The 57,671-nt window shown below is 46.5% G+C and carries 56 protein-coding genes and 1 pseudogene (2 of these 57 cut by a window edge); 7 read left to right on the top strand and 50 right to left on the bottom strand.

Annotated elements, in window-relative coordinates:
- From HII30_RS15175 to HII30_RS15030, 30 genes and pseudogenes are all read right to left on the bottom strand, one after another.
- Nucleotides 1-2,317, bottom strand: the 5' portion of a protein-coding gene (locus HII30_RS15175) for a glycoside hydrolase family 3 C-terminal domain-containing protein (RefSeq protein ID WP_169505884.1). The gene continues 470 nt to the left of window position 1, outside the view; 2,317 of the gene's 2,787 nt are visible here — the first part of the coding sequence; it begins with the start codon at nt 2,315-2,317; its stop codon lies off the left edge, out of view.
- A gap of 348 nt (nt 2,318-2,665) precedes the next feature.
- On the bottom strand, nt 2,666-2,908 hold the full coding sequence (locus tag HII30_RS15170; protein WP_211184615.1) for an XRE family transcriptional regulator: 243 nt from the start codon (nt 2,906-2,908) through the stop codon (nt 2,666-2,668).
- Between the two features lie 19 nt (nt 2,909-2,927).
- On the bottom strand, nt 2,928-3,494 hold the full coding sequence (locus tag HII30_RS15165; protein WP_169505883.1) for a phosphoglycerate mutase family protein: 567 nt from the start codon (nt 3,492-3,494) through the stop codon (nt 2,928-2,930).
- A 465-nt stretch (nt 3,495-3,959) separates the two neighbouring features.
- Nucleotides 3,960-4,853: an alpha/beta fold hydrolase gene (locus tag HII30_RS15160; RefSeq protein WP_169505882.1), complete on the bottom strand. Its 894-nt coding sequence runs from the start codon at nt 4,851-4,853 to the stop codon at nt 3,960-3,962.
- A 174-nt stretch (nt 4,854-5,027) separates the two neighbouring features.
- Entirely contained in the window at nt 5,028-5,483 is a 456-nt protein-coding gene (locus HII30_RS15155) for a hypothetical protein (protein ID WP_169505881.1), read from the bottom strand.
- A gap of 129 nt (nt 5,484-5,612) precedes the next feature.
- Nucleotides 5,613-6,227 carry a TetR/AcrR family transcriptional regulator gene (locus HII30_RS15150; RefSeq protein WP_169505880.1) on the bottom strand — a complete coding sequence of 205 codons (615 nt, stop codon included), beginning with the start codon at nt 6,225-6,227 and terminating at the stop codon, nt 5,613-5,615.
- A gap of 4 nt (nt 6,228-6,231) precedes the next feature.
- Complete coding sequence (locus HII30_RS15145) at nt 6,232-6,933, bottom strand: MBL fold metallo-hydrolase (protein WP_169505896.1); 702 nt, start codon at nt 6,931-6,933, stop codon at nt 6,232-6,234.
- 243 nt (nt 6,934-7,176) lie between these two features.
- A pseudogene (locus HII30_RS15140) lies at nt 7,177-8,058 on the bottom strand (IS3 family transposase); the annotation flags it as partial.
- The gene (locus HII30_RS15135; protein ID WP_169505879.1) at nt 8,013-8,354 is read right to left on the bottom strand and encodes a helix-turn-helix domain-containing protein; all 342 of its coding nucleotides are present in this window, start codon (nt 8,352-8,354) and stop codon (nt 8,013-8,015) included. The gene HII30_RS15135 and the pseudogene HII30_RS15140, both read right to left, overlap by 46 nt.
- Before the next feature lie 100 nt (nt 8,355-8,454).
- Nucleotides 8,455-8,829 (bottom strand): DUF5412 family protein, encoded by a 375-nt coding sequence (locus HII30_RS15130; RefSeq protein ID WP_169505878.1) that lies wholly within the window; start codon nt 8,827-8,829, stop codon nt 8,455-8,457.
- Between the two features lie 286 nt (nt 8,830-9,115).
- A complete protein-coding gene (gene glnA / locus HII30_RS15125; protein WP_169505877.1) occupies nt 9,116-10,444 on the bottom strand; it encodes a type I glutamate--ammonia ligase in 1,329 nt (442 codons plus the stop codon).
- A gap of 26 nt (nt 10,445-10,470) precedes the next feature.
- A complete protein-coding gene (locus HII30_RS15120; RefSeq protein WP_169505876.1) occupies nt 10,471-10,881 on the bottom strand; it encodes a MerR family transcriptional regulator in 411 nt (136 codons plus the stop codon).
- 81 nt (nt 10,882-10,962) lie between these two features.
- Nucleotides 10,963-12,216 carry a methionine gamma-lyase family protein gene (locus tag HII30_RS15115; protein ID WP_169505875.1) on the bottom strand — a complete coding sequence of 418 codons (1,254 nt, stop codon included), beginning with the start codon at nt 12,214-12,216 and terminating at the stop codon, nt 10,963-10,965.
- Between the two features lie 100 nt (nt 12,217-12,316).
- A complete protein-coding gene (gene hflX, locus HII30_RS15110; protein WP_169505874.1) occupies nt 12,317-13,603 on the bottom strand; it encodes a GTPase HflX in 1,287 nt (428 codons plus the stop codon).
- A 33-nt stretch (nt 13,604-13,636) separates the two neighbouring features.
- Nucleotides 13,637-14,605, bottom strand: coding sequence for an AAA family ATPase (locus HII30_RS15105; protein WP_169505873.1), 969 nt, complete (start codon nt 14,603-14,605; stop codon nt 13,637-13,639).
- 78 nt (nt 14,606-14,683) lie between these two features.
- On the bottom strand, nt 14,684-15,340 hold the full coding sequence (locus HII30_RS15100) for a YdcF family protein (RefSeq protein WP_169505872.1): 657 nt from the start codon (nt 15,338-15,340) through the stop codon (nt 14,684-14,686).
- A complete protein-coding gene (locus tag HII30_RS15095) occupies nt 15,337-15,897 on the bottom strand; it encodes a ribonuclease FAU-1 family protein (RefSeq protein WP_169505871.1) in 561 nt (186 codons plus the stop codon). The genes HII30_RS15100 and HII30_RS15095 overlap by 4 nt, the downstream gene beginning before the upstream one ends.
- A gap of 110 nt (nt 15,898-16,007) precedes the next feature.
- The gene (locus HII30_RS15090) at nt 16,008-18,731 is read right to left on the bottom strand and encodes a transglycosylase domain-containing protein (protein ID WP_169505870.1); all 2,724 of its coding nucleotides are present in this window, start codon (nt 18,729-18,731) and stop codon (nt 16,008-16,010) included.
- A 157-nt stretch (nt 18,732-18,888) separates the two neighbouring features.
- Nucleotides 18,889-19,128, bottom strand: a complete 240-nt coding sequence (hfq, locus tag HII30_RS15085) for an RNA chaperone Hfq (protein WP_169505869.1) — start codon at nt 19,126-19,128, stop codon at nt 18,889-18,891.
- A 51-nt stretch (nt 19,129-19,179) separates the two neighbouring features.
- Nucleotides 19,180-20,139: a tRNA (adenosine(37)-N6)-dimethylallyltransferase MiaA gene (gene miaA / locus HII30_RS15080; RefSeq protein ID WP_169505868.1), complete on the bottom strand. Its 960-nt coding sequence runs from the start codon at nt 20,137-20,139 to the stop codon at nt 19,180-19,182.
- On the bottom strand, nt 20,132-20,908 hold the full coding sequence (locus tag HII30_RS15075; RefSeq protein WP_169505867.1) for a class I SAM-dependent methyltransferase: 777 nt from the start codon (nt 20,906-20,908) through the stop codon (nt 20,132-20,134). The genes miaA and HII30_RS15075 overlap by 8 nt, the downstream gene beginning before the upstream one ends.
- A gap of 18 nt (nt 20,909-20,926) precedes the next feature.
- Nucleotides 20,927-22,870 (bottom strand): DNA mismatch repair endonuclease MutL, encoded by a 1,944-nt coding sequence (mutL, locus tag HII30_RS15070; RefSeq protein WP_169505866.1) that lies wholly within the window; start codon nt 22,868-22,870, stop codon nt 20,927-20,929.
- A gap of 25 nt (nt 22,871-22,895) precedes the next feature.
- Nucleotides 22,896-25,631, bottom strand: coding sequence for a DNA mismatch repair protein MutS (mutS, locus tag HII30_RS15065; protein WP_169505865.1), 2,736 nt, complete (start codon nt 25,629-25,631; stop codon nt 22,896-22,898).
- 58 nt (nt 25,632-25,689) lie between these two features.
- Entirely contained in the window at nt 25,690-26,901 is a 1,212-nt protein-coding gene (locus HII30_RS15060; protein WP_169505864.1) for a putative amidoligase domain-containing protein, read from the bottom strand.
- 150 nt (nt 26,902-27,051) lie between these two features.
- Nucleotides 27,052-27,615 carry an outer spore coat protein CotE gene (locus HII30_RS15055; RefSeq protein ID WP_169505863.1) on the bottom strand — a complete coding sequence of 188 codons (564 nt, stop codon included), beginning with the start codon at nt 27,613-27,615 and terminating at the stop codon, nt 27,052-27,054.
- A gap of 131 nt (nt 27,616-27,746) precedes the next feature.
- Nucleotides 27,747-28,742, bottom strand: a complete 996-nt coding sequence (locus tag HII30_RS15050; RefSeq protein WP_169505862.1) for an aromatic acid exporter family protein — start codon at nt 28,740-28,742, stop codon at nt 27,747-27,749.
- A 97-nt stretch (nt 28,743-28,839) separates the two neighbouring features.
- Entirely contained in the window at nt 28,840-29,682 is an 843-nt protein-coding gene (locus HII30_RS15045; RefSeq protein ID WP_169505861.1) for an ABC transporter permease, read from the bottom strand.
- Between the two features lie 5 nt (nt 29,683-29,687).
- A complete protein-coding gene (locus HII30_RS15040; RefSeq protein ID WP_169505860.1) occupies nt 29,688-30,464 on the bottom strand; it encodes an ABC transporter ATP-binding protein in 777 nt (258 codons plus the stop codon).
- 40 nt (nt 30,465-30,504) lie between these two features.
- Nucleotides 30,505-31,506, bottom strand: coding sequence for an ABC transporter substrate-binding protein (locus HII30_RS15035; RefSeq protein WP_169505859.1), 1,002 nt, complete (start codon nt 31,504-31,506; stop codon nt 30,505-30,507).
- Nucleotides 31,507-31,651: 145 nt separating this feature from the next.
- Nucleotides 31,652-33,172, bottom strand: a complete 1,521-nt coding sequence (locus HII30_RS15030; protein WP_169505858.1) for a carboxypeptidase M32 — start codon at nt 33,170-33,172, stop codon at nt 31,652-31,654.
- A 121-nt stretch (nt 33,173-33,293) separates the two neighbouring features.
- On the opposite strand from HII30_RS15030, the gene HII30_RS15025 reads away from it, so the two are divergent.
- The 7 genes from HII30_RS15025 to HII30_RS14995 all read left to right on the top strand — a co-directional run bounded on the left by HII30_RS15025 (nt 33,294) and on the right by HII30_RS14995 (nt 36,958).
- Entirely contained in the window at nt 33,294-33,632 is a 339-nt protein-coding gene (locus HII30_RS15025) for an iron-sulfur cluster biosynthesis family protein (protein WP_246246500.1), read from the top strand.
- Between the two features lie 61 nt (nt 33,633-33,693).
- Nucleotides 33,694-34,263, top strand: a complete 570-nt coding sequence (locus HII30_RS15020; protein ID WP_169505856.1) for a beta-class carbonic anhydrase — start codon at nt 33,694-33,696, stop codon at nt 34,261-34,263.
- Between the two features lie 170 nt (nt 34,264-34,433).
- Nucleotides 34,434-34,985 carry a PadR family transcriptional regulator gene (locus HII30_RS15015; protein WP_169505855.1) on the top strand — a complete coding sequence of 184 codons (552 nt, stop codon included), beginning with the start codon at nt 34,434-34,436 and terminating at the stop codon, nt 34,983-34,985.
- Between the two features lie 88 nt (nt 34,986-35,073).
- Nucleotides 35,074-35,511: a hypothetical protein gene (locus HII30_RS15010; protein WP_169505854.1), complete on the top strand. Its 438-nt coding sequence runs from the start codon at nt 35,074-35,076 to the stop codon at nt 35,509-35,511.
- A gap of 3 nt (nt 35,512-35,514) precedes the next feature.
- Entirely contained in the window at nt 35,515-35,793 is a 279-nt protein-coding gene (locus HII30_RS15005) for a YxcD family protein (protein WP_169505853.1), read from the top strand.
- Between the two features lie 177 nt (nt 35,794-35,970).
- Nucleotides 35,971-36,291: a 2Fe-2S iron-sulfur cluster-binding protein gene (locus HII30_RS15000; RefSeq protein WP_169505852.1), complete on the top strand. Its 321-nt coding sequence runs from the start codon at nt 35,971-35,973 to the stop codon at nt 36,289-36,291.
- A 244-nt stretch (nt 36,292-36,535) separates the two neighbouring features.
- On the top strand, nt 36,536-36,958 hold the full coding sequence (locus HII30_RS14995) for a VOC family protein (protein WP_169505851.1): 423 nt from the start codon (nt 36,536-36,538) through the stop codon (nt 36,956-36,958).
- 120 nt (nt 36,959-37,078) lie between these two features.
- Here the strand turns inward: HII30_RS14995 and HII30_RS14990 are convergent, their stop codons facing one another.
- The 20 genes from HII30_RS14990 to HII30_RS14895 form a co-directional block, all read right to left on the bottom strand.
- The gene (locus HII30_RS14990) at nt 37,079-37,408 is read right to left on the bottom strand and encodes a hypothetical protein (RefSeq protein WP_169505850.1); all 330 of its coding nucleotides are present in this window, start codon (nt 37,406-37,408) and stop codon (nt 37,079-37,081) included.
- 176 nt (nt 37,409-37,584) lie between these two features.
- Complete coding sequence (locus HII30_RS14985) at nt 37,585-38,103, bottom strand: DinB family protein (RefSeq protein WP_169505849.1); 519 nt, start codon at nt 38,101-38,103, stop codon at nt 37,585-37,587.
- A 103-nt stretch (nt 38,104-38,206) separates the two neighbouring features.
- Nucleotides 38,207-39,346, bottom strand: a complete 1,140-nt coding sequence (locus HII30_RS14980) for an exo-beta-N-acetylmuramidase NamZ family protein (RefSeq protein ID WP_169505848.1) — start codon at nt 39,344-39,346, stop codon at nt 38,207-38,209.
- A gap of 5 nt (nt 39,347-39,351) precedes the next feature.
- Nucleotides 39,352-40,056, bottom strand: a complete 705-nt coding sequence (locus HII30_RS14975) for a PIG-L deacetylase family protein (RefSeq protein WP_169505847.1) — start codon at nt 40,054-40,056, stop codon at nt 39,352-39,354.
- Nucleotides 40,049-41,023, bottom strand: coding sequence for a GNAT family N-acetyltransferase (locus HII30_RS14970; RefSeq protein ID WP_169505846.1), 975 nt, complete (start codon nt 41,021-41,023; stop codon nt 40,049-40,051). The genes HII30_RS14975 and HII30_RS14970 overlap by 8 nt, the downstream gene beginning before the upstream one ends.
- 135 nt (nt 41,024-41,158) lie before the next feature.
- Nucleotides 41,159-42,019: a carbohydrate ABC transporter permease gene (locus HII30_RS14965; protein ID WP_169505845.1), complete on the bottom strand. Its 861-nt coding sequence runs from the start codon at nt 42,017-42,019 to the stop codon at nt 41,159-41,161.
- Nucleotides 42,020-42,037: 18 nt separating this feature from the next.
- Nucleotides 42,038-42,940, bottom strand: a complete 903-nt coding sequence (locus HII30_RS14960) for a carbohydrate ABC transporter permease (RefSeq protein WP_169505844.1) — start codon at nt 42,938-42,940, stop codon at nt 42,038-42,040.
- Nucleotides 42,941-43,028: 88 nt separating this feature from the next.
- Complete coding sequence (locus HII30_RS14955; protein ID WP_169505843.1) at nt 43,029-44,471, bottom strand: ABC transporter substrate-binding protein; 1,443 nt, start codon at nt 44,469-44,471, stop codon at nt 43,029-43,031.
- A 34-nt stretch (nt 44,472-44,505) separates the two neighbouring features.
- Nucleotides 44,506-45,420 (bottom strand): N-acetylmuramic acid 6-phosphate etherase, encoded by a 915-nt coding sequence (murQ, locus tag HII30_RS14950; RefSeq protein WP_169505842.1) that lies wholly within the window; start codon nt 45,418-45,420, stop codon nt 44,506-44,508.
- 175 nt (nt 45,421-45,595) lie between these two features.
- Entirely contained in the window at nt 45,596-46,459 is an 864-nt protein-coding gene (locus HII30_RS14945) for a MurR/RpiR family transcriptional regulator (RefSeq protein WP_169505841.1), read from the bottom strand.
- 283 nt (nt 46,460-46,742) lie between these two features.
- Entirely contained in the window at nt 46,743-48,218 is a 1,476-nt protein-coding gene (locus HII30_RS14940) for a phytoene desaturase family protein (RefSeq protein ID WP_343045113.1), read from the bottom strand.
- Nucleotides 48,215-49,360 carry a glycosyltransferase family 2 protein gene (locus tag HII30_RS14935; RefSeq protein ID WP_343045116.1) on the bottom strand — a complete coding sequence of 382 codons (1,146 nt, stop codon included), beginning with the start codon at nt 49,358-49,360 and terminating at the stop codon, nt 48,215-48,217. Before HII30_RS14935 ends, HII30_RS14940 begins: the two co-directional genes overlap by 4 nt.
- Nucleotides 49,339-50,097 (bottom strand): lysophospholipid acyltransferase family protein, encoded by a 759-nt coding sequence (locus tag HII30_RS14930; RefSeq protein WP_169505839.1) that lies wholly within the window; start codon nt 50,095-50,097, stop codon nt 49,339-49,341. Before HII30_RS14930 ends, HII30_RS14935 begins: the two co-directional genes overlap by 22 nt.
- Nucleotides 50,066-50,812 carry a carotenoid biosynthesis protein gene (locus tag HII30_RS14925; RefSeq protein ID WP_211184614.1) on the bottom strand — a complete coding sequence of 249 codons (747 nt, stop codon included), beginning with the start codon at nt 50,810-50,812 and terminating at the stop codon, nt 50,066-50,068. Before HII30_RS14925 ends, HII30_RS14930 begins: the two co-directional genes overlap by 32 nt.
- Nucleotides 50,809-51,684 (bottom strand): phytoene/squalene synthase family protein, encoded by an 876-nt coding sequence (locus HII30_RS14920; RefSeq protein ID WP_169505838.1) that lies wholly within the window; start codon nt 51,682-51,684, stop codon nt 50,809-50,811. The genes HII30_RS14925 and HII30_RS14920 overlap by 4 nt, the downstream gene beginning before the upstream one ends.
- Nucleotides 51,663-53,174 (bottom strand): phytoene desaturase family protein, encoded by a 1,512-nt coding sequence (locus tag HII30_RS14915; RefSeq protein WP_169505837.1) that lies wholly within the window; start codon nt 53,172-53,174, stop codon nt 51,663-51,665. The genes HII30_RS14920 and HII30_RS14915 overlap by 22 nt, the downstream gene beginning before the upstream one ends.
- Nucleotides 53,165-54,709, bottom strand: coding sequence for a phytoene desaturase family protein (locus HII30_RS14910; protein WP_169505836.1), 1,545 nt, complete (start codon nt 54,707-54,709; stop codon nt 53,165-53,167). The genes HII30_RS14915 and HII30_RS14910 overlap by 10 nt, the downstream gene beginning before the upstream one ends.
- Before the next feature lie 433 nt (nt 54,710-55,142).
- Nucleotides 55,143-55,745: a hypothetical protein gene (locus HII30_RS14905; RefSeq protein ID WP_169505835.1), complete on the bottom strand. Its 603-nt coding sequence runs from the start codon at nt 55,743-55,745 to the stop codon at nt 55,143-55,145.
- Between the two features lie 42 nt (nt 55,746-55,787).
- A complete protein-coding gene (locus tag HII30_RS14900) occupies nt 55,788-56,237 on the bottom strand; it encodes a GNAT family N-acetyltransferase (RefSeq protein WP_169505834.1) in 450 nt (149 codons plus the stop codon).
- Nucleotides 56,238-56,727: 490 nt separating this feature from the next.
- Nucleotides 56,728-57,671, bottom strand: partial view of an ABC transporter substrate-binding protein gene (locus tag HII30_RS14895; protein ID WP_169505833.1) — the 3' portion only. 439 nt of this gene lie beyond the right edge of the window; 944 of the gene's 1,383 nt are visible here — the last part of the coding sequence; its start codon lies off the right edge, out of view; the stop codon is at nt 56,728-56,730.

Raw genomic sequence — 57,671 nt, 5'->3', positions numbered from 1 at the left:
GAATCGTATTGTCGTCCATGACATTGAACTGGGCGCCGTAATTCTGTACCACCATATACAGATCATTCTGTGCCCGCACCATGGCCGCAGTGTTCTTCTCGTCATGCTGGCCGCCCTGTACCGGATCATTCATTTTGGCCCACCAGTCTGTCATGACAATTCCCGTGAAGCCCCACTCACCCCGCAGGATCGTGGTGTTTAGATCGTAGTTGGACGCAGACCAGTGTCCGTTAATCGGGTTATAGGCTGTCATGATACAGGTCGCTCCGCTGTCCTTAACCGCGATTTCGAAGCCCTTGAGATAGATCTCCCGCAGCGCTCGTTCCGAGACGACAGCATCTACATAATGGCGTTGATGCTCCTGGTTATTGCAGGCATAGTGCTTGAGCGTCGCATGTGCGCCACCGTGCATAATGCCGCGTACGGAGGCACTCGCCATCGCACCAGTGAGGAGTGGATCCTCGGAAAAATACTCAAAGTTACGACCGTTTAACGGATGCCGTCGAATATTCATGCCAGGACCGAGCAGTGCATCGATACGGTAATACAGCATCTCCTGCCCTTCCCATTCATAGAGAGTCTCCACCAGCTCGGAGTTCCAACTGGCTGCCAGCAGTGTACCAATGGGCACCTGTGTAGCCAGATGTCCGCTGTCCATCCGGATACCGGACGGGCCGTCTGCGGTACAGGCAATAGGCACACCGTAATGTAGAAGCTGCTCGCTCACTCCGCCGAAGGCTGAGGCCGTGCCTGGCGTGACAAGCGGGCTGCTCATGCCCTCGCCCCGGACGATGGCAGCGAGATCTTCGTCATCAAGCTGAGCAATGAAAGTTTCAAGAGAAACACGGCCTTCATGTACATCCTTCAACTTGTAACCTTGGTCGCCAGTCTGTTTAATCTCAGCAGGCATGCCTGCTTCCACACGCTTCGCCATATCAACCTGACGAGTGGGTACCTCTTCATAGGTCAACTCGTAGGTACCGTTCGGCTTGCGCTCACCTGGCACGATGCGGGTGAAACCTTCGGTTGGTGCCATCGCTTCCTGCAGCTGATCCAGGACCCGAAGCGTCTCGACCTCATAGCCTGCTTGTCCGTCCAGCTCAACATGCACCGTCTCTCGGACACTACACCCTGCATAGAATCGATAAGTTCCCGCTTCGAGAACATAAGCTGATCGATGTCCGGTCACGCCGCTATCGTCATAGGATCCTAAGGCATCTGCGCTGAAGCGCACGGTAACTTGCTCTGCAGCGCCAGGCTGCAGCTCGCTTGACTTGACGAAGCCGGCAAGTACCCGGGCCGGTTTGCCGAGCTTGCCCTGAGGTGCTTCTACATAGACCTGGAACACTTCTTTGCCTGCGTATGTTGTTCCGGTATTTGTGATGACAGCTTCCACCTGAATGATATCGTTACCACCTTCGTGGATCACACTTCCTTGAACAGCATCTATCTGAAACGTTGTATATGACTGGCCGTAGCCAAAAGGATACTGTACACGCTCTGGACAGAACGTCTCAAAAAATCGGTAGCCGACGTAAATATCCTCCTGATACAGATTTTTCGTGTCACTGCCGTAGTTCGCTGTCGAAGGGTAATCTTCGATTGTGTAAGCAATCGTATCCGTCAGCTTGCCGCTCGGTACGGCATCCCCGACCAACAGATCGGCGATGGCATTCCCGCCCTCTATCCCACCCTGCCAAGCATAGATGACGCCCTGGATCGGGTGTTTGTGCTCAGTATCGTTCAGCCAGCTCATATCAATAATGTTAGACACATTCAGTACAACTACTGTACGGTCGAAATGAGCCGTTACCGCAGAAATCATCGCCAGTTCGTCCGATGTTAACAAATAGCTGCCCGGTGCATGCGCATTATCCTGGTCCTCGCCAGCGGTTCGGCCAATAACGATAATGGCTTTGTCGGACTTGCTGCGGGCTTCCATCACGGTATCGTTCGTGAGCGGCATCTCCTGCTGATGCCAAGGCTCGGCTGCCCAAGCGCCACCGCCATTATCAAATGGATTTTCCTTGAGCCAGTCCTCATAGACACCAGCCAACAGCTCATTAACCTTAACCTGCGGCTTGCCACGCAATCCGTTCAATAGATTGGTCGTATATGCAACGTTGACGCTGCCGCCAGATCCAGTACCGCTGCGGTAATAATCGATCTGCGAGCGGCCAAAAACCGAGATTCTCTCGCCCTGTTTGATCGGAAGGACCTGGTCGTGATTTTGGAGCAGTACAGCTCCCTCTGTAGCCGCTTTGCGGCAGAAGTCCGCGAATGCCTGAGATGGTACCTGTGTCGTTATGGTGTTCACGCTATTCCCTCCAATTGGTATTGTTTACGTTTTCTATTGTAAAGCCTATGGAGGAAACGGGACATAACAAGATATTGACGCAGATACGCTAATTTTGAGGTTTTATAGACTGAAGTTAAAAATTACCGTTCTGGATGGCTGCGATGGCAAGTGTTCTTACGACCGCTGTTGCCTCCAAAATGCTTGAAATTATAATCTATGGTGGCATTTTGGAGGCAGAGCTTATGCTTTCGATGCTAGCTTTCCTGCGGAAAGCTTTTAGGCGGACGCTAGCGCTTCTCCAGAATCACTTGTCACCTCCGCTATAGAAGGGTTTATTCTTTAGTTCAGTCTATATAACATGAGATTTTATAGACGTGGTACAATTTCCTGTTCGATTCTGTTCGGGATTAATTCATACAAGGCACCCACATCACAACGAATGGTATCAGCAATCGATATGGCCATTTTGAGCGGCATCACTCTTTTATTTTCTATAAAGTCGTAAATTCGTTTCGGGTTCAATCGCAATTCGTCTGCCAGCCATTCCGCTGACTTTTCAGCTTCCATCAATCGTTCATTCAGCAAGCAGCGACCAAGTTCAAATTTCAAGAAGCAATGACCTCCCAGACTACAAATTTATTCGATATATCCCAGCTTCACCGAGAAAATCTTTTCGGGTTAATCTCTTTTCTCCAAGCAGTATCCGATAGTTGGTTATCGTTCCATCATGTGAAATAATGAATGTTTTATTATAGCTTTCCCCAACGATCCAATCCAATAAATGCTGAGCATAAACTTCAAAAAGATCTTGTTCGATCCTATTAATCCCTTCTACCCAGCAGTCCAAATCGTAATCCATAATGTTATTAACTCCATACAAATTTGAGATTTCTGATTTAGATAAGATGTGGTCACATGCTAAAATTGGAAATTCGGGGTTTTGTGGAAACATCCTTGGACCAACCAATGGGGAAATAATGAAGTCCATATCATTTTTTAATATTGCAGCCGTCTCTATCGTGCGTTTTGTCGGACTTACAAGAACTAAATCATCAGGATTTATTCTAATTTCATTCCGCAGCTGTGTTACCTGATATTTTCCGTAATCCGTAAGGCTCGGATGCATCGTATTTAAGCGATTTGGATAATCTTTGAGATGTTCTCCATGACCATGCCGGATAAATATAAGTTCCATTCTCCAACCTCCGAATTATAAAACTTCTATATAGGATGAACTTAAAAATTACATACAGGTTCACTTCGATTGAGAACCATCTTCTGATCGCTGTTTTATTTTCAATCTATATAGTCTCCAAAATATCTTAAGATTTTAAATGATTGCAGCATTGCATGGTCGTCAATCTCTTTTGTATAAATAGGTTTGACCAAGGGGTCAACATACATGAATAGAATGGTTAGGGTTATGATCAACACAGATTGAAACCATGGAAGTCTAAAGTGTTTAATAATCATGATATTACTGACAATCCAAGTAGATACAACAAGTAGAAGACTGCCGACTATCCACCCTAATGGAACATATCCTTCCATACACCAGTACACTAGTCGATACCAGTAAAACCAAACTAACATCATAATGAAATTGAGAGGTATCAATGACAGTTTTTTGAGCAATATTCTCCCTCACTTTGCAAGCATTTCAGTTATGATTGTTTTTAAAATAATCATCCACTAATTTTATATATTGATAATACGCATCTTGAGCCTGAGAACTTATTTTCACAAACTCCGATGAAGTGGGATCCAGCAATTTCTCCTTCTCATCTTCTCGCATTTCGATGATAATACCGCTAATCAGCTTGATGTCATCATTTATTTCCTCGAACAATCGAGATGTTTCCTTTTTGTTTAATGGACCTTGCTCACGAGATAAATCAGAGAACAATGGATCATAGGCCAGCACGAGCAGATTCCTCATATTTACTGATAAGTCATCGGCCCTTCCCGTAAAATGATAAGCCGTCTGATTGACGAGCAGTTGATATCTTACCGGGTTCTCGAAATTATTCTCGATGTAGTATTTATCCAGCATTTCAGTTAAGCGATATAATTGATACCATTCAGCATTATAACTTTCAACGGACTCCTTCTTAAGTTCATTGACTTGTTTATGTAACGCAGCATTACTTATTGCAGTTATAAGCAGGGTAATAGTCATGACAATACAACCAATCATCCATTTGTGATCTCTAAACTGGCTCATCACCGATCTTCTCCAATCGTTGTATCTCTGGCGGCTGAGGCCAGAGGAGCTCGTAGCTTTGCCACTCCGTAAAAACTCGGGTGAAGTATTGTGTGTGCAGGTTACCTTATTAAACTTCAGATGATCCAATAACCCAAGCAAGTCTGCGACTAAATTAATAGGTTCTGAAGGTGCTGGAGAGAACCCTGTGCCTCGGGCATCGAAGATTACTACGCGGTATGTTCTGGCGAGCAGCGGAATGAGTTCCAGCCAAACCCTTGAATCCACTTCACCGCTATGAATGAGAACCATGACAGACCCGCTTCCATAGGTTGAATAGCTTAAATCCATCTGACTCCTTTCCAGTATTTGTTAGGTTTGACTTAACAATAAATGATGATTGAATGTTCAGTCAACTAAGCAATTGGGATCAATGACTGACAAAGCAGCATAAATAACAAAAAGCTGCTAACATAGCAGCTTTTCACGAAGAGGAAGCATCTCTTTCTTATATCTTAATCAATCCTAACCTTCATGCACCATCACATCAATACTCCCAAAAAGAACATCATTTACATAAGCGTCAAGTCTCCATTGACCTTCAGCAGGTAAAGAAATTTGCGATGGAATATGTGCATCCGCACCATTCAGTGGACCGCCAATAGAGGATTTTTTTACAACTTCCAGTTTTTCATCATTGTCTTGGTGGGATGCAATGACTTTGAACGTGCCTTGGAATTCTTTCGAATCTCCCCATAAATACCACATGTACTTCTGGGTTTTGCCGAGGTAGAATCGTGAAACTTCACTACCGTCATAAATAATACCTAATTTTCTTTCTTGACCCAGCATCTCATATTGACCAGATGTAAAAGTGGCATTAACACGTTGTACGTGCTCACCTTCCAATTCAACGCCATTCTCTCCACTACAACTTGTTAAAACAAACATCAGTAAAAACAGAAGAAGTGCGAATCTCATGGCCCCCCTCCCTTATTACATATAGTACCATGTTTTCATAATGATGCTATATTTTTTGTTGTACTAAGCGATAGTACGCCCTCAATCATTAGCACCAGCAGCAGCGGATATTCCGGAAGCCACCACACATCACGATTGTCCAGTCTGGAATTGAGCTGAAGGTCTCTGTCCATCTTTAGGATACCGAACATGAAGACCGGCTAATAACGTATCGATCATATGCATAAAGCTATCGTCAAGATCCACTGACATGCCAAATCCTCGTCTTTGCTCCAGTGAAGCAAAACCATGCAGCTGGCTGCGAAATGCTCTTGCAATATGAATAGTATCGGTCGGTTCCATCTGATAAGCCTCTAGCACCTGTGTTACCAAGTCAACGATTTCTTGACCTGTCTTGTATAAATCATGGTCACTATGACTAGGGGCCATGTGGGTAACTTCATACAATCCGGGATGTTTGCGAGCAAATCTCAAATAAGCCTTAGCCATCTCCCGCATGGCTTCATCACTGGAACGGCCAACCGCTGCACGGGTTAGGACAGATAGAAGCTGTTTCAAGCCATGTAATGAGAGCAGCCTGCGAATATCCTGTAATCCTTTGATATGATTATACAGAGACGGAGAACGGATCTTTAACTTTTGGGATAAATTACTCAATGTTAAATTCTCTAGTCCATGTACATCAATAATTTCTGCAGCTGCTTGTATTATTTTATCTAAGTTAATATTGTTTCTAGTTGTCATATGATTACTCCCTTCCACACTCTCTGATGGCTTTGATCATGTCATCTGAAGGATGTTCAAGCATCTCGCCATGGCCGACTGCAAGTACAGATGGATGAAGATCAAGCAGCTTCTTAGCACTCTGCAATGCAGTTGGCTTATGCCATGTGGCCCAAGCTGGAAAAGGAAACCATGGTTTTATGCTGCCGGATACCGCGATTCCGCCGCGAGTCTGAAATGCGTCTCCCGCGATAAGGATGTGATTGCGAGTGTCGAGAAATGCCATCGAGCCCGGGGTATGCCCAGGTGCGTGAACAGCAAGCAAAGACTCAATACGATCTCCGTCATGAAGCAACACGTCGGCTTTGGTTGTTAGCTTTTTGGGTACACTGCCGCGAATCGGTACATTCGGTTCTGATGGGAGCAAAGATGCATCCCCCCCTAGTAACAAAGCATCTCGATCCGATATATATACGATGACATCTGGCAATTCTTTCTTAAGTGCATCCAATGCACCCACATGATCCTCATGTGCATGAGTAAGTACAATACGGCGAATTGGCTTACCAATTCGTGCTGCCTCGCTAATAATTCCTCTGAAACTAAATGGCATACCGGCATCAATAAGAGTCAGGCCGTCATTTTCTTCAATAAAGTAACAATTCACCGGAAAGATCCTGGGCAGAAAAGACATCTGATAAATGGTTTGGTGCTTAGTAACTTTAATGGTGTCCACCTCCGTGTATATTGCTTAAGAACTTATCATATTAACATTTTAACTAATAATATTAGTTATATCAATAATAGGGTTATTTAATTAAAAATTATAGGCTATTTAGCTTGTATCCAGCGAAGGCATGCAAATTACAAGAGTGTATTACCTTCACATTTGAAATGGATGCTAAACAAAAAAACTGACCGTTAGGCCAGCTTTTGGTCATACCCCTGTCAAGTAGACAGATGAAAAAAACTAAGCAGCCAGCGCGTGCCGAAACTCAATCGGCGCGCGCTGTTTGAGTTTTGCCTGAAAACGCTGGTAGTTATAGAAGTAGATGTATTCCTCGACGGCTTGATGAATCTCAGCTTCTGACTTACACTGGTGAATGTACAACTTTTCTGTCTTTAGATGCGAAAAGAAGGATTCGATACAGGCGTTATCCAGGCAGGTTGCTTTGCGAGAGTGGCTGCCTTTTACGCTGAATTTTTCTAATCGTGTGTTGTACGCTTGAGACGTGTATTGGAAGCCTTGGTCCGAATGGAGCACGGCTTCGGACACGTCTCTTTTTCGTGTCCATTGCTCAACCGTATCCAGCACCAACTTTACATCATTGCGCCTAGATACTTGCCAAGCCACAATCTCATTGTTAAAGAGATCCTGAATGACGGACAGATAATAAAAGTGGGTACCATCTGAGAGATACGTAATATCGGTCACAAGCTTCTGCTGGGGAGCTGTGGCATGAAACTGGCGCTTTAATCGGTTAGGATACACCACGGAAGGTGCAGAGTTGGAGCGATTCCTTTTCTTTCGAATGACCGACTGGATCGACAGTTCTTTCATGAGCCGCCATACTTTCTTATGGTTGACGAGGTAGCCCGCCTCCAATAGAGCCGTGCGCATTCGAGGATAGCCGAAATAGGGATGAGCTAAGTGAATGGCTACCATATGTTCTTTGATTTCATGTTCCTGAGCATGAGCTTCCGTCTGCTGAGAGTGTGTACCCCGCCACTTGTAGTAGTTCGCTCGAGATAGTCCTGCAATGGCTAATAGGCGGGTAACGCCGTGAAGGTCACGCAGTTCTTCGATTATGGAGTATTTGTCTCGAAGTCTAAGCCTGGCTCCGTTAGCAGATTTGGATACCGCTTTTTTAAGTAATCTACCTGTGCTTTCAAGTAATCCCGTTCTTCTTCGATACTGGCAAACGTGGCACGAGGACGTCCTTTCATAGGGTTTGTTGCGTTCTTACGTGTGTCGAATGGCTCCCCTTTTCGATATTTCTTTACCCATACTTTAAGCTGGGTACAGTTCGTAATTCCCAGCCTCTCCGCGATGACCTTGTAACTATCTACTCCAGTGAGATAGGTTTGAATTGCCTCTACTTTGAAATCCTCTGTATACGATTGATATACTTGCCCCTTTTTCGCCATGCAAAAATCCCCTCCAAGTTCACTCATGACCTCATGTTAACACATGAGGTTTTTTACGAGTGTCTACTTGAAGGGGATAATACCACTATGGTTGGTTTTTTTATGAATTCTTATTTCTATGTTCTCTGAAATCATAAGTATCCTTGTGAACATCAAGTTGCCTATCATTTATAGTTATAGTGGTTTCGTTAGCCCATTTTACATTAGCTTCATCTATTCTATATTCCCAATAAAGATTTCTGCTCTTCCCACTTTTATTGTCTCTTACCTCGCCTCTAACTGCAAAACTACCCGTTGCCCCTCCAGCATTCACTAGATATGCAGTGAAAGTAAATGTGTTATTAGGAGAGTTAGAGGTGACAATTAAATTCCCTTTTGGAAGTAGAAGCAAAGTAAAGCTTTTCAGATATATATAAATGGCTGCTAAAGTTATCACTATTAAAGCAGCAATCCATCCCCAACGTTTTTTCTTCATAATATTGCTTCCTCGCTACTCGAAATGGGTAAATAGACTGCGATTTTATATGGAGAGGCGGGCATGATAAGCTGATTAGCATCGCGAAGTCCTTGTGCTTCGCGGCTTTCGCGAGTACTCATGCCCGCAGAGGCTCCATGTCAAATCGCTCTATCAGTCTAGAAAATGTAACTTTAGCCACGAAGTATAGCGAAGAGCCATAATATTAACCCTCTATGAAACTTCATTCAAATTTGCCCCCAAAAACAAAAACCCCTCACGCCTTATGGCGCAAGGGATTCCTCTGTTAGTACATGGTCATGTATTGATCGCGTTCCCAGCCGTGAACTTGTGTGCGGTACATATCCCACTCAATTTCCTTCAGCTCATAGAAATGAGACAGCGCGTGATCGCCCAAAGCATCACAGATGACTTCATTGCGAATCAATTCATTCAGCGCTTCTCTCAGGTTAGCTGGAAGGCTAGGAATTCCTTCTTCGATGCGCTCTTCTTCCGTCATAACATAGATGTTACGGTCGATTGGAGCTGGCAGCGGAGTCTTGCGCTTGATACCATCCAGGCCTGCTTTCAGCATTACTGCCAAAGCCAGGTAAGGGTTAGCAGCCGGATCCGGATTACGAGCTTCAACACGGGTGCTAAGTCCTCTGGAAGCCGGGATCCGAATCATTGGGCTACGGTTACTTGCCGACCATGCGACATAACAAGGAGCTTCATAACCAGGTACCAGACGCTTGTAAGAGTTAACCGTCGGGTTCGTAATAGCCGCAAAAGCGCGTGCATGCTTCAATGTTCCTGCCATGAAATAACGTGCTGTCTCGCTAAGACCCAGCTCATCATTTTCATCCACGAACGCATTTTCATTGCCTTTGAACAAAGATTGGTTACAGTGCATACCAGATCCGTTAACCCCGAACAACGGTTTCGGCATAAATGTAGCAATCAGACCATGCTGACGTGCAATCGTCTTAACAACCAGTTTAAAAGTTTGAATCTGGTCTGCAGCTTTAACTGCATTCGCATACTTGAAATCGATCTCATGCTGACCTGGAGCGACTTCATGATGAGAAGCTTCAATCTCAAAACCCATCTCTTCCAGTGTCAATACGATATCACGGCGGCAGTTCTCACCCAGATCTGTTGGAGCAAGGTCAAAGTAACCACCTTGGTCATTCAACTCCATCGTCGGGTTGCCTTTTTCATCTGTTTTGAAGAGGAAGAATTCAGGTTCAGGACCCACATTCATGGAGGTAAAGCCCATCTCTTCGGCTTCCTTCAGATTTCTTTTCAGAATTCCGCGTGGATCGCCAGGGAACGGATTTCCGTCCGGCAGGTAAATATCACAAATCAAACGTGCTACACGATCCTCTGAATGCCAAGGGAAGATAACCCAGGTATCCAGATCCGGATAGAGATACATATCCGATTCTTCAATTCGTACATATCCTTCAATGGAAGATCCGTCAAACATCATTTTATTATCTAAAGCTTTAGGCAGCTGACTTACCGGAATTTCCACATTTTTAATCGTTCCCAGCAAATCTGTAAACTGCAAGCGAATAAAACGTACATTCTCTTCCTTGGCAATGCGCAGAATATCCTCTTTGGAATAACTCACTTTATCCTCTCCCTTGTCATAATCGGTTATTTATTAAAAAACCGGGACAGCTCCCCTTGGATCAGTGATACTTGACCCGGTCTTTTAGCCGTGATCAATTCCTGCTTTAACAAACGACGAAGCTGGGATTCCGACATCTCCCTGCGCTTGCTCTCTGTATCTGGTGTCAGCACGGTGGCTTCTTCAGATTCTTTCGTTACCGGACTCATCACTTGTTTAATTCCTGCGATATTAACGCCTTTTTCAATTAATGCTTTAATTTCAAGAAGTCTCTCTACATCGTTAAAAGAGAATAATCTCTGGTTGCCTGAAGTACGGGCAGGAACAATTAAATTATGCTGCTCATAATAGCGGATCTGTCTTGCTGACAAATCAGTGAGCTTCATGACAATCCCTATCGGAAACAGCGCCATATTTCTGCGGATATCATCACCCATAACTCATCAACCTTCCAAGTGATCTTTTCTAATCCATTGTATATTTCCTCATCCAACGTGTCAACCGTATGTTAGATAAACTTACAATAAATTTCGATCACTCATCGTTTGAAGAGCCATAAGCACCCCATATTTCACATGCGAGTAGGTCAACCCACCCTGCATATATCCAATATAAGGCTCACGGAGCGGAGCATCTGCTGAAAGTTCCAAACTTCCGCCTTGAATAAATGTACCGGCTGCCATGATGACAGGATGTTTGTAACCCGGCATATCCCAGGGTTCAGGAACAACATGACTATCGACCGCGGCAGCTTTCTGAATGCCTTGAACAAATGCCACCAAATGCTCTGCACTGCTGAATGAAACGGCCTGAATCAAGTCACTTCGAATTTCATTCCATCCTGGTCTGGTCACAAAGCCGGCGGATTCAAACACAGAGGCGGCAAACACACTGCCTTTCAAGGCTTGTCCCACGGTGCTGGGCGCCAGGAACAGTCCCTGATAAATGGCACGAGTTGTCCCCATCATGGCTCCAACTTCCCGCCCAATACCAGGTGCTGTCAAACGATAAGCAGCCTGATTGACAAAGCGTTCTTTGCCGCAGATATATCCGCCCGTCTCAGCCAGTCCACCACCTGGATTCTTAATTAAGGATCCTGCAATCAGATCCACCCCGACCTGTGTCGGTTCCAGCTGCTCTGTAAACTCTCCGTAACAATTGTCCACAAAAATAATCAGATCCGGACGAAGTTCCCTTATTCTTTTAACCATTTTCTCGATGTCTGCCACACTGAATGAAGATCTCCAGTCATAACCTCTGGACCGCTGAATCCCGATCACTTTCGTGGAAGGCTGAATGGCTGCTTCAACGCGCTCCCAGTCTATGTCACCTTCTGCATTTAAATCGACCTCCGAGTAGTGGATACCAAAGTCTCGAAGAGATCCAGTGCCATCACCATACTCGCCAATAACCTTATGCAGCGTATCGTATGGACGGCCGGTAATATAAAGCAGTTCATCCCCAGGCCTGAGGACACCAAATAAAGCTGTTGAAATCGTATGGGTCCCGGAGGCAAAATGTGGTCTTACCAGAGCAGATTCTGCTCCAAAAACATCAGCATACACGTCATCCAGCACTTCACGTCCGCGATCATTGTAAGCATAGCCTGTCGACCCGGCAAAATGATAATCACTCACTTTATGATGCTGAAATGACTCGATCACCTTCCATTGATTGTGATCTGCGATACGGTCAATTTCACGCAGCCTTGCCGCAATCTGATCCTCAGCTGTGCTGGCTATATTTAGAATTTTTTCTGAAAACTGTACCATTACTTATCATTCGCTCCCATCTCATCCACCATACTTCAAAAGCTTCCAAACGAAAAGACAAACAAAACGGTTGGCCCTTGAGCCAACCGCCGCAGATTCGTCATGGAATCAGATATTCTTTCAACTGAAAACCCAGTTTGTCATAATCCGCTTTATTAATATCTACTTCATAAATCAAATCATCTTCATCGAATGACTGCTCGACCACATCCCCAACACGATATACAATTGCACTGATGTCTCCACGGTCGGCCGGAATTCTGAACTTAAGAAGACCACCCGATAAATGATCCTGAATGGCCATTCTCACCCGCTCCAGGTCTTCATCATTCAATGCGCTGATCTTCAATTGCCCATCTCCAGACGGAAGCATTTCACACTGCTGCGGGTCACATGCATCAATTTTATTATAAATAACGATCTGTGGTGTTTCTGCTGCACCCAAGTCCTCCAGTATCGAGGAAACGACAGACATCTGATCCTCGCGCATTGGTGAAGATGCATCAACTACATGCAGAATCAAATCTGCCTCATTGGCTTCCTCCAGCGTAGCACGAAAAGCCGCTACAAGATCATGAGGAAGATTCTGAATAAAGCCTACCGTATCTGTGAGCACTACCTCTTTTCCGCTTGGCAGTGCAAGTACGCGCGAAGTCGGATCCAGTGTCGCAAAAAGCTGATTCTCAATATATACATCCGCTGCTGTCAAACGATTGAGCAGCGTTGATTTTCCGGCATTGGTATAGCCGACCAGTGCCACCTGCACAGCTCCTGTCTTCTTCCTCCGTTCCCGATGAAGCACACGATGCTTGGTGATTTCATCCAGCTGGCGCTTCAAATCACTGATTCTGTCACGGATATGTCTCCGATCGGTCTCCAGCTTGCTTTCCCCGGGCCCTCTTGTTCCAATACCTCCGCCTAGTCTGGACAGGTTTTTGCCATGACCGGACAGACGCGGAAGCAAATAACTGTGCTGGGCCAGTTCAACCTGTATAATCCCTTCACGGGTCTTGGCACGCTGTGCAAAAATATCCAGTATGAGCTGGGTTCGATCAATAATTTTGACATCCAGGCTTTCTTCCAGATTCCGTACCTGAGCACCGGAAAGTTCCTGGTCAAATACAGCGGTATTGGCACCCAAACCATCTATCGCCATTCTAAGTTCTTCAACTTTTCCTTTGCCGATAAACCATTTCGTATCCGGTGTTTCGCGATTTTGTGCGATTATATCCAACACTTCTACCCCTGCCGTTTCACAAAGCTGAACGAGCTCTTGAAGAGAGTGTTCTGTATTGATACCGGATCGTTTAACCTTGTCAGTCACTAAACTGACGAGCACAGCCCGGTCCTGCATATCGGTATTCGCCTCATGTGTTTGATTGGCCATTGATATTTGCTCCTTAATAAATGAAAGTTAGCACTATGTTCCCATTCTGAAGTCCTCAGGGCGCAAAGTCATCAATTCCAGCTTGCCCGGATTCCCCGTCACATATTGATTCAACAGTCGCACGGCCTGATTGCGTATCCCTTTTTCAATCAGATTCCTTACGTAACGGGCGTTGCTAAAGGCATGCCTGCGGTTTTCCTTTTCGGATTGAAGGTGATCCCGCAGCTTGGACATCGATTGCGGCATCAAAATGTAATCCCGTTCCTTCACCATAAGTTCGGTGATCTGAAATAATTGATCCAGATTGTAATCAGGAAATTCCATCTGAATCGGAAAGCGTGAGTGAAGTCCCGGATTGCTGCTCATAAAAAAATCAATTTCATCAGAATACCCCGCCAAAATGAGCACAAACTGATTTTTATGATCCTCCATCGCCTTTACCAGCGTATCGATCGCTTCCTTGCCGAAATCCTTTTCTCCGCCTCTTGCCAGGCTGTATGCCTCATCAATAAAAAGAATTCCACCCAGTGCCTTCTTGATCAGGTCCCGGGTTTTTTGAGCCGTATGTCCAATATATTCACCGACAAGATCCGCTCTCTCTACTTCCACCAGATGGCCTTTGCTCAGCACACCCATTTTTTGAAAAAGCTTAGCGACAATACGCGCAACGGTCGTTTTACCTGTGCCTGGATTTCCTTTGAATATCATATGAAATACATGCCCGCCGCTTAGTAGACCGGCTTCAGAACGCATCCTGGCAATCTGCAGCAGTGCATAAATCTCATAAATCAGCTCTTTAATTTGCTCGAGTCCGACCAGCTGGTCCAGCTCTTTCTGTATCTCCTGATAGAGACCCTGCTGCCCCGGGACGACGGGGGAAACTGGTATGTCTCGTTCTGGCACAGCTGCCAGTGACGTCTCATTGCTGCGGAGCACAATATTAATCTGTCTGGATGGTCTTGCCTCAGACCGGCTTCCGGCGGCGCTTGTTCGCCCATTCATTGCTCCTCACCTCATATCCAAAGGGCTGACTATCTCTTTCAATGTATTCTCTTTGGATAAAGGTTATTAGAAGACTTGTTACTTCCAGTTCAGGGCAATGAGGATCCGGTCAGCCGTCCATTTCGTATAAGCAAGCACTTCCCGGCTTTTGTGTTTGATCATGGGCAGAACCGTAGATTGGGTCACGGCAAGCTGAGGATGCTGATATCCTAAAGTGTTTGCCACTTCCATAGACCGTGTTCCATGATAATCATGCGTAATAATGACCGCTTCACTCCAGCCTTGATCATTCATGATCTGTTGACTGAATAAGAGATTTTCGTACGTACTCGTCGCTTTATTTTCCAGATAGATGACTTCCTCCGGCACCCCTTCAGCAACCAGGAAATTTCGCATCCCTTCCGCTTCCGTGTAGTTATAACCCGGTTTGTCCAGTCCGCCGCTGACAATAAAATTCTCAAAGTGCCCTTCTTCATAGAGCTTGAGTGCATATACAAGTCTTTCACGCAGTCCAGGGCTTGGGTGATCCCCCCACATGGAAGCTCCGAGAACGATACCCACCTCTGATTTGTTCTGGAGTGTGCTTTCGGCCTGATGAATCTTAATCCATACATAGCCGCACCAAAGGATCCCAGCCAAGATCAGTGCAAGCAGAATGTAAACGCTCTTTTTTAAACGCAGCGGTTTTCTGGAATGCGTCTGCCTTACCCTATCGGATAGAACCGGACGCCTCATTGTTTTTTCCTCCTGAATTCTCCGTTATGAAACAAGCGGTCTCTGTGCTCCAGAGACATCATGAAATAAGGAAATTCATGTGCATCAATAGCCCGCAGCACTTCCCGTGCTGTGACCTTGGCTTGGCGGTAGTCATCCCTGGTGATGTCATTGCGGCGAAGGGCATCTTCCAGTTCATCTTCGTCCAGTAAAAACACTTCTCCGTCTTTGTTTACAACGACATCCAGATACAGATCGTCAAACCATGGAACTCCCTGATCCGTCACTCCCTGTTTCTTGCATATGTCGATGTACCACTGCACGATCCGCCGCTTATCATCAAACATAGCGGTTACAATAAAATGACTGTCTTTCGGGTAATACTGCAGCCAGGAATATCCTCTATCCGCAATACGGTATGTATGCCTGCCGTACGTCTTCCATAAAGGCTCTTTTAGACCGTAAATCGTATATAAGGTAAGATATCCCGTAAACTGCTCTCCTTCCACATACCGGGAAGTAAAATGTCGTCTCGTAATGCGGCGCCAATTCGCCCGGTCTCCGAATTTACGTTTCATGGAATTTTCCTCCCCATATCGTAAACTCAGCTTACCACATTTGTCTTATACACTCAAAATAAAAGCAGGCCGTCACTAAGAATCTGACGACCTGCTGTATTCTGATCCTTTTAAGGCTCAGTTGTGGTACTTCCTTGAACGTCCGTCGATCCACCAGAAGGGCTTGTTACTGTACCCTGTACTGATCCATCTCCGCTCTGTGTTGCCGCACCTTCTGTTCCCGTCTCTCCGGTACCATCGGTTCCCGGCTCAGGCGTTGTCGTTTCATCACCCGTCTCCGGTTCACCTGTTCCACTGCCGGTACCGCTACCTCCAGTATCCCCTTCATCACCCGGAGGTGTGCCGGTATCCGTACCGCCTTGACCATTCCCTTGTCCGGAGCCGTTTCCGCTGCCATTTCCTTGTCCATTGCCCGGGTTTTGTCCTGGATTGTTTTCTCCACCCGGCGTGCCTTCTGCAGGAGCTTCAGGTTCGGGCTCAGGTTCCGGTTGTACTTCCGGTTCGGGTTCCGGTTCTGGCTGTTCTTCCGGTTCCGGTACCGGTTCTGGCTCAGGCTCCTCTTCCGGCGGAGCTGATCCGGCGATTAGGATTTGAAATACATTAGAAGGTTCGCTTTCCTGATCACTCTCTGGATCATAGGCTGTGACATAGTAGCTGTATGTCAGACCTTCCAAGACACCAATATCATCAGTAGAGGTTCCTCCTAAAGAATCCTGAATCCGGGTATAATCAGACTCGGATGATTCTTTGCGGTACACTCTGTACTGGACGCCTCCTCGATCGACAGCGCTCCAGTTGAGATTTACAGATTTCAGCTCAGTATTGTAAGAACCACTCAAATTGCTTACAGCTTGCAGCTGTGGAGCTTCTTCCTCAACAGGCGGCGCTTCAGGTGCATCCAGAGCAGGGAAGTTCTGTGCTTCATAATTCTGCACAGCTTTTTCCATAATTTTACCCCACATGGCTGCAGCCATCGGACTGCTCTGCTTGAGCATACGTTCCGAACTTGGTTCATCATATCCCATCCAAACGGCCGCAGTCAGTTCAGGTGTATAACCTGCAAACCAGACATCACGAACACCGCTGACGCCGGTAATTCCGCTCTGTGTAGTACCTGTCTTACCGGCAACCGGACGGCTGATTCTCGCGTTTCGTCCCGTACCATCCTGCACCACCAGCTGCATCATATCGGTCATTTCCACAGCTGTATCTTTGCTCATGACACGTTCATTCTTCGTACCCTTGTTTTCATGAACCACTTTCCCGCTGCTGTTCTTGATCTGTTTAATCGCGTAAGCTTCATGCAGCTCTCCCCCATTAGCAAAAGAGCTGAAGGCCCGGCTCATTTCAAACGTGTTCGACCCTGTAGCGCCCAGAGCTAGGGACAGATTTTGATCCGCCTCTGTTACACTGATGCCCAATTTTTCGGCAAATTCAAATCCGGTCTTTACCCCGATTTTATTCAGCAGCCAAACAGCCGGAATATTTTCCGAACGCTGAATCGCTTCAGCCATGCTGACACTTTGAGAATAACCGTGCAGGTTATTCGGACAGTATTTGCCAAAGCACTGCTTCTCATTGGTGATTCGGGAATCTTTAGATAAGTCAGGATCACTTTCGAGGGCAGGTGCGTATACCACGATCGGCTTTAAAGCAGATCCTGGCTGACGTTTGCTGTCAAATGCGCGGTTAAAGCCTCCACGCTGATACTCTCTGCCGCCGCTGATCGCGACGATACCGCCATTGTGCTGATTCATGATCACCATGGAACCCTGCACGATAGCATCCCCTGCGCCTTTTTCAAAATTATCGGGATTGTTAAACTCATCCTCTACAGCCTGCTGCGCATTAGCATCCATCGTCGTATAGATCTGATATCCGCCAATGTTGAGATCATCCTCTGTCAGACCCCATTTCTCTTCGGCTTCTTCCATGACAAAATCGATAAACGCTGTATACTTTTGCTGGGATGCAGGCGGCTTATAGTTGTAATCCACCTTTTTGGCCTTCTCCGCTTCCTCTGCCGTGATATACCCTTGCTGCTGCATCAGGGTAAGAACGACAGCTCTGCGTTCTTTACTCAGCTCGGGGTTGCGAAGCGGGTTATATTTCGACGGTCCCTTAGGCATTGCTGCCAAAGTCGCCATCTCCCAAATTTCAAGCTCGTCCAATTTACTTTTACCGAAATATCTTTGGGACGCAGCCTTGATTCCATAATAAGGACCGCCAAAGTTAATCCGGTTCAAATACATACCCAGAATTTCATCCTTGGTATGATTGCGTTCAAGGGCAAGTGCGATGGAAACCTCGGTCGCTTTTCTAAAGAATGTTTTATCCCGGGTCAGAAAGATGTTCTTCGCTAACTGCTGGGTAATAGTACTGCCGCCTTCCACCATAGAGCGGGCCATAATATCTTTCACGGCCGCCCGGCCAATGGACCAGATGTCCACACCATTATGTTCCGCAAAGCGCTTATCCTCTGTAGCAATGAAAGCAGCCTTCAGCAGCTCAGGAACATCCTCGATATTAACCGGGTCGCTCTTTTGGATGGATAACTCACCCATCAGATTGCCATTGCGATCGTATACCTTGGACGTTCCATTTGCAGTGAGCTTGTCCCGGTTTTCATCCAGAAGCCGTTCTCCGCTGACCATAATGAACAAATAACCGGCTAAGGCACAAAATATCGCAATAACCGCAGTGAAAAATAAAATCCATCCTATTTTCTTACCTTTTTTCTTTTTCTTCTTTGAAGTCAATGTTGACGACTTTGTCTTCGGGGCTTCTTTGTTTTTATTCACCCTGGACATTTGATTCTGGTCGTTATCCGCCATGTAATGGACCCCTCCTGACTCCCTGTTCTTCTTGGCTAGGAGCAATGCTTTCCTGAAATAAAAGAACAACCTTCGCAGGTTGCTCTTTCGCACTCCTATACAACTAAACGAATTATACACCAAAAAGTTTCATTTCAAACGTTCGGCCTGAATCGTTCTATCCTTCTCCAGACTGTTCCTGCATTAGGGATACATTTCGCTGCGGCATAAACGTGGAGATTGCATGCTTGTACACCATTTGCTGACGGCCATCGCTGTCGATGACAATGGTGAAGTTATCGAAGGCTTTAATCGTTCCGCGAATTTGGAAGCCGTTCGTCAAGTATACGGTAGCAGGAATGTTCTCTTTGCGCAGTTGATTTAAGAACGTATCTTGGATGTTAATGGACTTGTTCATTAGACGTACCCCCAATGGTTCAATTAGATTGTGGATGATTGTTCATCCATGTTATTCAAGATTCATATGAAACTTCCCTGCTATTATAGCACGGATTTTTTCATAGTTGTCCTCAAATTCTCCGGTTTCACCGACATCCACCCACTGGATATCCTGCATATGACGGAACCAGGACAGCTGGCGTTTGGCAAAACGGCGCGTATCGCGCTTCAGCAGCACCACCGCCTCTTCCAGACTACACTCACCCTGTAAATAAGACACGATTTCTTTGTAGCCGAGTCCCTGCATCGATACAAGACCAGGTGCATATCCCTTCTCCATTAGAGAGGAGACTTCCTGGATCAATCCGCCGTTCATCATGGAATCGACCCGTTCCTCAATACGGTTATATAGCATTTGCCTGTCCATTGTCAAACCGATCAAGCACAGGTCATACGGGGACTCCTTTTTTTGAGCGGCTAATTGGTCGGACATGGGCGTCCCGGTCACATGAAAGATTTCCAGTGCTCGTACCACCCTTCGGAGATCGTTCGGATGAAGACGGGTGGCACTTTCAGGATCTACCGTGCCCAATTTTTGATGCAGCGCTTCCGCACCATACTTCTGGGCGTAAGCAAACTGCTCATCTCTGAAGGCTTCGTCTGCCCCCGATTCACTGAACTGATAACTGTAGCACACCGATTCGATATACAGTCCTGTGCCGCCGACAATCATCGGAAGATGACCACGGCTGCTGATCTCACCAATCAAACGCCGGCTCTGCTCCTGAAATTCGGCTGCAGAATATGGATAGTCAGGCTCATGAATATCGATTAAATGGTGGGGTATCCCTTCCATTTCGGAAGAGGTAATCTTGGCTGTGCCAATATCCATCCCCCTGTATACCTGCATGGAATCTCCGGATATGATTTCACCTTGGAATTCCTTGGCAAGTTCAATGCTCATTTTTGTCTTTCCGACTGCTGTCGGACCGATTAGCACAAACAATTTGGGCTTAGGAACGCTATTCATTGCTGATCACTCCGTACGTTATTTTTGAATGTCCCCGCTCCTGAACCTCAAAGCCCAGTCTGGCAAATTCCCGGCTTCCCCGCTTCTCTTTCATAACCACGGTTTTCCGGGCGACCCTGACCGCCTCCCGAACGCTTCTTTCATCCAGCGGATCAGGATTGGCATAATGTCGGAGAGGGTTTATGGATGCTGATTCCGTAACAGGATCGCGAAACATGGGATCAAAGTATACAATATCTGCACTGTTGTCCGGCAATCCCTGCAAATACTGCAAATGTGCGCTGTGTAAAACTTTAATTCTCCGCATTGCCTCATCACTTTGTGCCAGGTGGCTGGTATACGTAGCCAGGCCTTCTTTCAGAAGCACATAAAGCGGGTAGGAACTCTCTAGTGCGGTTACTGATCCGTTCACTCCAGCTTTGATCGAAAATACGAGAGCATCTGTTCCAAGCCCTGCCGTACAGTCAATTACTGTATCTCCTTCTTCCATCTGGGCAGCCTGAAGCATGAGATCTGGTTCTCCTCTCAATACTCGCTTCAAACGGACAAAGCCCATGCTGGGATGAAACTCCAGTGTCTCGCGGCCCGGTCCGCCCAACCGCACATGCCCCTCCAGGATAACGAGAATATCCTGATCACCCGTTTTTGCAGCTAGTCGTTTTATGGACTGTCCTCCACGGGGGATATACAAACATCCTGTTTCCTTTGCAAGAACCTGGGCGCGTTCCACCAAATGCGCCGCTTCAGCCTCTCCGGTTGTAATAATCATGGGTTCCTCCTTGGGTCATTACATGACACGTTTAAACATTTTTTCAAGATCATACGATGAAAAAGAGATGACTATGGGCCTTCCATGCGGGCATGTATAAGGCTGTCTGCACGCGGCCAGTCGCTCCAGAAGCTTGCCGGATTCCTGCTCTGTCAGCTTTTGATTGGCTTTAATAGAAGCTTTACAAGATACCATTACAGATGATGCTTCTCGAAGTTTAGCCAGATCGATATTTCTTTCGCTGAGCACCCACTCAGCCATTTCCAGGATCAGGTCCTTCTCCTCACCTTTCGGAAACCAGTACGGATGAGATCGAACCAGAAAGGTTTGTCCGCCAAAATGCTCCAGATATACGCCAACCTGTTCAAACCACGTCAGACGTTCCTTCATTTTTTCTGTTTCGGAGGGTGTAAACTCCAAAGTGATAGGAATCAGCAGTTCCTGTGATGCATCTGCAGGGCGCCCGAATTGTTCATAATAAAATTCATAATTTATCCGCTCATGGGCTGCATGCTGGTCGATCAGATACAGGCCGCTGTCATTTTGTGCAATCAGATAAGTACCGTGATGCTGTCCAATTAGGGACAGTTCCGGGAAGGAAGGAATTTCTGCAGCTGTGCCGCCGGCTGCTTTGAGCCAATCCTCAGTTTTCATCCCTCTTGTAGGATTATATTCTCCGGCTGACGGCTTACGGTAACCTTCAGATACCGCTCCTGAAGCGGGGTATAAAGTAGTGCTGCGCTTCTCCCTTACCTGGTCATTGGTCCTGTTTTCACTGCTGGAATAGTCTCGTTCCACGGGAGGAGTCTCCGGGGTCACTGGCAGTTCTGCAGCTGTCCGGGAACCTTTGTCAGCCTCAGATGAGGTCTTTCCAGCAGGTTTCGAGCTTTGGCTTCCGGGAAACGAAAGCTGCTCCTGAATATAGGCATCGCCTTCCTTGCTTAAGTTCTGCCTCGCTGGCCTTGGAATCAGCACTTCCTGCTTCAGGATTCTTTCTACCGATGCCTCGACAAAGGACAGTAACTCCGGCTCCTTGCTGAAGCGAACCTCCAGCTTGGAAGGATGAACATTCACATCTACAAGTGATGGATGCATGTCCAGCTTAAGAACGATCAAAGGGTAACGGTTAATCGGAAGCATGGTATGGTAGCCTCTCAAAACCGCCTGGGAAAGAGCGTAACTGCGAACGTATCGGCCATTGATTATAAAAGACATGGCATTTCGGTTCGCACGTGTCCAATCAGGCCGGCTGACAAACCCGGACAAGCGGTAATCCATATCTTCACCTTGAAGCGGCAGCATGGCTTTAGCTGTGCCAGTTCCGTATACAGCAGCAATCACATTCAGCAGGTCTCCATTCCCCATCGTTTGCAGCAGGGTATTGCCATTATGCCGAACCGTGAACGCGATATCCGGCCTTGAGAGGGCCAGCCGGTACATATAATCTGATATATGTCCCAGCTCCGTTTGAATGGTCTTCATATATTTCAGTCTTGCCGGAGTATTGTAGAACAGCTCCTTCACCACAAAGTCCGTCCCCTGCGGTGCAGCGATGTCTTCGGTTACTTTCAGCTGTCCGCCTTCAATGACCAGCTGACGGCCTTTACCGTTCAAATTGTTCGATGTTTTAAGCGAAACCTTGGAGACAGCTGCAATGGAAGGGAGGGCTTCACCCCGGAAGCCCAGACTTGTAATCTGAAACAGGTCGCGTCCCTGTGAAATTTTACTGGTTGCATGACGATAAAACGCCGTTTCACAGTCTTCCGGATCAATCCCGGAGCCATTATCCGTTACCCGTATACTGTGAAGTCCGCCCTCTTCTACAGAAACATCGATTTTACTGCTGCCTGCATCGATTGCGTTTTCCACAAGCTCCTTAACGACGGAGGCAGGCCGTTCAACCACCTCACCTGCTGCAATCTGATTGGCGATATGCTCGTCCAATATGTGAATCTTGGCCATATTCCCTACCTCCCATCATTGTCGTTTATTTCAATTGAAGCCGTTTGGCTTTCATGCTCAATTCATTTAACAGCTGCATGGCCTGCAGTGGTGTCAGGTTCATAATATCTGCAGACTGGATGGATGCCAGAATTTCAAGCTGCTGCGGATCCAGACCTGCCGGGCTCTTTGGTTCTTCAGGCTTGTCTGCAGAGGACGCCTGTGCTGACCTCTCTTCTTCTCCGAACATGGACATCTGAACGACGCGACTGGAAGATGATGAAGCAACCTCACTCTCAGCAGCCGCTGCAGGCGTCTGTTCTGCCTCTGATTGCTCCTCATAAGCTGCAGCCACCTGAACCGCTCCAGCGTCTTTTGTCACTGCGGTAAGTGAAGCTTTCTCCAGATCCTGCAGCAAACCATAAGCACGTTCGATAATACTGCCCGGGAGTCCCGCCAGCCTGGCACAATATATACCGTAGCTGCTGTCTGCCGCACCAGGAATCAGCTTGCGGAGGAAATGGACTTTGTCGCCGCTTTCCTGCACAGCCATCGAATAATTCACCAATCCGTGCAAACTCTCTGAAAGGTGTGCTAGCTCATGAAAGTGTGTTGATACCAATGCCTTGCAGCCAATCACATCATGAACATACTCAATGACAGCCTGTGCGATGGCCATGCCTTCGCTCGTGGATGTCCCCCGCCCCAGCTCATCAATAATAATCAGGCTTTTGGGCGTTGCTTTCTCGGTCATGAGCTGAATGTCAGCCATCTCCACCATGAAGGTGCTTTGTCCGCCAATCAAATCATCCGCAGCACCTATTCGCGTGAAAATGCGGTCGACTAACGGAAGTGCCGCCTTGTCCGCAGGAACAAAGCAGCCGATCTGGGCCATGATCGAGAACAAGGCCACCTGACGCATATACGTGCTTTTTCCCGCCATATTAGGTCCTGTAATCAGCAGTATGGAAGCTTCATCCTTCTTTAATTCACTGCCGTTTGAAATGAAGGATGATTCATGCATAACGGCCTCAACCACAGGATGACGGCCTGCATCAATACTAACATCATACCCGTCATGAAGATCCGGCTTCACAAACCGGTGTTCTGCACTAACTGCAGCAAAGGATTGATACACATCCATTTCAGCAATATGTTCAGCCAGCTTTTGCAGACGGGTGATCTGAGCGTTCAGCTGATCCCGCAGCTCGGAGAACAAGGCATACTCCAGATCGACCATTTTATCTTGAGCTTCAAGAATCAAGCCTTCTTTCTCCTTTAATTCAGGAGTCACAAACCGCTCGGCATTGGCTAGTGTCTGCTTGCGTTCATACCTGCCCTCCTGAAGTGCCGAAAGATTGGATTTTGTAATTTCAATATAATAACCAAATACTTTGTTGTAGCCGATTTTTAAAGACTTGATCCCTGTCTCCGCTCGTTCTCTCGCTTCCAGCTCAGCGATCCACTGCTTGCCGCTCGTGCTGGCTTCCCGAAGCTCGTCCAGACGTTCATGATAACCTGTCTTGATGATCCCGCCGTCCCGTACAGACACAGGCGGATCTTCAGATACGGCATCCTCGATGAGTTTGCAAAGGTCTGCACATACGTCCATGCTTTCCGACAGCTTTTGCAGTGTGTTTGAACCGGACGCAGCGCACAACTCTTTCAGTGATGGGATCTGGCGCAGAGACTGCTTGAGTGCATTCAGATCCCGGCCGTTAGCACTGCCGAAAGCAATGCGTCCCACCAGCCGCTCCAGATCATAAATATCTTTAAGCGCCGTGCGCAAATCTTCCCTCAGTATGTACTGATGGTAAAGCTGCCCTACAGCCTCCAGCCGGTCCTCAATGCGTCCTCGTGACAGCAGCGGCTTATCGATCCACCTTCTCAGCAGACGTGATCCCATCGACGTTTCCGTCTGATCCAGCAGCCATAGAAGCGATCCTTTTTTGGAACGCTCTCTGACCGTTTCCACCAGCTCCAGATTCCGTCTTGTGAACGGGTCCAGTACCATAAATTGGCCTGGCTCATAGGAGGAGATTCGTGTTAACTGGCCCAGCCTCCGCTTCTGGGTTTCACTCAGATAAGCAATGAGCAGTGACACGCATTTTTGACGTTCTTCATCCAGTCTGGCCCATGCTGCATCTCCAAACTGCGCAGACACCAGATCATCCTGGCGGCGTTCCCATCCTGTATAAAGAACGGGACGGCTTAAAGGCATCGACGGAGAAGATACCAGTTCAAGCAAAGCGTGATCCCCGATCATTTCCGAAGGCTCATATATCCCGATCTCGTCTCGGAGCCATTCTTCCGAGTAAGTCATCGATGTGACATACAATTCGCCTGTAGACAGGTCGCATGCCGCCAGTGCCATCAGCCCGCCATGCGTCGTAATACACAGCATGTAATTGTTGGCCTTGTCACGAACCGCTTTGCCTTCCATAATTGTGCCCGGTGTAACCACACGGACAATTTCTCGATGAACCATCCCTTTGGTGGCGGACGGGTCCTCCATCTGTTCACAGATGGCGACTTTGTATCCCTTCTCAATCAAACGCTGTATATAACCTTCGGCCGAATGATAGGGAACGCCGCACATCGGAATCTTGTCGCCGCCCCCGCCTTCCCGGCCTGTCAATGTAATTTCCAGCTCTTTGGATGCCAGCACGGCATCATCAAAGAACATTTCATAAAAATCCCCTAAACGAAAAAAAAGAAACGCATCCTGCGCCTGTTCTTTAACCCCTAAATATTGTTCAATCATCGGCGTATATTTTACCATGAGCTACCTCCATGCCGTATCCAGCTTGACCTCTATTATAACAGAAATCAGCGTGCCGTCACGGCAGGACGGGAATATGCCACAGTCTTCGAATATCACGGCTTTCGTCCCACGTCTGACCTTCGGAGATCATCCGAAACAATCGCTCTATAGACGAAGCATGATATTCATAACCTGGGAGTCTTCGGTAGTCCTGGTGAAGAGCCTCAGCACTTTGAATCAGGATGCTTTTTGTTCCCTCATAATAGGCTTCGTGCACCCGTTCCGTACTTAATGGACGGGACATCAGGCGGCGGAATTCACGGGCGATCAGATAAGCCATATGGACAACAGCACGGGTAATGGATGGAGATACCAGGAAGCTGGGCGGTGTGCGGTATTCAAACCCGCCGTGAGGCTGCCTGCGGTAATCTCCCAAACTTCCATATTTGGGGCGACGTTTTCGCCCGGACGGGTCTTCCAGAGCAGCCAAAGGAAGTGCCAAATAATTGTCCAGAACCTGCAGGATGTCCAGATTCAGCGTGACACCGCTAAAATGCAGATGACCTCCCAGCGGCAGTCCGCCAGCAGGCATACTGCCTGCTTTCCATGCCAGGGACCGGTCTGTGATCCGTTCTGCTGCCATGATCATGGTTTTTCGCAGTTCATGCAGCAGTGCTTCCGGATCGGACTTGGGATCCGGACGAAGTTCTGCCAGCGGATAGGTGACGAAATCACCCTCTCGGACTGCATCACATCCCGCTTTCCCATGCCGCTCCAGATACTGAGATGCTTCTGTAATCTCACCACGCGAATCCACCAGTACGAATTCCGGATCCATACCCAGCAGGATTAGGGCAGCATGATCCCCGTTTGCTTCACGATCTGTTCTCTGAGAACGGTCTTGATGGAATCGGACCTCATCAACGGCGTACCGCCGATTCGGCAGCAGTGCGATGACAACTTCCCCCTCTTCCTGCCCTAGAGCGTACAGTGTACGCACTGCAGCTTTAGTCAACCTTTGGGTCAGACCGACCTCTGTCTGCAAACCATCCTCATGGTCAACAGCAGGACGTTTCAACCAGCCGCTCCCCGCCATCAGCATATCCACCTGGCAATGTTCCAGCCCGCGGACAGAAATAAGATATCGTGCAGTATACGTGCTGCCGCTCATCCTTTCATCAGCCTTTCGAAACAAGCGGCTTGGTATACCGCTGCGCCTTAGCCTTGCATTCATGACCGCTGGAGTCATTTGCACTTTGCCAGGTAAGATCAAACGGCTGTCAACCATGCTTCCACTTCCTTTTTCTGAACATGAATAACTCGATTCATAAAAAGAAAAGCCCCTCATCGGAGCTTTCCACAAAAAGAGGGCGTTTGCCCTCTGCAAATCCGCCCCCCACTGCATAGAATACATCAGAGTTACATCAGCAGGGCTGATTTACAGTTCATCTTCCAGATCTTCAAATTCCAGATCCTCATACTCACTGTCTCCACCGTCACTGCCGACAAATTCAAATTCCTTGTCATCCAGATCACTTGACTGGCCTACCAGAACCAGTACCTTCGTCTCTGCGACCAGTTCAACCGCATATTCTCTTTCTACACGCAGGATGACACTTTTGCCGTTGGAAGATACGCTTGCTTCTACACAGCTAGGCTCCTGAGTCGCTTCTGCAGATACTTCTACCGTGGATGACCGGTGTTTGGGATCCAGGTAAGAGAGCGGTACTCGTTCTACATAAGATACGGTTTCCTTCGCGACATCAGTCTGCGAGTTTCTGTCATACGAATACCAAATGTTCAGATCATAAGTACCTACAACCTCAATCCCGTCTCCGGCGGCCACCGCCTCATATTGATGCTGTATAATCCATGCCCCCAAAATACTGGTCGGATTATTAGGCGGAGTCACGGTATGTGTTACGGTAGAGAATTTCCGACCCTTGCCGCAGATCGCCTTCGTGATGATTTCTCTACATTGGTGTTTATTGCTTAATGACATCTTCGAACCTCCTCCATACAATCATTCCATACAAGTGTATGCACGACATGGGCGAATGTTGAATGAAGTGGTCCAAATAAATTGAGTTCATGCTAATATTTCGTAAAAAAGATAAAAAACACGAGAAAACCTTATGTTTTGTCCCCATGGACTGGCCGGTTTTCAGCATCCTTCCCTGCTGTGCTCGTCGGTGCCTTACTGCGCTTCGAGATGCGAAGAAAAGATTCAAGCTCTCTGCACAGCTGAAGGATTGCCGACCTGACTTCAAATTCCTCACGTGTCTGAGGCAGGTCCATTTGCTGAAATTTCAGCTTTACCGTCTGAAGGAGCTTCTCGGTCTTGCCTGTGTATTCTTCTGCGATGACATCCTTGCTCATTTGATCAAACAATTCCGCTGCGAATTCACCCGTCGGCAGCTTCTCATAGATCTGAGATACCAGATGCATCATTGCCTGAATGTTATCCAGCTGTTCCTTCCGCATATAAAAATACACATTCCATGCCAGATCGGGATGCAGCATTTGGTTCTCAAGCGCCCGGTTGCTCTCCGTTACTCCACGCTGTACCGCCTGATTCGCCTCAATCAGTTCTTTTCCATCCCATACATGTGAAGCCTGGGTTAACGTTAAAGAGATTTGTTTGAAAATGGCGGAGAACAGCCCGTCCACCTCACGGCGGATTGCGGTCAGTCTTTCATCCCCTTTAGGCATATAAGCCATATTCACAAGCATGGCCGAGCCTAGTCCAATCACGAGCAGTTCAATCTGTGTCCAAAAAATATGTAAATCCAGCTCCTGTTCACTGAAGACACGAAAAACGACAACGGAGCTGGTCACAATGCCTTCTTTAAAATTCGCCTTCGAAATGGCCGGAAATGCAATGAGTATGTACAGGGCAAGCACCCAATAATGATAGCCCAGCAGCTGAAACAGCACCGATGCAAACATCAGCCCCAATATAGAGGCAAAAAAACGGGAAGATACCGAGCGAAGACTCCGCTTTCGCGTCACATCTACGCCCAGTATGGCTAAAAGTCCCGCAGAGGTTGCCCCGGGTATGTTAAAAGCATCCGTAATTAAAATGGCAAGAAGTGTTGCAATAGCCGTCTTAATAATTCGAATTCCCATGGCTCACGTCTCCTGTTTTCTGATGTGTTTCATGGTATCCCATTTTTTACGGCCGTACAACCTGACATGCAGCGCTCTTTGCAGCATCAAGGATTAATCACCGATTCAGCAGAAGCTTTTTTTCTATAAATACAACCATCTGGTACATTGCTGTGGCGACAATCGCGATGATAAACAGGCTGGACAAAACCAGCGTAAAATTGAATACCTGAAAACCATACATGATCAGATATCCCAGCCCGGATTTGGCCACAAGAAACTCTCCGACGATCACTCCGACCCAAGCCATGCCTACATTGACTTTCAAAGTAGATACAATTGCAGGAAACGAAGCCGGAAGAATGACCGACCTAAATATTTGAGCTTTGTTTCCTCCGAAGGTTCTGATCACTTTAACATAATTAGGATCTACCTCCGAGAAACTGTTATAGACCACTAATGTCGTTACTATGACGGTAATCGACAAGGTTGTAGCAACAATGGCCGTAAATCCCCCGCCGAACATGACAATGAATATTGGACCCAGCGCCACCTTAGGCATACTGTTAAACACAACCATGAACGGATCCAGCACTTTGGATAAAAAAGGTAACCACCATATGAGGACTGCAAGCAGCGTTCCCGTCAGCGTTCCCATCAAGAACCCAACCGCGGTTTCCCCCACAGTGACTCCGATATGTTTCCACAGTTCCGAGGTGAACAGCTGATCACCGAGATAGGCAAATATTTTGGTGGGATAACTAAACAGGAGCACATCAATCCATCTCAATCTGCCAGCAAGTTCCCATACCGCAAAAAAAAGGAACAGCAGCATACACTGAACCAGCAGTACAAGCCTGCTATGTTTCCGCTTCTCTTTCAGATGAATAGCGTAGATGTTCTGAAGCCATAGAGATTGCTGATTATCGTGGATCTCCTCTTGCTGTCCCGGCTTAGCCATCATTCTCACTCCTTCCCGCCAATGATTTCCATTTCCTTCCATATTTTGCGGAAGAGTTCATTGAACCCCGCCTCTTCTCGGGCAAAAAAGGGCTGTGCAGCCCGAATGCGGTCCGGCACTTCGAAAACCTGATGGATCCGGCCAGGATTTCGATCCAGCAGGACTACGCGGTCACTCATTGCAATGGCCTCCGACAGATCATGGGTAACAAGGACCGCCGTTTTATGACGATCTTTCAATGTTTTGACGATCAAGTCTTCCAGTTGAAGCTTGGTCTGATAATCCAGTGCCGAAAAAGGTTCGTCCAGCAGCAATAGCGATGGATCCGGTGCGAGTGTTCGGACAAGTGCTGCCCGCTGCCGCATCCCTCCTGACAGCTGATGAGGGTACAGGCTTCCGCTGTCTCCCAGACCCATTTCCTCCAGCAGGTCACGGGCAAACTTGCGGGATTCAGCATGAAGGCGGCCTGTTAATTCCAGGCCAATCCATGCATTATTCATAATGGTCAGCCAAGGGAACAAATAATCCTGCTGCAGCATATAACCGACCTCGGGACTAGGTCCTTTTACGGTTTGACCATGAACCTTGACCGTTCCCTTGGCCGGTTTCAGCAATCCCGCGATCATGGATAAAATCGTCGTCTTCCCGCACCCGCTCGGTCCAACCAGACTAATGAACTCCCCCGGGTGGACCTGAAGTTGAATCCCTTCAACGGCAAGGGAGGCCCCCCGGTCAGTAACATATACATGTGCAATCTCCTGCAGATCCACAGCGGGTATCATTCTGATGACTCCTTTCCAAGCATGAGTATATTTCTTCATACTATTTCTTTTGCGTGGCTGCATCGGCAAAAGAATTGTCCACGATGGTATCCGGGGCTATCCGTTCTTTCAGTTCTCCAGCCTGATCCATCACATTCAGCAGGTTATTCCACTCCCCATCATCCAGGATCGGATCGGCCGCATAAGTGCCTTGGTCTTGATATCGTTTGACAGAAGAAATGATAATGTCACGATCCGTATCCTTAAAATAAGGAAGGATAGCATCTGCAATTTCCTCTGCTGTATGTGAACCGACCCACTGCTGTGCTTTATAGAGCGCGTTCGTAAACTTCTGCACGGTATCTTTGTTCTTCCCCATATAGCTTTGTTTTGCCATAAAGACCGTGTATGGCAGATGTCCGCTTTCCACACCGAAAGAGGCCACCACTTTGCCTTTGCCTTCTCTTTCGAAAATGGAAGCCTGCGGTTCAAACAGTTGAACATATTCCCCGGTACCAGATGCAAACGCAGAGGCAATATTCGCAAAATCAATATTTTGGATCAGATCTAAGTCCTGCTGCGGATCAATTCCCTTGCTTCTAAGCGTAAATTCTCCTGCCATCTGCGGCATACCGCCTTTACGCTGACCAAGAAACACACTTCCTTTCAGCATATCCCAGTTAAACTCCTTTTCCTGGTCCCTGGCCATCAGAAATGTACCGTCCGTTTGCGTCAGCTGAGCAAAATTGATAACAGGGTCCTCTGCCCCCTGCTGATACACATAAATCGAGGTCTCCGAGCCTACCAGCGCAATGTCTATACCTCCAGACAACAGTGCAGTCATCGTTTTATCCCCGCCAAATGTAGTCTGCAGCTCTACGTCCAGACCTTCTTCTTTGAAAAATCCTTTTTCAATTGCAACATACTGGGGTGCGTAGAATACAGAACGGGTAACCTCGCCCACCTTGACTTTGCTTTCTGATCCTTTGCCGGCACAGCCGGACATCACCAGTCCGAATATCATCAGAATGGATAAGACCAGAACAGATCCTTTTTTGTACATCGTAACCCCTCCATCCTGTAAAACTTATGTTTCCTAGATCATATGCGTATCCAGCAGGAATGGTTAAAAGCCCTCGCAAAAAAAGACCCCCTCAAGCCGCAAGTTCTTTTTTGCGGCTCAAAGCAGTCTTTAACGAGCATCTCTTCTATGACAATTGATAGATTTCCTTATACTTATTCTCCAGATATTCAGCCAGGTAATCCGGATTTAGGGGTTCTCCCGTCACCCGGAGTATGATCTCTGCCGGTGTTTCGCTTTTCCCGTAACGGTATACCTTATCGGTCAGCCATTTTTTAATCGGAATCAGATTGCCATCCTCAATCAGCGCATCCATATCTGGAATTTCGCTGCGCATCGTATTCATGAACTGTGCGGCATACATATTCCCGAGGGAATATGAAGCGAAATAACCGAAGTCTCCACCGGACCAATGCACATCCTGCAGGACACCCAAGCTGTCATTTGGCGGCATAATGCCAAGGTACTCCTTATATTTTTCATTCCATACTTCCGGAAGATCCTTCACTTCAAGGCCCTCGTTAAACAGCATTTTCTCCATCTCATAGCGGATGATAATGTGCAGATTATATGTCAATTCATCGGCTTCAATCCGGATTAGAGAGTTCTCAACCCTGTTGACTGCAAGGTAGAAAGAATGCTCATCGACCTGTGCAAACTGTTCCGGAAAATGCTGCTGAAGATCCCGGAAATAACGTTTCCAGAAGGACCGGCTGCGGCCGATCATATTCTCCCATAAACGGGACTGCGATTCATGGATACCCATTGACGTACCGCCAGCAAGCGGTGTTCGTTCCAGTTCTTTTGCAACATTTTGTTCATACAAGGCATGACCGCCTTCATGTAAAGAGCTGAATACCGCACTGGTCACTTCATCCTGTAAATAATGAGTTGTAATGCGGACATCTCCAGTGTTCAGCCCGGTCGCAAATGGATGCACGCTTTCATCCAGCCGGCCGGCTTCAAAGTCATACCCCATCTGCTCCAATATAAAGAGCCCGAATTTCTCTTGCTGTGACTTGTCAAACAGCTGATTCAGAAATCCGCTTTCCGGCTTGTGCGAAGATTCCTCAATTTTCTGAGCAAGCGGCACGAGGCGTGCCCGAAGACGATCGAACACCTGATCCAGCTCTTTTACGGTCATGTCCGGCTCATACATATCCAGGAGGGTATCATAACGTGTATCCTTGACCCCCCAATAATCAATAAACTCCTGTTTAAAGGCGACAATTGCGGTCAGAAATGGCTCGAAACCGGTAAAGTCATTATCTTTCTTGGCGTCTTCCCACATCGATTCCGATTTGGCTGCCAGTACGGTATATTCCTGAAACCGTTCTGCAGGAACCGACTGATTAAGCTCATATTGCTTGCGTGCTTCATGCACCATTCGACGGTCGAGATCACTTAATAATTCTTGCAGCTCGGGTTTTGAAAGCTCGTCTAGCAGCTTTCCCATTTCCGGCGATGTCTGAAGCTTAAACGCTTCGGTAGAAAGCATGCCCAGGGTTTCCGATCGGGTATCCATCCCTTTTTTCGGGGCACCGGTCCGTAGATCCCAGGATAGCAGGTTTACTGCTTCTTCATAGCCCGATATTTTCCGGTTCAATTCCTGAAAACGTTCCCAATGGTCTGTCATTGATGTTTCCATATGTTGAATTCACCTGCACTTTAACATGAATTTGGTTGACACACTTGATGATACTTATATCCGCGTTTATAATCAACTTTTAAGCAGGGATATAAAGATATACATATTATAGAGGAGTGTGATGACAGCTATGATGATCCAACTGACCCCTGCAGCGGAACAGAAATTAAAGGACAAAATCGGGTCTCAGCCAGGCAGCATCCGGCTTATCAATGACTCCGAAGGCTGCGGCTGTGTTATGAGCGCGGTTCCGGGACTGAGGGTCATTCAGCATCCCGAGGAGGATGATTTTAAGCTGGAAAGCGACGGCTCCATCTCATTTTATATGAGCCGCAGACACGAAGTTTTTTTTGAAGAAGCTTTGAAACTGGACGTTAATCCTGTTGGTCATACTTTTCGATTATCCAGCCAAAGTCAAACCTACAGCACCAATGTTCAGACCGTAGATAGCCGTTCCTGAATCTGCGGCTGCATGTTTTAACAGCAAACATCTACCATATATAAGGAGGCACACCCCCATTATGTCTACTCATCTTAGCGAAATTTTAGATCATAACCGTCAGTTCGTTCAGGACAAGCAATACCAAGCGTATGAAACAAGTCCGTATCCGGACAAAAAGATTATCATTGTTACTTGTATGGATACCCGTCTGGTTGAACTGCTGCCGAAAGCCATGAACTTTAAAAATGGTGATGTGAAAGTGGTCAAGACTGCCGGTGCCATCGTCTCCAACCCTTTCGGAAGTGCAATGCGGTCCATCATCGTTGCGCTTTACGAGCTGAATGTGGACGAAGTGATTGTCGTAGGACATCATGAATGCGGTATGGCATCCTTGAATGCTGACCGCATCATCGGCTCGATGAAGGAACGCGGCGTTTCCGATGAAGTGCTGACCACGCTCGATCACTCCGGAATCAAGCTGTCCAAGTGGCTGAGAGGTTTTGATAATGTAACTTCAGCCGTTGAGAACACGGTGGGTCTAATAAAGAACCATCCGCTGATTCCGAAGACTACACCAGTTCACGGCATGGTTATCCATCCGGCCACCGGGGCGCTGGACCTTGTTGTAGACGGCTATTCAGTCAATTAATCATTCATTTAGAAAGCATGAACCTGCCCGGGTTCATGCTTTTTTTACGTTGAATTTGCACAGAGTTGCTAAACCATACAGTTTCAGTGTACACTTTTATTAAGCGAACCCGAAAAGCAGGCTTAGCCTGACTTTTTGGTACCGATAAAGTTTCAAAAGGGGTCATGCACATGAACACGTTGTCATACGGCCTGCTTGGATTGCTCGCCCGAAGAGAGTCTTCCGGTTATGAGCTGATGCTTCGGATCCAGCCATTTTGGCAGGCAAAACACAGTCAGATTTATCCCCTGCTTTCCAGGATGGAGGAGAAAGCGCTGCTCAGCTCATATTGGGTTCAGCAAAGTGACAAGCCCGATAAAAAGATTTATGCCATCACCGAAGCCGGCATGGATAAACTGCGGGAATGGATGCACCAGCCCATTGCTCCATCTGTCAACAAAGATGAGCTTTCACTTCGCACCTTTTCCCTGTGGTTGAGCGAAATTGGTGTTTCCGTCGATATTTATGAGGAACGCCGGGCTTTATACGTTGAGAAAAAGCGATACTATGAAAGCATTCTGGACGGGATTCCCAAGCAAAAGTGCGAGTTCGGAAACAAAGAATTCAGCAGCTACATTTTGGCGACCAAAGCGTTAATGATGGCTGAAACGGAACTGAAGTGGTGCGATTGGGTACTGGATCTTCTCGGTCAGCACAGCATGGCAGCAGCCGGCGAATCGTGATTTGATATTTTTGAAACTTGACGGGAGTTCGTCCGTATTACTGGTTATGACTTAAAATCATTCTTTTTGGGAGGTTCAACAGAACACGATGAAAAAATTATTGGCTATCTTTGTAGTGCTTACCATGTTCCTGGTAACCATTGCCCCGGATTCCGTTGATGCAAGAAGAGGCGGCGGATTCAGCTCAGGTAAGAAGAGCTTCCAGTCGACACCTAAGAAAGCAGACAACAATGTTCAGAAATCGAGCAACAATTCCAATAACTCCGGCGCTGCTGGTGCAAACCAAAACCGTGGATTTTTCAGCGGCGGTGGTTTGATGAAGGGTATGATGATCGGTGGTCTGGCAGGTCTGTTATTCGGCAGCATGTTTGCCGGCATGGGCTTTATGGGCGAAATCATGGGACTATTAATTAACCTGATTGCCATCTGGGCATTGATTATGATTGGCATGGCCGCGTATCGAGCCTTTAAAAACCGTCGCCGTGATGTGGAAACTGACCGCAGAAACGGAAACGGACGGTACTAATCCATGATTTTAAGTATGGATGAGATCATCAACGCCATTTGCCTTCATCAGGCAGAACGCAAAGGCGTGAAGCCTACAGACGTTACAGTTGAGCTCAGTTGGGATGAAGATACCGGCTATACCGCTGAGGTCTGGGTTCACAGCCGAAGCCAGTATCTGATTGAATCAAATATCATGGAAGCCGTTCTGCGCTACCTCCATTCGGAATATAATATCCGGGCTTACCGTGAGCAGGTAAGACTGGAGCTTGAAGACGAAATTATTGCTGTGGTTCAACAGTAAGCTCAACAAGCATGAAAGGCTGCCTCATCAGCGGATTGTTTTTGCTGAAGCGGGGCAGCCTTTTTTAATGAGTATAATAATGTATATTCAATTTTGTGGATCAGGCGCGCAGGGATTGGGTAATGAAAGTAGAATTCAAACTAGAGTACACTGAACATAACGAAGGAGGAATTCACGATGCCAACTATTCAAATCGAAGGCAGAGATCCCATTGAGGTAGCTGAGGGGACAAAGCTTGTGCTTGCCCTGGAGGATCATGGTGTTGATGTGCTTCATCGCTGCGGAGGTAATGCCCGCTGTACAACCTGTGCTGTTGAAATTGTTTCCGGCGAGGCACTGATGAGTGAAACAGAGGCAGAAGCACGCAGAAATAAGGGCATCGACAATGACGCAGTCCGTCTCTCTTGTCAGGTTAAAGTGCAGAATGACCTGCATGTGAAATTGATCAAAACGGCATCATCCACTGGATTGGACCCGGGTCCGCGTCCTCAGGACTAGATGTTGATGGTCTCCTACTTATGAATTGATTGACCCCCTACAGCCGGCTGTGCTTACTTTGAAGCGCGCAGCCGGCTGTTTGTGTCCTGTTTAGAGATGACATGTATACTCTTAAATATGCGCAGAAAAATAGTTCTTTGGATGCTTAAACAAATATCACAAACAAGATAATCTTTAAACCAGAGAGAACATTCGTACTGAATTATACACCGGAATCCATTATTTGTATAAAAGGAGCGATAAGATGGGCATTATTCCTTACCTGAATTTCAAAGGAAACAGCCGGCAAGCGATTGAGTTTTACACCGAGGTTTTCAATTTGGAGACGCCTCAGATCATGACGTTTGGCGCACTGCCGCCTAATCCGGAACATCCGATCCCGGAGGAAGCCAGTGAATGGGTCATGCATGCGATGATTACGATCAAGAAAAGCCCTATTATGTTTTCGGACGTGCTGCCTCATATGCCGTTTAATATGGGGAATAACTTCAGCCTAATGGTACACAGCGATGATGAAGCAGAGATTAGAACCTGGTTCAACCGTCTCCAGGAGGGCGGAACCGTCAATATGGACCTTCATGAAACATTTTGGAGCAAGCTGTACGGCAGTGTCACAGACAAGTTCGGTATTGAATGGCAGGTCAATCTGGATAATCGGCAGCCGTAATTTGTAATTGGTGTATGGAAGCTGCCTTGTTTGCATAATGTGCTTCCTGCACCGTTTTTATATCTCTGAAGAAACAAAAAAACCACTTTTTCAAGTGGCCTGACTTCTACTTACATAAAATTATTCTTTAACTTCTTCTTTAACTTCAACCTTGAAGACGTTATCCAGCTTGCTGTTGGTACCGCCAATTCTTTTTTTCAAAGGAACTTTAATGTCCCGGCCCAATTCCTTAAAGAAAACTTCAACATCACAATTGGCATGATCCACAATGACCTTGACTGTGCCCGCTTCTTTAATATTGTTGTTATCTTCAACCGGTACAGTCGTATTAATATCATAATTTTTGGTCAGTGTTTTGATATACCTCGTGAAAATTTCAATAATTTCGCTGTTGTCAAAAAGATTGATGGCTGCCTGACCTTTGTTAGTGAAATTCAGTTGTACGATCAAAATGTTGTTTCCTCCCTTCAAGGTAAAGAATAAAAAACACATGTAAAAAGATCCATTAAAAAATGAGACTCTTTCAACATGTGAATTTCGTTTCAAATTCTATTAAGTTAAGCATACCATACACTTAGCTATGTTACAAGCAAAACTCACCATTCACAGCCGCTGCATACTGCCAATTACAGCTTTAAGTATCGCTCCTCGATCATATTTATGTGGTACTTCTCATGTCCGGCAATAATGAAGGCCAGTGCTTGTACAGACATCACCTGGTCCCCGGCATAACCATTTCGGCTCCACGCTTCTTCTGGCAGACCTTGCAAAAGCTGAATCGTCGATTGTCTGACCGCAGCGTATTCTTCAATCAAACTTGCTGCACTCCTTTCAATATAACGGGCATTTTGTACGGACAGCTCTCGATCTCCGCCAGAGAGCGGTGTCATATCTCCTCTGGCAAAACGATACAGCCAGTAGCTCAGCAGACGCTCATGGTCCATGATATGGCCGAACACTTCCTTAACAGCCCATTTACCTTCTGCATATCGATGTAATAACTGATCCTCTGTGAGCCCTTTGAACAGTGCTGACGTTTGTTCAAGCTGTTGTTTCAATGCATGTACAATATCCGAATCAGTGATCAACTCAACATATTTTTCAAAATATTCGGGATAGTCTTTCTTCTCCAGTTTATTTAACATACCACCGCCTCCTTCTCTTTACATATTACACTCTATACATGTCAGCGAAGCTGTACAATATGCAAAATGGCACGAATCACCCGATTCGCGCCGCTGCAAGAGACTAATATAAATGAAATTCTTTTTTGATGCTGCTGAAATTCTGGCTTTCTTGACGGAACATTTCCAGTAACTCATCCACTGGCAAATTAGTCGTTCGATAAATGGAATCTCCTCCAAGCAGATCGATAAATGGACGCCCGTTTTCTTTATACGGGGGGAGAAAATGAAACTCATCATACTGCTCCTTAATCGTAAACAGCAGCCTCACACCGGTTTCAAACGGCTTCAGGCTTCTGACATCTGTGATATGAAGCTGAACCCCACGACACTGCTCATTTTGGAACTTGGAAAAGGAAGGTTTAAAGTATATCGGCCTGAAAATCACACCTGGAAGCTGTAATCTGTTCATTTCATCTGCCAAGTTTTCCGCATGTATAAACGGGGCACCGATCATTTCAAACGGAGCTGTGGTCCCTCGGCCTTCTGACAGGTTCGTTCCTTCAAACAAGCAGGTTCCCGGATAGATCAACGAGGATTCAAATCGCGGCAGTCCAAGTGAAGGCATGACCCACAGTCTTCCGGTTTCCGGGAACAGCATATTGCGGTCCCAACCTTCGCAAGGAATGACATGAAGCTGTGCACCCCACTGCATTTGAGTATTAACCATGTCAGCCACCTCACCTGCTGTCAGACCATAACGCACCGCCAGCGGATAGTTGCCGACAAAGGATTGAAAACCTTCTTTGAGGATATTACCTTCTATCGTCACGCCATTCAGCGGATTAATCCGATCCAGAACGACAAACTCCTTGCCTGCTTTGGCACAATCCTCAAGTGCATACAACATGGTATAGATAAAGGTATAATATCGAGCACCCACATCCTGAATATCATAGACTACCATATCGACTTCATCCAGCATTTCAGCTGTCAGTCGCTTGGAATCTTTACGATAAAGGCTGTATACAGGCACCCCAGTAATGGGATCCTTATACGTGTCCACCATGGCACCTGCAGCCAGATCTCCCCTTACGCCATGTTCCGGAGAGAATAATGCGCTCAGTGTAAAAGATTCATGCAGAATCTGTATCGTGGATTTAAAATCATGTGACAAGCCAGTGGGTGACGTGATTAACCCCAGACGTTTTCCTCTAAATAGGCCGGCATATTCATCAATACGATCGATTCCATTTTTAATCATAGCGCTTACAACTCACTTTGACGCAGCGTCATCGTTTCAGCCGGTATCATGAATGTTTCTGCATATTCTTTTCTCGCTTCGATGCCGCGTACCCTGGCCAAGTGCTTGTAGTACTCCAGATAAGGAAATGACTTGCTGCCAGTTACAAACCAGTGTGTGGACAGCGCTTTGATCCAAAGATCAAAAGCCTCTTGTGAAAAGTCTACATATGCGTATGGCTGATATTCTACTGCATCTTCCCAGTTCTCTGCATAATACAGTTTGGAAGCAAAGAATGATGGAAGCTCACGCTCGAAGGATGAAAGACCTGCATAAAACCGTGCATCATTGACAATACGATGTGTGGTCATGTGATCTTTGTGCATACTGTTTTTCCAGTGTGTAATGATAATATTGGGACGAACCCGTCTGATGACATCGCAAACGTTCCAGCGGTTATCCTCGTCATCTTTTAATTCGCCGTCCGGCGTATCAAATACGATGGCTTCTCCACCAAGCATCTCAGCAAAGGTATGCGCTTCACGAACTTTCTGTTCTCTGTAATCCGCCATATCCTGACCTGCCGGAACACCTCGTTCTCCCGCCGTCAATGCCAGTGTAACGATATGATCCCCCTTAAGAGAATGACTAGCAAGTACTCCCCCAGCCGTCAATTCTGCATCACCTACATGCCCGCCAATTGCTAAAATTGTTAACTTCGAATCACTCATCAGAAAACTCCTTTCGCATCGTTGAGAACGTTTTTACATGCTGGAAACCCGCCTTCTTGTAAATGCGCAGTGCAGGATTGTTACTTCCTGTAAACAAGGACATATACTCGGTACCCATATCTTTAAATGCTTCACACAGCTTAAAAAATAAAATACTGCCAAGCCCGTGACCTTCGTGTTCTTCCATTACGCCGATCCCGGCAAAGTATCCACGCCCATTCTCCTGTCGAATGACCGGGCCCGCAAATCCAATACATTGTCCATCGTAAATGGCTGCAACAAAAGAAGTTCCGTTTGCGGCAGATGCTGTGATTTCCTGATCCCATAAAGGATTATTAAAAGCGGAAAGCATCTCAGATATTCCATCATGACGTTCCTTATCAAACAATTCTACAACATACCCATTCTCACGTGCGGCTTGTTCTTTCGTCAGCATGACGTCTGGATAATCAAATGAGTCCAGGTTCAAATACATCGCACACTGCTCAGCACGTTCAATATATCCATACATGAGCAATATAGCGTATAATCTGCTCTCTACCGGTATTCCTGGTGCGTTGTTATGTTCATGATGAGGTGTGCCTGGAATATACCATGGCAGCTTCATCGGGTTGAAAAACAGACAATCCATCTGCTTTTTCCCTGAAATTTTCAACTGACTTTCCAAGGCCTCAAGCAAGATCAAGAAGTATTGATCCTCTTGTATGCTTGAATCCAGAATCAATGCGGTCAAGTAACCTGCCCTGTCTCCTAAAGGCAGATCTTCACCTGTACACCCACAAATAAATCCTTTGACTACATCTCGATCCAGAAGAACATAGGCTAGATTTTCTTTGAAATAAGGACTGCCCGTAATGATTTGCTGAAAACTTTGCTCGGTCCACTCTTTATAACCGTCCTTGGTCGCTTCCCGGTTCCACAGTTCGATGACTCCGCTGGTATACCGCTCTTCCCAGGACCTCAGCATATGGATCCAACTCCTTTTCCATCAGCCCGTACATTTATGTATCTATATAATGTTAAATTATAATCAAGAGTTATATTCCAACCTGTGCTGCCATGAAAGCCCGAATCTTTCATGAGCTCGGCTGGTTAAACGTATTTATCCTTTTACAGCACCTACAGTAACACCTTCAAGGAAATATTTCTGCAGGCTGAAAAACAAGATGAACATTGGCAGTGCGGAAATGGTGGCCCCCGCCATCATTGGCGCAAAATAAGTCGTGTTGGCAAAACGGAAATTCTTCAATCCAACCTGAATGGTCTGCATATCCATTGTATTGGTTACAAGGAATGGCCAGAAGAATGTGTTCCAGCTTTCCATAAAAGTCAGGATCGCCATGACAGCCAGCACGGTTTTTGACAATGGAAGAATAATTTTGAAGTAAATCTGGAACTGATTACAGCCCTCGATTTTAGCGCATTCCAGAATTTCGTTCGGAATACTGCCCATAAATTGTTTGGCAAGGAAGATATTATATACCGTTACCAAGCCAGGTACGATCATAGCGGTATATGTGTTCTGAATTTCAAATGTATTGACAATCAGAATATAGAGCGGCACCTGTGTCACCTGATACGGAATCATCATGGATACAAGCAGCACGGAGAACAGAACGGCTCTGCCTTTAAATCTGATTTTTGAAAAAGCATACCCTGCCAGACTCGCAAAAAATACGTTGGAAATCATGACGGATGCAGCCACAATCAGCGAGTTCAAAAGCCAGCGTATGGAATGGTCGCTGTAGTTGAAGAAAAACTTATAAGATTCAAATGATATTTTAGAAGGAAACAGGGAGTAGCTCATTGCCCCGGCTTCTACGGGATCCCCGAAAGAGGAAATCAACATGAAGTAAATTGGAAACAGCGTAGCCAAAGCGAATAAAATCAGAACAACCATAATGATTGCATTACGTGTCCGGTTTACTACCGGCTTGCCTGTGTGCGTGTTATACAGCGCCATATCGGTGGCCTCCTATCCTTAATATTCCACTTCTTTGCCTAAATATTTGAATTGAATAAAGGAAATAAGCGCAATAATGAAGGCCAGTACGAGAGACTGAGCTGCAGCTTCACCGAATTCAAAATATTTAAAAGCGTTGTTGAAAATCAGCAGTCCTACCATCGTGGTAGCATTGTCTGGACCGCCGCCTGTCATCAGGTATGCGTTTTGGAACACCTGGAAAGAGCCGATAACACCTGTTACTAAAAGAAAAAGCGTCGTTGGTTTCAGGCACGGAATTACGATATACCAAACCTTCTTGATAAATGAAGCACCATCCAATTCTGCCGCTTCATAATAGCTTTCATCAATGCCGAGCAATGCTGCCAGGTAGATAATAATGCTGGTACCATGACTGGACAGCCATGCCATCAGTACGAGTGAGAACATGGCCGTGGAACTGGATCCAAGCCAGTTGGTGTTGCTCATGCCGAATACGGAAAGCATACGATTCAAAATACCTGATGCCATGGGATCGTAGATCCACAGCCACACCACGGACAAAGCTACACCCGAAGCGACTGCAGGAAGGTAATAGACAGCTTTGAATATATTTTGCAGCTTTTTTCGCAGCGGTATAATCAAGATGGCTACAGCAAATGACAGAAATAATGCAACAGGTACAGTAAGTATGGTGTAAATAATCGTGTTGTACACCGATTTCCAGAACAATTTGTCATTAAAAGAAGCAATATAATTCTCTAATCCAACGTATTCGGAACCAAGCGGCTTATACTGCTGAAAACTGATAATAAACGCACTTACGACGGGGTAAGCAGTAAACATCGCGAACACAACCAGGGCAACGGCAATGAATGCATAGCCATACCCGCTGTCTCCTTTAATGCGGCGTCTTTTGGTCTGTTTGGCGATTTGGGCCATCGTACAAAACTCCTTTCACAGCTTTCGTTCAAAAAGCATGGAGCGGACAGCAGCGCTTAATGTACACGCGGCTGTCCGGCACTGCATGCTACTCTGTTACAACGCCATCTTCACCAAAAGTTTGAACGGCTGCAGATTTTACTTCTTCATACATTTCTTCTGGGGTAATCTCGCCTGCAATGAGCGCCTGCAATTTAGGAATGATGACTTCATCTTCCAGTTTGATCGCTTTAGCACCCAATTCAGTCGGGATGTCTGGACGTGCTGGGGAAGCTTGCTTCAACAGGGTTTCAACAGCTTCGACGTTATCCGGATTACGGTCGATTGTCATTTCTTTCGCAGCTTCTCTGCCGCTGTCTGTAATATGAGCTGCAAACAAGTCATTGTTCGTAGTTGCGGCAACTTTACCGCTGGAAAGGAAATACGCAGCTTTTACAACATTCTCTTTATGTTCTTCGGTTGGTTCCTTTTTACCGCGGAATGTAACATATCCGTCAACGGCAACGCTTGCTTGCTGCTTCTCACCTGCAAAAGTTGGCACTGGGAGCACGATGTACTCGACAGGAATACTGCCTTGAACGGCACTGCCGTCATTCGCTTCCAGCTTCTCATTGTTTTTCTTAGCCGAATTTTCGAACGTAGCAAGACCTTTACCTGTAATCATCGTTTGGCCAGTCAGGAACATGTTCCAGCGTTTACCTGCATCCACGGAACTGAGTTCTTTCGGCATGGAGCCGTCGTCGATCATTTGACGGATTGCTTTCAAAACTTCAAGAAAGTTAGAGCTGGTATAAGCAAATTTATGGTCTGTGGTGAATGGAGAAGGCATGCCCGCATTTTTAACGAGAATCGTCAGGTAGTCACGGGAAGTTACGCCAGAAGTAGCAAATACAAAACCGTAACGGCTGGTTGTGTCGCCTTCTTTCACTACACCTTTCTTAATCGCTTCACGGAACTCATCGTATGTCCAGCCTTCTTGCTGTACCTTCTTGTAGTCAATACCGGCTTCTTCGAGGAATTCCTTGTTACCACCGATGCCGTGAACTTCCATGTAGCCCGGGAATCCGTACAAAGACTCACCCTGCTTCATGTACTCCAGCGGAGCTTCGTCGAAGTCATCCTTCATTTCTTGAGTAGCAATATCATCAATACTCATAACCATGCCTTGTTCAACATACTTAGCAATACTTCCCGAAGGGATAAATGCGATGTCAGGCGGACTGCCTGCATTAACCTGGGTGTCCAGTTTCTGAGTCATATCCTCCCAGCTCGCCGGTTCGATCTTAAGCGTCAGGTTCGGATACAGCGCATTGAAATCTTTCTCCATTTGAGCGAAATTATCCTGGAATCCGGCTGATACCGGTGGAAGCAATGCGGTTATGGTATCTTTTGCTTCAGCTGTTTGACCGCTTCCTCCTGTTGTGCCCCCTGTTCCTTCTTCAGCACTGCCGCCTCCGCTGCAAGCCGTGATCGAAGTTAAAGCAAAAGTTAAAGCAAAAACGGATGCCCAAGTACGCATTCTCTTTTTCATAATTACAGACCTCCCCAGGTTATATGAAACTATTTCACACCACTGTCTTATGACTTTGGATCGCCTTCTTAAGGCGTCCTTCGTTTTGCTTAAGCATGTCTTCAGCCTGAGTTTGATCCAGACCGGTCTTGATCATCATAATCGCCAGCTTACAATTCATGGAAGCGCTTTCCAGATATCTTGTTGCCGTAGCATCATCGACCCCTGTTGCTGTCTTGATAATGCGTACAGAACGATCATACAGTTTGATATTGCTGGCTTTAAGATCCACCATTAAATTGTTGTAGGTTTTCCCCAGCTTTACCATGGTGCATGTAGTAAGCATGTTCAGTACCAATTTTTGAGCCGTTCCCGCTTTAAGACGGGTTGAACCTGTAATGACTTCCGGTCCTACAATTGGAGCGATTAAGATATCGCAAACCGGTTCCAATCTGGAGTTCAGATTGTTGACAACACCAATGGTAGCCGCTCCAATCTGCTGAGCTTTACGAAGAGCGGATATGACATATCTGGCACTACCGCTGGCCGTGATTCCCACAACCGCATCCTTATCGGTGACACCGATTTGCTCGATAAGCGCTATTCCCTCTTCTTCATTGTCTTCAGAGCCTTCTACTGCGAGTCTTAAAGCAATATCGCCACCCGCGATGTAACCTTGGACCATCAAGGGATCGGTTCCAAAAGTCGGCGGGCATTCCGATGCGTCCAGCACACCAATTCTGCCCGAAGATCCGGCACCTATGTAAAACATTCTTCCCCCGTTTTGGAGCACGCGGTGCAAAGTATCCACCGCCTTGACGATGTTCGGAATTTCTGCCGCCACCGCTGCGGGGACCTTGGCATCCTGCTCATTCATCAAAAGCAGCATTTCCTGAGTCGAGCACTCGTCGATCATGTGAGTCTTCTGGTTGATACTCTCGGTTGTTAAACCGGCAAGATACTCATCCATGGTCATCCCCCTCTCTGATGTATTTTCTTTCTAATTGCATCTTATCCTCAAATTGCAGGTTGGTCAATATTTTTTGAAATAAAATTTCTTTATAAAATTAATAAATGGTTTTTTATTTTGTTAAAATTGCAAAAAAAGACACTGGCATTTTCCTCTTTTGCCAGTGTCTTTTTTTCTATTTACGATGCTTGCTCGATATAATATTGTGTGTTTTGGTCAGGTATTTTTTCACATTACGGTATTCTGCGCTTGCTACGCCGGCGAAAAGAATATCAATGACGGTCAGCATCGCGATCCTTGAACCCATCGCACCACTCCGGATGGTGAGTTCAGGGGTAGAAATGCCGAGCACAATATTCGCCTTTTCTGCCAATTCACTCTTGTTGTATTTCGTGATTGCAATGATGTGCGCACCGTTCTTCTTCGCAATATCCAAAGCTTCCAAAATTTCAACTGTCGTTCCCGAATTGGAAATAAAGATGGCGACGTCATTTTTTTCAAGGAGGGTCGCAGCCGTCAGCTGGCTGTGCCCATCAACATAGGCATGGCACATCTTATTGATCCGCGTAAACTTCTGTTCCGCATCAATGCCAACCAGGCCGGAAGCTCCAATGCCGAAAAAGACAATTCTTTTGCAGACCTGAAGAATCTTGACCGCACGGGCAATTGCATCTTTATGAATGACGCTGAGCGTGTCCTCAATCGATTTCATGTTATTGCGTGAAATATTCGAAATGATGGTATCCAGATCATCACCAGGCTGAATGTCCGTGTATTGATGCTTCTGCTCCTCATCCATTGAACCCAGAGATGCTGAAATACTGACGATGAAGCTGCGGTAGCCGCTGTATCCCATCGTCTTGCAGAAGCGCAGTACAGAAGCATCACTTGTTCTGGTGAGCTGGGCAAGGCTTTTGATCGACAAATGCGGAATTTCATCCAGATTTTCGAGAATATATTCAGCGAGCATTTTTTCAACCGGAGTAAGACTATCTTTCATATCCCTGATCTTGATCAGGATGTTATTGTTTATTGACATATGATTTCCCTACTTATCCTCTAGTCTATTAGACATGACCACTTTAGATCAATGTCTCTTTTATCAAAAATTAATATCATCATAAGCTCAATTGGTGGAAAATACAAGCTCAATATGTAAGCTTCATGACAGAAATATATATAGGTTTATGATGGTTATTCCCCAAAATTACTCATCAGGATGATATTTTATTCCGACATTTATACTCGAAGTACTTATATTGTTCATCACAAAAAAACCGCTTCTCCAGCTATTAAGCTGAAAAAGCGGTTTATTATTTACATTATCCGCGCCGGATAATCTCATCGGCGACCAGTTGACCGGAAAGAGTCACGATAGGCGTTCCTCCACCTGGATTTGTCGTTCCACCCACAAACCAAAGGTTGTTCAACCCTTTCAACCTGTTGGAAGGCCGTGCAAACGTCTGCCTGGCCGAATTGGATGAGATTCCGTAAATGGCTCCTCTATAAGCCCCGGTATCTTTTTGCAGATCCTCAGGAGTATAAATTTGCTGGACCTCCGCCTCTTCAGCTCCATAAATCCCGAGTGTATGAAGACGGCTCATCAGCTGAGCTTTATAGGCATCCCGCCCTTGATCCCAGCTCCACGCTGAGGAAGTATAAGGAGCATTGATCAAGACAAACAGATTGCTCCCCCCTTCTGGTGCCATAGAGGGCTCAGAGTACCCGGAATGACAGATGTAAACGGTTGGATCACTTGGAGGACGCCGCTTAACGAAAATATCATGAAACTCGGCAGCATACTGCTCCGGAAAGAAAACATTGTGGTGAAGGAGCTTCCGGTATTTTTGCCGGACACCGATCAGAGCGACGAATCCGGAGAGTGAAGGCTCATAGGCTTGGATGCGCGAATCTCTCATTCCTGGTCTTTTAGACTCCGGAATGAGATTCTTGCACGCTGTTAGGACATCCCCGTTTACGACGATAACATCCGCATAAATAGAACCGTCATCACACTCCACACCCGTAACCCGGTCTCCCGAAAAGAGCAGTGTATGCACGGCAACCCCGGTCCGGATATCAACGCCCAGTTCTTGAGCAACCTTTTCAAATGCAGCAGGAATGGCATAGGTACCTCCCTTTACACCATATACTCCGGCATAACCTTCCAAATGCGCCATCATGGCAAAGATCGCTGGAGCTTTATAAGGTGACGCACCTACGTAAGTAGCATATCTTCCAAACATGGCCAATGTATTGGCATGGCTGAAGTATCGGTGCAGCTGCTGCTGCAATGTGGTTAAGGGGCGAATTTTCAGAAAAGCTGAGATCAGCGCAGGTGAAAGCTTGGATTTCGTATCCAGCATCAGCTTATTTAGAAAATGAGTATCTGCCTGCTGGAACATGGCTTTGGAATCTTTCATGAACGCATCCAGGTTAGCCGCGTCATCTGGACTGTACAGCGCTATTTGATCTTTCAGCAGCCCCATATTTGAAGTCATATCGACGACCGAGCCATCAGCAAAAAAATTGCGTGTATACGGATCCAGCCGATACAGGTCCAGATAGTCTTCCATCCTCCGGCCGCTTGAGGCAAACACGCGGGCGAATGCCTGCGGCATCGTAATCGTACTGGGTCCCCTGTCAAAATGGTACCCCTGGGATTCAATACGCTGCAGCTTGCCGCCCACCTTGTGCTGCTGCTCCAGCACCGTGACTTTATAGCCAGAAGAAGCAAGCCGGATTGCACTGGATAGTCCACCCAAACCAGCCCCGATCACAATCGCTGTTTTCATCATGAATAAAACCGCCCTTTCCATTGGTAGCCTTTACGGGTGAAAGCGGTCCGGCAGGAGTCAAGGGCCAGCAGGATTAACAGCAGCATGCTAATCGGCTGCAGAAAGGCTAGCCACCCTGGCTGACCCTGCCGCAAATCGGCAGCCATCTTCACCGATATACCTGCTAGTACGCAAGCTGAGGTCCACAGCAGCAAGCCCCATTCCTGATGTGATTCCGGAAACAAGAACATCGTAATCAATGAGTACATCATGAATGCGGCAGGAAAAACATACAGGACGAAATAAAACAGAGAAACAGCCAGAAGCAGGGAAATGCTTCTGCCAAGGCCGTCAAAAATATTTTTACGGTAGCCGCCCCAAACTTCTGCTGCACTATGATACATCCTCATCTGAACATGTTGATGCACATCCGCAAGAAGAACAGGCTCTTTCGCTTGTTTGAATGCTCGCGCAAGGGCCATATCATCGACCAGCTGATCCGGAATAGCTGCATGGCCGCCAGCTTTACGGTAACTGTCCCTATAGACAAAAATAAACCCGCCATGTGCTGCTGCAAATTTCGAACTGGAAGCTTTTCGCACCAAACTAATGGGCAGATGGCATAAAATCGTGAACGTCATGAGCGGCACAATCAGTCTTTCCATCCAGCTGTTTACGATCTGGAAAGGAAAACCTGTGATCATGCCACGTGTTTGCTGGTTGGCCAAGCGGCACACGGAAGACAACGCTTCAGTTTTCAACCGCACATCCGCATCCATAAACAGCCACCATTCGCCTTTTGCTTCTAGAGAGAGCTGATGGCAGGCATACACCTTCCCGCACCAACCCTCTGGCATGTCCTCCCCCTGAATCAGTCGCACTCTGGAGTCACGTTCAGCCATCTGGAGAACAATCTGAGATGTAGCATCGTCAGAGCGGTCATCCAAGATGACCACTTCGAGGTTACTGTACGAATTGTCTAGAACGGACTGAATCGCGCCCTCGATATTGTTCTCTTCATTTCGTGCAGGGATTAACACAGACAGCAGGGGTAAATCTTTGCGATCCGCGCTTTTTTTTGGAGGCTTGATCCATGTATGACCGTTCCACAACACAAACAGCAGCTGCACGGCAATCACCATTAAAAGGATTTGAAAAAACACTTCCAACGGGACAACCTCCTTTGAAAACCATCAAAGACCTCACTCGTATTCTGCCCAGCCCTCAAGGTCGGAATAAAGCCTGTGGAAGGATCACATTGCTCCTGGGTGACAAGAGCTTTGTGCTCGTTGAGCTGCTGCTCCATGACAGCTGACAGCATGACGGCAGATTGTTTACGGCCCATGCCCAGCCAGTCTTCAATCAGCGGATTACTTGCCCATAATGAAATCTCCGGTTTCTGGTGACGGATCAAACTGCTGACCATTGTAACGCTAATAACAGCAGGAGATGGATATCGGGATAACAAATACCCGATGCCTGGCTGAAACACCAGAGGCCTGACATCCGCATGATAAATGTCCCCTTGAGGATAGATCCAGACCCGTTTGTCCTCATCAAGAAGCTTTGATGCATAATCCAGGGATTTTATAATGCCCCTGGCCGAATCTTTTTGAATGGAGAAGGCTCCAAGTTTTTGAAAGAAACGGTAACGGCTCAGCTGACGTTCATCCATCATAAAATAGTGATCACCGGAGGAAAGGGTGCGCAGCACATGATAGGCCAGCAAACCGTCCCACCAAGAGCTGTGATTCATCATGTAGAGAATTGGCCTGTCCAGTTCCATCGGGTCCAATGACCCGCGAAATGATACTTGCTGAAAGTGTCTTTGCAGCAGATAGTGCTTGTTGTATCGATAAAAAAGAGAATCAAATGCTTTGCTTTTGCGGGCTTCCAGCAAACCGGTACACCCCCTCGGCTATGCATATCCCGACGATTGCAATAAGCAGCGGAATATACAATCCTTCTTTTGCTGCAAGCAGCCCGAACATGATCAGCATGCCTTGATACAATCGAATGACCGGTTTTGAGACAGTCTTACCCTGGTTATACAGCGGAAAAAGAAAAGACAGCACAAACGCCGCAGCAAACCAGCTCACAAAATTTTGTGTAGGAATGCCGGAGTAGAAGCCGCCTCCGCTCCATATCCAGAATTCTCTGGCATATGCAGCCGGATCCAGAACGAGATCGAACAGCATCGCCCACCCGCCTGCCTGAATGGCCCGGAGCCATTTGGAGCCAGCCGTAGACATCAGCACAGACATGACCATAACGCCAATCCAGGCAAAGCCGATAGCAACTGGAACATGTTCACCGAATATACTCAAGGTACCTGTGTATACGTAAGTGCCGAAAGGGTATCCGGTTTCCGTGCCAATCCATTCCAGAACATAGGTGGATACAGCCACAATTAGCGCTCTGACCCACATCGTACTCCTTGTGTAAGAGCGTGAATTCTTCAGTTCTTGCTTCTCCAAACTCATTGCGTAGAGTGCAAAGAAAACGAGGAATAATCCGTTAGAAAAGTGCAGAAAATCAGGTACCTCATACAGCAGCATTAAAGACAGACCAATTCCGTACCATCCCCAAAACAAATATTCGATTTTCAATTTCATGAAACGGCACTGCTTTCTTGTTTAAGCATACTCATTCCGTATCGGCGGGCAACGGATACAAGAATCGATGTCTTCTGCAGCTTGTTCACATAAGCGCGTTCTGTGAATACCTGGTAGTCATTATTTTTGACTGCATCCAGTATACCTCCATAGAAGAGGGCTGCCAGCTCAACACTAAACGCACTGCTTTTAGGGTAGGAGTCCAAGTTCCGCATACCTAAAGAGAACCAGGCTTTTGCTTTCATTTCAAGTTCATCAATTAATGTGGTCAGAGACGGGTTAACGACCTTATTATAAAAATCCTCTTCACTGTATCCACATTGCTCCATCAGCTCCAGCGGGACATAACGCCGACCGCGTTCCAGATCCTCACCAATGTCTCTGACAATATTGACAATCTGCATTGCCTTACCCAGATAAATCCCCGATTCTGTTACTTCTGCATCGGGATTATCGTGCAGCACAGGCAGGAGCATCTCTCCGACGGTTCCCGCGACCAGATAGCAGTAATGCTCCAGCTCTTCCAACGTATTGTAATGGCTCTGAACCAAATCTCTGCGCTGACCCTCCATTTGTTTATAAAAAGGAGCTTTGTCGAGATTCGGAAATTTCTCAAACAACCAGCGAAGCGCAGGCCATATAAAATGTCCCTCAGCCGAATGAAGCTCATTCAAGGATTGTTCGAGTTCATCAATCGTATACATTGATTTCTCCGGCTCATCAACGGAATCGTCAATCATCCGGCAAAATGCATAAATGACATAAACCGCCTCTTTTCTCGGGGACGGAAGAAATCCGAAAGCCTTATAAAAGGTAGAGGATCCCTCGCGTATCATCTCTTCACATTGGACTAGACAGTTTGTTGTGTGCATGCAACCCTCTCCTTTGTTAGATGATCCGCGAGCAGGCGTGCCCCCTGCATCACGATTGGAATGCCTCCGCCAGGATGTACTGAGGCTCCCACACTATATAAGTTCATGATGGATGGGAAAGGTACAATTTGAGGCCGGAAAATCGCAGACTGCTTCAGACTCGGTGCAATACCGAAGCTGCCGCCGCGGTACATGCCTTCTTGTTCCGCATCATCCGGGGTCCGAATATCCATCCAGAGAATGGATTCTTGCAGATCCGGAAAGCCTCGCTGCTCTGCTTCATCCAGAATACGCTGAGCAAACTCATCCTTAAGTTCATCCCACGCGATGTGACCTGCCGGAGGTACGGGGACCAAAATATACATGACGCTTTCACCCTCACAGGCCGCCGTGTCATCGAGTGCTGTTGGATAAAACGTGTAGAAAGAAGGCTCATTAGGGATCTGTTTATCCACAAACAGCTGACGCAGTCCGTTTTGCAATGATGCAGGAAGGAAAAATTGATGGATATTCACATCCTCATACCGCTTGTTTAGACCCAGATAGATCAAGAAACAGCCGGATGATGGCTCGTATTCTTTTTGCAGGGTTTTAGGCGATGGCAGCTTCACCGATCCTGCATTCCGCTTCGTTTGAGGAATCATTCCCGCCAGATGAGGAAAATCCCCGTTAAATATGATGGAATCATGCCGGTACTCCTGTTGGTCTGATACAAAACCGATACAGCTTCCATGTTCGATCAACAGGTGATCTGCCTTGCATCCAGTAACGAATGTGACTCCCCGTTGCTCCAAAACCTCGCGGATCGTTTGAACCAGTCCTGCATATCCTCCACGAAGATACCAAACGCCGAAAGCATGCTCTGCATATGGAATGAGTGTATACAGGGCCGGTGCACTAAACGGCGCCCCTCCGATGTATAAAGTTTGCAAAGAGAATGCATCCTGAAGGCGTTCGTCACGGAAGTAATCTGCAGCTAACTTCCTCACACTTTTATATGCTTTCATCTGCAGCAGCAGTTTCATATTATTCCAGGTATAAAACTGGCTTTTGCGAAAAAAAGGACGGCTTAAAAATGCGCTGACACCAGAATTAAAAGCAATCTCCATATCCATCATATATTTCAAGTATCCTGATCTCTCGCCCGGAAATACACGATCGAGTTCTTTCAGCTGCTTTTCCTGATCGCGATGTTTCTGAAATACCGTTCCATCTGCATAGTGAATGGCATACAAAGGATCACATTCCATCAGGGGAAGCAGCGATGTATCCATTCCACCTTCTTCTAAAATATCAAGCAGCATATCTGGCAATAGAACAATGGTAGGTCCTTTGTCTATGGCAAATCTTCCACTTTCGTCCCGCTGGTAAGCGAGTCTGCCGCCCAGTTCTTTCTCTTTCTCGTATACCGTCACTTCAAAGCCGCGGCTGCTCAGAAGCAAAGCTGTCGTCAACCCGCCGATTCCGGCGCCAATAATGCCTACTTCCATAGCGGCACCTCCTGTACTGCTGCATAACGGGGTGATACATGAACGCCTTCTTTCTTATCTTGATCCATCAACAGCTTGACACTGATCCGTGCGGATTCCCAAATCGTCGGCAGCCCACTGCCCGGATGTGTCCCTCCTCCTACGAGCCAGCAATGATCCAATTCTTCAAAACGGTTATGCGGTCTCAGGTGCATCATCTGATCCAGTGAATGGGAGAGATTAAACGTTGCGCCACGATAAACATGGAATCGGTCCTGCCAATCCTGAGGCGTAATCATCTGCTCGGATACAATTCTGGATGACAGATTTTTCATTTCAGGTTCCTGTTCCAGTCGCCGTATAACGTCTTCACGAATTTGCTGCTGCTGTGCCGGCCAGTCTGTCTCTCCCTGCAAATTTGGAACTGGCATCAAGACATATAATCCACTCTTGCCTTCAGGAGCCATAGAAGTATCCAGCGCAGATGGGTTGTGCACGTAAATGGATGGGTCTTTGGACAGCACACCTTGTTTCGTGATTTCATCCACGTTTTTCTTGTAATCATCAGAGAAGATGACCGTATGATGCGGCAGATTCACACTCCCCTCGACGCCCAGATAAAGCATATAGGTTGAACAGGAGTATTTCTTGGCTGCGACACGTTCAGGAGTATACTTTTTCAACTGCCCTGGTTCAAAGAGATGGTTAACGGCTGTGGCAAAATCCGCATTGATCACAACGTGATCGCTCTCCACCTTCTCCCCACTCTCCAAGAGAACGCCTGTTGTCTTACCATGCCGGGTTAACACCTGATCGACCCCACAGGACAAATGTACAGATCCGCCCAACTCCTGTATCACTTTAACCATAGCTTCACATACGGCATTCACACCACCGACGGGGTGAAATAATCCGTACTCATGTTCCAAATATGACAAAATCGAAAAGGTTCCCGGACATTCCCATGGAGACATACCCAAATATTTTGCTTGAAACGTAAACGCAAACTTCAATCTTTCATCACTATAATATTTCGATAATCTGCCATATACCGTGTCCATGGCATTCAGTTTGGGTATTGCTTTTATAACATCGGTACGAATATAATCCGTTAATTTCGAAATGGGCCGTTTCAGCAGGGGGGATATGCGGTCAAATTTAACCTTTTCTTCCTGCATAAACCTCGTATAACCTTCTCCATTACCTGGAAACAGGTGTTCAATACGTTCCTTCATCAGGTCCCGGTTTCTTGTCGCTTCCAGTTTCAGTTCACCGAATCTCAGCTGATACAGTGGATCCAGTTCTTTCAAATCTACATAATCGTGCAGCGAGCGTCCTACTGCATCAAAAAGCTCTTCCAGCAGCTCAGGCATCATTAAGAAAGTCGCGCCCCGATCGAACTTAAAACCATCGAATTCCAGTCGGGATGTTCTGCCTCCAATGTACGGTTGTTTCTCGAACACGGACACATCATAACCGCCTCCTGCCAGCAGCATGGCAGCTGCCAAACCACCAGGACCAGCACCAATGACGGCCGCCGTTCTCTTTGAAGTCATATACCCATCCACCCTTCAGCTGTTCATCCACACTATAATCGTATATAATTAACTCAACGGTAAATTTACAAACATTATACATCATATGTATAATGTTTGTAAACCAGCAGATTTCGGAATCAAAAACAGGCCCAGCACTGCTCTTCAGAGCAAGCTGGGCCTGTTCTTTTTCCTGTATACGGTTTTGTAAAATCAAAGTCCTGTTGGGCCTGCTGGCTTATTCCAATGATTGTTCTTTCTATTATGAATTTTTCATCATCTGTTTTTATATCATATTTTAGCAATTAAATAAAGCGCTGCTGTTAAAAATGGTGTTCTCTCTTTTCCAAATACGTCGGCTCGTTGGCTGCTAGCATTACACAAATTAAAAACCGCAAAAGAACCGAGTCTTTTGCGGTTTAAATTCGTTTAAATGGTTGTAACCCTTCAAACATTAATTCTGGGATGTGACCCACTCTTTATATTCGGCATCGAGATATTCATCGGTCTTTGTCACAGTCCAGTCATCGCCCTCTTTTTTCAGATAGAGATTGATCAGTAATTCACTGCCGGAGGTTTCAAAATCCTTGTGAACATATTCGATCATACCGTGTACTTGTAAAATGATTTCACCATTCTCCGCGTGATGCACTCCAATTCGATTCCGGTCTTCGATATCAAAATTAACATGAATCAATTGATCAGAAGAAGGATGATGGGTTAGATTTTTGTACATATTGATTCCCCGATCAGCAATTTCACCTTCTCGCAAATCAGGGTATCTGTTCATCAACAGTTCCATATCATCATGAAGAACAGCTTGACTCCGATAGTAAAAATACTCTCTGACCGCACGGCTGTACTCAACCCATTCAGCAGAACTAGGCTCTGTAAACGTTGGGGGATCGGAGACATGTTTGGTTGATATTTCAGAAGATGATAAAGGAGATGAGTCCGCAATTTTTTTACTCGTTACCACAGATTCATTAGAACTACTGCAGGCGGATATGAGTGATACAGACAGCACTAAAACAGACAACATTCTATAATTCTTCATAGCTTCATTCCTCTTTTCATACCTGCTTAGTCCGGCCTATGCTCATCTGTTATAATCCAGGTTCTTATTCAAAAATACTAATCGTTCCACGGCTGAGAATCCGAACTTCTTATAAAAGGTTTCTGCGGGGATGTTTCTATCTGTAAGCAGTGTGATATTGCCCACCTTCGCGTTAATCAGTTCTTCTTCCAAAGTTTGCAGCAATATGGAACCAATCCCGGAGTTCTGCAGGTCAGAACGGACGCACATTTCGTGGATAAAGAATTCGTCGCCGCTCCACCAATGTCTGATCACACCGAATACAAAACCCACGATCGTTTCATTCTGAATGATAGTAATTCCAAGAAAACCCGGAGTTAAGGTTATATCCTTTAAGTAGCGTTCAGCGGTACTCTCTATCCAGCTGTCATTCCAGGGCTCTTGATTACAAACCTGCATAAAGACATTCACGCACTCCATTAAATCCATTTGCTGATACTGCTTAACCTTCATAAAAGACTCTCCCTGTCCTGATATTCTACAAACCGGTTCTCATTATTTTTCCATCTGCTGCCTGAGAGAACAAAACCTTGTGCCATAAAGCAAGCAAACCAGATCAGACAAGATCTTAAGATACGTTCCGGATCACTGATGTATAAAGCGGTTTTAAACTCTGAAGCCCGGATTTCAATGATCGATACCACCAGCCAAACAGTAAACAATATAGAACCGGCAAGGATTCCTCTTGTGATGATATATTTTGTCTTTCCTTTTTCTCTTTGAGCAGACCATCTCTTTACAAAAAGTGATCTTTTATCAGCATCTTTATTGAAGATTTGGATGTCCTCTTTCCCTCCCTTCTGAAAATTAAGCTAATCTAGTTATTAAAGGATACCATAAACCTCCAAATAATCCAGGAAAAACGATAATGATACCCAACATCTTCAACAAAAAAAGAGCCGCCCTAAGATTCAAAATCATGTAGGACGGCATTTTTATTCAGTTATTCTTTAACAAGCGTGCCCTTCAAATCACCCGGGTTAAAGTCCGGCATCGGCTGGACATTGGTGTCGCCGGCTGCTCTGGCTTTTTCGAGTGCAGCATTATAACGTGCATTCAAATCTGCCAGATCTTTATCCAAATCTCCACCGCTAAAAATAAACTTGTTGAAGATATCACCTTTTTTAACGCCCTCTACGCGTCCTTCTGTTACACCTGTAGGATTCGCCGGATAAATGGCGTCCTCATTAGTCGGCAGGAAATACTCAATTCCCGCAATGTCGGGTGCTCCAGCTTTCGCAGCAACCGAAGGGATAACGGAAACGCCGTTACCTGCTTCCTGGTAGGCCACTTGAACCTCATCACTGTACATCCATTCGATAAATTTCCAGGCCTCTTCTTTGTGCTCAGAATTTTTGCTTAGTGCCAGATAGGTTCCCGAAATGACTTCTGCTGCTCCGTTTCGCTCACCATCCACTGTAGGAGGCATGGCAGCGGCCCAGCGAACTTCTGTAGGAAACTGGGACTTGAACACACTCGGCTCCACGGAGTGGTTGAAATACATGCCGATTTTGCCTTGTGCAAACTGGGCACGAAGCGGATCCACATCAAGGGATTCCGAGCCCGGAAGCATACTGCCGTCTTCTCTGATTTGACGCAGCGCGACCGCGACATCTTTATAAACTGTGAAATCAAATTGTCCGGTCTTAAAGTTATATCCTTCGGAAACCATACCTTTTCCTAATGTTGTTGTTGGATAAGCGACACGCTCAAAACCGCTTGGACTCTTGAAATTACCTGCAAAGCCATAAGCTCCGCTTTCCTTGCCGACTTCAGTTATTTTTTTGGCTGCGGCCACCATTTCATCCAGCGTAGCCGGCGGCTCCTGAATGCCTGCTTTTTCAAAGAGATCCACATTATATATCAGACGCCAAAACTGTCCGGTGT

Source organism: Paenibacillus lemnae (genome assembly GCF_012933385.1).
Lineage (GTDB): Bacteria > Bacillota > Bacilli > Paenibacillales > Paenibacillaceae > Paenibacillus_AQ > Paenibacillus_AQ lemnae.
This window is presented reverse-complemented; position numbering and strand designations above follow the sequence as displayed.

Coding starts and splice junctions, on each gene's coding strand:
- HII30_RS14915 (WP_169505837.1), bottom strand. CDS start 53,174: ATGGAAGTAGGCATTATTGGCGCCGGAATCGGCGGGTTGACGACAGCT.
- HII30_RS14925 (WP_211184614.1), bottom strand. CDS start 50,812: ATGAAATTGAAAATCGAATATTTGTTTTGGGGATGGTACGGAATTGGT.
- HII30_RS15060 (WP_169505864.1), bottom strand. CDS start 26,901: ATGGTTGACAGCCGTTTGATCTTACCTGGCAAAGTGCAAATGACTCCA.
- HII30_RS14945 (WP_169505841.1), bottom strand. CDS start 46,459: ATGTCAATAAACAATAACATCCTGATCAAGATCAGGGATATGAAAGAT.
- HII30_RS15155 (WP_169505881.1), bottom strand. CDS start 5,483: ATGAGATTCGCACTTCTTCTGTTTTTACTGATGTTTGTTTTAACAAGT.
- HII30_RS14900 (WP_169505834.1), bottom strand. CDS start 56,237: ATGAAGGTTAAGCAGTATCAGCAAATGGATTTAATGGAGTGCGTGAAT.
- HII30_RS14905 (WP_169505835.1), bottom strand. CDS start 55,745: ATGAAGAATTATAGAATGTTGTCTGTTTTAGTGCTGTCTGTATCACTC.
- HII30_RS15150 (WP_169505880.1), bottom strand. CDS start 6,227: ATGACAACTAGAAACAATATTAACTTAGATAAAATAATACAAGCAGCT.
- HII30_RS15165 (WP_169505883.1), bottom strand. CDS start 3,494: ATGGAACTTATATTTATCCGGCATGGTCATGGAGAACATCTCAAAGAT.
- HII30_RS14920 (WP_169505838.1), bottom strand. CDS start 51,684: ATGCACACAACAAACTGTCTAGTCCAATGTGAAGAGATGATACGCGAG.
- HII30_RS15055 (WP_169505863.1), bottom strand. CDS start 27,615: ATGTCATTAAGCAATAAACACCAATGTAGAGAAATCATCACGAAGGCG.
- hfq (WP_169505869.1), bottom strand. CDS start 19,128: ATGAACAAGTCCATTAACATCCAAGATACGTTCTTAAATCAACTGCGC.
- HII30_RS15095 (WP_169505871.1), bottom strand. CDS start 15,897: ATGAAACGTAAATTCGGAGACCGGGCGAATTGGCGCCGCATTACGAGA.
- HII30_RS14995 (WP_169505851.1), top strand. CDS start 36,536: ATGGGCATTATTCCTTACCTGAATTTCAAAGGAAACAGCCGGCAAGCG.
- HII30_RS15010 (WP_169505854.1), top strand. CDS start 35,074: ATGAAAAAATTATTGGCTATCTTTGTAGTGCTTACCATGTTCCTGGTA.
- HII30_RS15000 (WP_169505852.1), top strand. CDS start 35,971: ATGCCAACTATTCAAATCGAAGGCAGAGATCCCATTGAGGTAGCTGAG.
- HII30_RS15040 (WP_169505860.1), bottom strand. CDS start 30,464: ATGATACCCGCTGTGGATCTGCAGGAGATTGCACATGTATATGTTACT.
- HII30_RS14970 (WP_169505846.1), bottom strand. CDS start 41,023: ATGCTGAGGTCCTGGGAAGAGCGGTATACCAGCGGAGTCATCGAACTG.
- HII30_RS14960 (WP_169505844.1), bottom strand. CDS start 42,940: ATGGCCCAAATCGCCAAACAGACCAAAAGACGCCGCATTAAAGGAGAC.
- HII30_RS15025 (WP_246246500.1), top strand. CDS start 33,294: ATGACAGCTATGATGATCCAACTGACCCCTGCAGCGGAACAGAAATTA.
- HII30_RS15015 (WP_169505855.1), top strand. CDS start 34,434: ATGAACACGTTGTCATACGGCCTGCTTGGATTGCTCGCCCGAAGAGAG.
- HII30_RS14955 (WP_169505843.1), bottom strand. CDS start 44,471: ATGAAAAAGAGAATGCGTACTTGGGCATCCGTTTTTGCTTTAACTTTT.
- HII30_RS15105 (WP_169505873.1), bottom strand. CDS start 14,605: ATGAATGGGCGAACAAGCGCCGCCGGAAGCCGGTCTGAGGCAAGACCA.
- HII30_RS15075 (WP_169505867.1), bottom strand. CDS start 20,908: ATGATTATTACAACCGGAGAGGCTGAAGCGGCGCATTTGGTGGAACGC.
- HII30_RS14910 (WP_169505836.1), bottom strand. CDS start 54,709: ATGACTTCAAAGAGAACGGCGGCCGTCATTGGTGCTGGTCCTGGTGGT.
- HII30_RS15090 (WP_169505870.1), bottom strand. CDS start 18,731: ATGGCGGATAACGACCAGAATCAAATGTCCAGGGTGAATAAAAACAAA.
- HII30_RS14980 (WP_169505848.1), bottom strand. CDS start 39,346: ATGATTAAAAATGGAATCGATCGTATTGATGAATATGCCGGCCTATTT.
- HII30_RS15035 (WP_169505859.1), bottom strand. CDS start 31,506: ATGTACAAAAAAGGATCTGTTCTGGTCTTATCCATTCTGATGATATTC.
- mutL (WP_169505866.1), bottom strand. CDS start 22,870: ATGGCCAAGATTCACATATTGGACGAGCATATCGCCAATCAGATTGCA.
- HII30_RS15100 (WP_169505872.1), bottom strand. CDS start 15,340: ATGAGGCGTCCGGTTCTATCCGATAGGGTAAGGCAGACGCATTCCAGA.
- HII30_RS15050 (WP_169505862.1), bottom strand. CDS start 28,742: ATGGGAATTCGAATTATTAAGACGGCTATTGCAACACTTCTTGCCATT.
- HII30_RS14985 (WP_169505849.1), bottom strand. CDS start 38,103: ATGTTAAATAAACTGGAGAAGAAAGACTATCCCGAATATTTTGAAAAA.
- HII30_RS15005 (WP_169505853.1), top strand. CDS start 35,515: ATGATTTTAAGTATGGATGAGATCATCAACGCCATTTGCCTTCATCAG.
- mutS (WP_169505865.1), bottom strand. CDS start 25,631: ATGGTAAAATATACGCCGATGATTGAACAATATTTAGGGGTTAAAGAA.
- miaA (WP_169505868.1), bottom strand. CDS start 20,139: ATGAATAGCGTTCCTAAGCCCAAATTGTTTGTGCTAATCGGTCCGACA.
- hflX (WP_169505874.1), bottom strand. CDS start 13,603: ATGGCCAATCAAACACATGAGGCGAATACCGATATGCAGGACCGGGCT.
- HII30_RS15030 (WP_169505858.1), bottom strand. CDS start 33,172: ATGGAAACATCAATGACAGACCATTGGGAACGTTTTCAGGAATTGAAC.
- HII30_RS14965 (WP_169505845.1), bottom strand. CDS start 42,019: ATGGCGCTGTATAACACGCACACAGGCAAGCCGGTAGTAAACCGGACA.
- HII30_RS15045 (WP_169505861.1), bottom strand. CDS start 29,682: ATGGCTAAGCCGGGACAGCAAGAGGAGATCCACGATAATCAGCAATCT.
- HII30_RS15115 (WP_169505875.1), bottom strand. CDS start 12,216: ATGGTACAGTTTTCAGAAAAAATTCTAAATATAGCCAGCACAGCTGAG.
- HII30_RS15020 (WP_169505856.1), top strand. CDS start 33,694: ATGTCTACTCATCTTAGCGAAATTTTAGATCATAACCGTCAGTTCGTT.
- murQ (WP_169505842.1), bottom strand. CDS start 45,420: ATGGATGAGTATCTTGCCGGTTTAACAACCGAGAGTATCAACCAGAAG.
- HII30_RS15120 (WP_169505876.1), bottom strand. CDS start 10,881: ATGGGTGATGATATCCGCAGAAATATGGCGCTGTTTCCGATAGGGATT.
- HII30_RS15135 (WP_169505879.1), bottom strand. CDS start 8,354: ATGGCGAAAAAGGGGCAAGTATATCAATCGTATACAGAGGATTTCAAA.
- HII30_RS15160 (WP_169505882.1), bottom strand. CDS start 4,853: ATGGATTTAAGCTATTCAACCTATGGAAGCGGGTCTGTCATGGTTCTC.
- HII30_RS15130 (WP_169505878.1), bottom strand. CDS start 8,829: ATGAAGAAAAAACGTTGGGGATGGATTGCTGCTTTAATAGTGATAACT.
- HII30_RS14940 (WP_343045113.1), bottom strand. CDS start 48,218: ATGATGAAAACAGCGATTGTGATCGGGGCTGGTTTGGGTGGACTATCC.
- HII30_RS14975 (WP_169505847.1), bottom strand. CDS start 40,056: ATGAGTGATTCGAAGTTAACAATTTTAGCAATTGGCGGGCATGTAGGT.